This is a genomic window from Sphingobium sp. JAI105, assembly GCF_015752145.1.
Lineage (GTDB): Bacteria > Pseudomonadota > Alphaproteobacteria > Sphingomonadales > Sphingomonadaceae > Sphingobium > Sphingobium xenophagum.
Map to the genome: position 1 here is coordinate 1 of NZ_JADOUC010000003.1, position 56,224 is coordinate 56,224.

At 62.4% G+C, this 56,224-nt stretch carries 60 protein-coding genes and 1 pseudogene (1 of these 61 cut by a window edge); 37 read left to right on the forward strand and 24 right to left on the reverse strand.

What is annotated here, in order from left to right; translation table 11 throughout:
* From IWY39_RS23070 to IWY39_RS23095, 6 genes and pseudogenes are all read right to left on the reverse strand, one after another.
* Positions 1-711, reverse strand: a pseudogene (locus IWY39_RS23070) (copper resistance protein B); the annotation flags it as partial.
* A complete protein-coding gene (locus IWY39_RS23075) occupies positions 708-2,603 on the reverse strand; it encodes a copper resistance system multicopper oxidase (protein WP_021243450.1) in 1,896 nt (631 codons plus the stop codon). The pseudogene IWY39_RS23070 and the gene IWY39_RS23075, both read right to left, overlap by 4 nt.
* Before the next feature lie 93 nt (positions 2,604-2,696).
* Positions 2,697-3,269, reverse strand: coding sequence for an RNA polymerase sigma factor (locus tag IWY39_RS23080; RefSeq protein ID WP_021243451.1), 573 nt, complete (start codon positions 3,267-3,269; stop codon positions 2,697-2,699).
* Positions 3,266-3,703, reverse strand: a complete 438-nt coding sequence (locus IWY39_RS23085) for a periplasmic heavy metal sensor (RefSeq protein WP_031290470.1) — start codon at positions 3,701-3,703, stop codon at positions 3,266-3,268. Before IWY39_RS23085 ends, IWY39_RS23080 begins: the two co-directional genes overlap by 4 nt.
* Positions 3,700-3,981 (reverse strand): hypothetical protein, encoded by a 282-nt coding sequence (locus tag IWY39_RS23090; RefSeq protein WP_017502274.1) that lies wholly within the window; start codon positions 3,979-3,981, stop codon positions 3,700-3,702. Before IWY39_RS23090 ends, IWY39_RS23085 begins: the two co-directional genes overlap by 4 nt.
* 135 nt (positions 3,982-4,116) lie before the next feature.
* Complete coding sequence (locus IWY39_RS23095) at positions 4,117-4,713, reverse strand: c-type cytochrome (protein ID WP_017502273.1); 597 nt, start codon at positions 4,711-4,713, stop codon at positions 4,117-4,119.
* Positions 4,714-4,924: 211 nt separating this feature from the next.
* Between IWY39_RS23095 and copC the strand changes: the two genes are divergently transcribed.
* Both copC and copD read left to right on the forward strand, forming a co-directional pair.
* Positions 4,925-5,317, forward strand: a complete 393-nt coding sequence (gene copC / locus IWY39_RS23100) for a copper homeostasis periplasmic binding protein CopC (protein ID WP_051035789.1) — start codon at positions 4,925-4,927, stop codon at positions 5,315-5,317.
* A gap of 4 nt (positions 5,318-5,321) precedes the next feature.
* A complete protein-coding gene (gene copD / locus IWY39_RS23105) occupies positions 5,322-6,257 on the forward strand; it encodes a copper homeostasis membrane protein CopD (protein WP_196871738.1) in 936 nt (311 codons plus the stop codon).
* Positions 6,258-6,263: 6 nt separating this feature from the next.
* Here copD and IWY39_RS23110 read toward each other — a convergent pair whose 3' ends face one another.
* Positions 6,264-7,532, reverse strand: a complete 1,269-nt coding sequence (locus IWY39_RS23110) for a type II restriction endonuclease (protein ID WP_231377885.1) — start codon at positions 7,530-7,532, stop codon at positions 6,264-6,266.
* Positions 7,533-7,646: 114 nt separating this feature from the next.
* Positions 7,647-7,919 (reverse strand): flagellar biosynthetic protein FliQ, encoded by a 273-nt coding sequence (locus IWY39_RS23115; protein WP_021243456.1) that lies wholly within the window; start codon positions 7,917-7,919, stop codon positions 7,647-7,649.
* 312 nt (positions 7,920-8,231) lie between these two features.
* On the opposite strand from IWY39_RS23115, the gene IWY39_RS23120 reads away from it, so the two are divergent.
* From IWY39_RS23120 to cueR, 3 genes are all read left to right on the forward strand, one after another.
* A complete protein-coding gene (locus IWY39_RS23120; protein WP_021243457.1) occupies positions 8,232-9,119 on the forward strand; it encodes an NAD(P)/FAD-dependent oxidoreductase in 888 nt (295 codons plus the stop codon).
* A 178-nt stretch (positions 9,120-9,297) separates the two neighbouring features.
* Positions 9,298-11,592 carry a heavy metal translocating P-type ATPase gene (locus IWY39_RS23125; protein WP_051187041.1) on the forward strand — a complete coding sequence of 765 codons (2,295 nt, stop codon included), beginning with the start codon at positions 9,298-9,300 and terminating at the stop codon, positions 11,590-11,592.
* Positions 11,589-11,975 carry a Cu(I)-responsive transcriptional regulator gene (gene cueR, locus IWY39_RS23130; RefSeq protein WP_021243459.1) on the forward strand — a complete coding sequence of 129 codons (387 nt, stop codon included), beginning with the start codon at positions 11,589-11,591 and terminating at the stop codon, positions 11,973-11,975. The genes IWY39_RS23125 and cueR overlap by 4 nt, the downstream gene beginning before the upstream one ends.
* 28 nt (positions 11,976-12,003) lie before the next feature.
* On the opposite strand, the gene IWY39_RS23135 is transcribed toward cueR, so the two are convergent.
* The 5 genes from IWY39_RS23135 to IWY39_RS23155 all read right to left on the reverse strand — a co-directional run bounded on the left by IWY39_RS23135 (position 12,004) and on the right by IWY39_RS23155 (position 15,973).
* Positions 12,004-12,171, reverse strand: a complete 168-nt coding sequence (locus IWY39_RS23135) for a DUF1289 domain-containing protein (protein ID WP_081659631.1) — start codon at positions 12,169-12,171, stop codon at positions 12,004-12,006.
* 25 nt (positions 12,172-12,196) lie between these two features.
* Complete coding sequence (gene dmeF / locus IWY39_RS23140; RefSeq protein WP_021243460.1) at positions 12,197-13,120, reverse strand: CDF family Co(II)/Ni(II) efflux transporter DmeF; 924 nt, start codon at positions 13,118-13,120, stop codon at positions 12,197-12,199.
* A 10-nt stretch (positions 13,121-13,130) separates the two neighbouring features.
* The gene (locus IWY39_RS23145; protein WP_021243461.1) at positions 13,131-13,406 is read right to left on the reverse strand and encodes a metal/formaldehyde-sensitive transcriptional repressor; all 276 of its coding nucleotides are present in this window, start codon (positions 13,404-13,406) and stop codon (positions 13,131-13,133) included.
* Between the two features lie 102 nt (positions 13,407-13,508).
* Positions 13,509-14,720 (reverse strand): tyrosine-type recombinase/integrase, encoded by a 1,212-nt coding sequence (locus IWY39_RS23150; protein ID WP_051187043.1) that lies wholly within the window; start codon positions 14,718-14,720, stop codon positions 13,509-13,511.
* Between the two features lie 2 nt (positions 14,721-14,722).
* Positions 14,723-15,973, reverse strand: a complete 1,251-nt coding sequence (locus tag IWY39_RS23155; RefSeq protein ID WP_021243463.1) for a hypothetical protein — start codon at positions 15,971-15,973, stop codon at positions 14,723-14,725.
* Positions 15,974-16,191: 218 nt separating this feature from the next.
* Here IWY39_RS23155 and IWY39_RS23160 point away from each other — a divergent pair, with 218 nt between their 5' ends.
* Positions 16,192-17,064 (forward strand): hypothetical protein, encoded by an 873-nt coding sequence (locus tag IWY39_RS23160; protein ID WP_231377886.1) that lies wholly within the window; start codon positions 16,192-16,194, stop codon positions 17,062-17,064.
* Between the two features lie 8 nt (positions 17,065-17,072).
* On the opposite strand, the gene IWY39_RS23165 is transcribed toward IWY39_RS23160, so the two are convergent.
* The 3 genes from IWY39_RS23165 to IWY39_RS23175 form a co-directional block, all read right to left on the reverse strand.
* Positions 17,073-18,089, reverse strand: a complete 1,017-nt coding sequence (locus tag IWY39_RS23165) for a ParB/RepB/Spo0J family partition protein (RefSeq protein WP_021243465.1) — start codon at positions 18,087-18,089, stop codon at positions 17,073-17,075.
* 46 nt (positions 18,090-18,135) lie between these two features.
* Positions 18,136-19,338 (reverse strand): AAA family ATPase, encoded by a 1,203-nt coding sequence (locus IWY39_RS23170; protein WP_021243466.1) that lies wholly within the window; start codon positions 19,336-19,338, stop codon positions 18,136-18,138.
* 189 nt (positions 19,339-19,527) lie between these two features.
* Positions 19,528-20,622, reverse strand: a complete 1,095-nt coding sequence (locus tag IWY39_RS23175) for a replication initiation protein (RefSeq protein WP_040602497.1) — start codon at positions 20,620-20,622, stop codon at positions 19,528-19,530.
* 749 nt (positions 20,623-21,371) lie between these two features.
* Between IWY39_RS23175 and IWY39_RS23180 the strand changes: the two genes are divergently transcribed.
* From IWY39_RS23180 to arsH, 20 genes are all read left to right on the forward strand, one after another.
* Positions 21,372-21,692 carry a single-stranded DNA-binding protein gene (locus IWY39_RS23180; protein ID WP_021243468.1) on the forward strand — a complete coding sequence of 107 codons (321 nt, stop codon included), beginning with the start codon at positions 21,372-21,374 and terminating at the stop codon, positions 21,690-21,692.
* 80 nt (positions 21,693-21,772) lie between these two features.
* Positions 21,773-22,672, forward strand: a complete 900-nt coding sequence (locus tag IWY39_RS23185) for a DUF7146 domain-containing protein (RefSeq protein WP_021243469.1) — start codon at positions 21,773-21,775, stop codon at positions 22,670-22,672.
* A 69-nt stretch (positions 22,673-22,741) separates the two neighbouring features.
* Complete coding sequence (locus tag IWY39_RS23190) at positions 22,742-26,959, forward strand: strawberry notch-like NTP hydrolase domain-containing protein (protein WP_021243470.1); 4,218 nt, start codon at positions 22,742-22,744, stop codon at positions 26,957-26,959.
* A gap of 123 nt (positions 26,960-27,082) precedes the next feature.
* On the forward strand, positions 27,083-29,146 hold the full coding sequence (locus IWY39_RS23195; RefSeq protein ID WP_021243471.1) for a ParB/RepB/Spo0J family partition protein: 2,064 nt from the start codon (positions 27,083-27,085) through the stop codon (positions 29,144-29,146).
* Between the two features lie 132 nt (positions 29,147-29,278).
* Positions 29,279-30,208: an ArdC family protein gene (locus tag IWY39_RS23200; protein WP_021243472.1), complete on the forward strand. Its 930-nt coding sequence runs from the start codon at positions 29,279-29,281 to the stop codon at positions 30,206-30,208.
* 132 nt (positions 30,209-30,340) lie between these two features.
* On the forward strand, positions 30,341-30,976 hold the full coding sequence (locus IWY39_RS23205; protein ID WP_021243473.1) for a hypothetical protein: 636 nt from the start codon (positions 30,341-30,343) through the stop codon (positions 30,974-30,976).
* Positions 30,977-31,000: 24 nt separating this feature from the next.
* Complete coding sequence (locus IWY39_RS23210) at positions 31,001-31,267, forward strand: hypothetical protein (RefSeq protein WP_021243474.1); 267 nt, start codon at positions 31,001-31,003, stop codon at positions 31,265-31,267.
* 591 nt (positions 31,268-31,858) lie between these two features.
* Positions 31,859-33,772, forward strand: a complete 1,914-nt coding sequence (locus IWY39_RS23215; protein WP_021243475.1) for a reverse transcriptase domain-containing protein — start codon at positions 31,859-31,861, stop codon at positions 33,770-33,772.
* A 4-nt stretch (positions 33,773-33,776) separates the two neighbouring features.
* Positions 33,777-34,166 (forward strand): DUF6927 domain-containing protein, encoded by a 390-nt coding sequence (locus tag IWY39_RS23220; protein ID WP_021243476.1) that lies wholly within the window; start codon positions 33,777-33,779, stop codon positions 34,164-34,166.
* Positions 34,159-35,082, forward strand: a complete 924-nt coding sequence (locus IWY39_RS23225; protein WP_021243477.1) for a hypothetical protein — start codon at positions 34,159-34,161, stop codon at positions 35,080-35,082. Before IWY39_RS23220 ends, IWY39_RS23225 begins: the two co-directional genes overlap by 8 nt.
* Positions 35,083-35,108: 26 nt before the next feature.
* Positions 35,109-35,555: a hypothetical protein gene (locus tag IWY39_RS23230; protein WP_021243478.1), complete on the forward strand. Its 447-nt coding sequence runs from the start codon at positions 35,109-35,111 to the stop codon at positions 35,553-35,555.
* A gap of 244 nt (positions 35,556-35,799) precedes the next feature.
* Entirely contained in the window at positions 35,800-36,747 is a 948-nt protein-coding gene (locus IWY39_RS23235; protein WP_031290476.1) for a DUF2493 domain-containing protein, read from the forward strand.
* A gap of 233 nt (positions 36,748-36,980) precedes the next feature.
* Positions 36,981-37,607, forward strand: a complete 627-nt coding sequence (locus tag IWY39_RS23240; protein ID WP_231377888.1) for a hypothetical protein — start codon at positions 36,981-36,983, stop codon at positions 37,605-37,607.
* A gap of 505 nt (positions 37,608-38,112) precedes the next feature.
* A complete protein-coding gene (locus tag IWY39_RS23245; RefSeq protein WP_021243481.1) occupies positions 38,113-38,526 on the forward strand; it encodes a single-stranded DNA-binding protein in 414 nt (137 codons plus the stop codon).
* A gap of 102 nt (positions 38,527-38,628) precedes the next feature.
* Positions 38,629-38,961, forward strand: a complete 333-nt coding sequence (locus IWY39_RS23250) for an ArsR/SmtB family transcription factor (protein WP_021243482.1) — start codon at positions 38,629-38,631, stop codon at positions 38,959-38,961.
* Between the two features lie 11 nt (positions 38,962-38,972).
* Positions 38,973-39,494, forward strand: a complete 522-nt coding sequence (locus IWY39_RS23255; RefSeq protein WP_021243483.1) for an arsenate reductase ArsC — start codon at positions 38,973-38,975, stop codon at positions 39,492-39,494.
* Positions 39,491-39,925 carry an arsenate reductase (glutaredoxin) gene (arsC, locus tag IWY39_RS23260; RefSeq protein WP_021243484.1) on the forward strand — a complete coding sequence of 145 codons (435 nt, stop codon included), beginning with the start codon at positions 39,491-39,493 and terminating at the stop codon, positions 39,923-39,925. Before IWY39_RS23255 ends, arsC begins: the two co-directional genes overlap by 4 nt.
* Before the next feature lie 3 nt (positions 39,926-39,928).
* The gene (locus IWY39_RS23265) at positions 39,929-40,465 is read left to right on the forward strand and encodes a GNAT family N-acetyltransferase (RefSeq protein ID WP_021243485.1); all 537 of its coding nucleotides are present in this window, start codon (positions 39,929-39,931) and stop codon (positions 40,463-40,465) included.
* Complete coding sequence (gene arsB, locus IWY39_RS23270; RefSeq protein ID WP_021243486.1) at positions 40,462-41,529, forward strand: ACR3 family arsenite efflux transporter; 1,068 nt, start codon at positions 40,462-40,464, stop codon at positions 41,527-41,529. The genes IWY39_RS23265 and arsB overlap by 4 nt, the downstream gene beginning before the upstream one ends.
* Positions 41,526-42,305: an arsenical resistance protein ArsH gene (gene arsH, locus IWY39_RS23275; RefSeq protein ID WP_021243487.1), complete on the forward strand. Its 780-nt coding sequence runs from the start codon at positions 41,526-41,528 to the stop codon at positions 42,303-42,305. Before arsB ends, arsH begins: the two co-directional genes overlap by 4 nt.
* Positions 42,306-42,607: 302 nt before the next feature.
* Here the strand turns inward: arsH and IWY39_RS23280 are convergent, their stop codons facing one another.
* The 4 genes from IWY39_RS23280 to IWY39_RS23295 form a co-directional block, all read right to left on the reverse strand.
* The gene (locus IWY39_RS23280; RefSeq protein ID WP_231377889.1) at positions 42,608-43,660 is read right to left on the reverse strand and encodes a nucleotidyl transferase AbiEii/AbiGii toxin family protein; all 1,053 of its coding nucleotides are present in this window, start codon (positions 43,658-43,660) and stop codon (positions 42,608-42,610) included.
* Positions 43,657-44,316, reverse strand: a complete 660-nt coding sequence (locus IWY39_RS23285) for a DUF6088 family protein (protein WP_021243489.1) — start codon at positions 44,314-44,316, stop codon at positions 43,657-43,659. The genes IWY39_RS23280 and IWY39_RS23285 overlap by 4 nt, the downstream gene beginning before the upstream one ends.
* 105 nt (positions 44,317-44,421) lie before the next feature.
* On the reverse strand, positions 44,422-44,850 hold the full coding sequence (locus IWY39_RS23290; protein ID WP_081659626.1) for a thermonuclease family protein: 429 nt from the start codon (positions 44,848-44,850) through the stop codon (positions 44,422-44,424).
* Positions 44,851-44,878: 28 nt separating this feature from the next.
* Entirely contained in the window at positions 44,879-45,103 is a 225-nt protein-coding gene (locus tag IWY39_RS23295; RefSeq protein WP_196871739.1) for a hypothetical protein, read from the reverse strand.
* A 440-nt stretch (positions 45,104-45,543) separates the two neighbouring features.
* Between IWY39_RS23295 and IWY39_RS23300 the strand changes: the two genes are divergently transcribed.
* Both IWY39_RS23300 and IWY39_RS23305 read left to right on the forward strand, forming a co-directional pair.
* Complete coding sequence (locus IWY39_RS23300; RefSeq protein ID WP_021243491.1) at positions 45,544-45,708, forward strand: hypothetical protein; 165 nt, start codon at positions 45,544-45,546, stop codon at positions 45,706-45,708.
* A 49-nt stretch (positions 45,709-45,757) separates the two neighbouring features.
* Complete coding sequence (locus IWY39_RS23305) at positions 45,758-46,291, forward strand: hypothetical protein (RefSeq protein WP_196871740.1); 534 nt, start codon at positions 45,758-45,760, stop codon at positions 46,289-46,291.
* A gap of 110 nt (positions 46,292-46,401) precedes the next feature.
* On the opposite strand, the gene IWY39_RS23310 is transcribed toward IWY39_RS23305, so the two are convergent.
* Positions 46,402-46,779, reverse strand: coding sequence for a hypothetical protein (locus tag IWY39_RS23310; RefSeq protein WP_051187045.1), 378 nt, complete (start codon positions 46,777-46,779; stop codon positions 46,402-46,404).
* 277 nt (positions 46,780-47,056) lie between these two features.
* Here IWY39_RS23310 and IWY39_RS23315 point away from each other — a divergent pair, with 277 nt between their 5' ends.
* From IWY39_RS23315 to IWY39_RS23355, 9 genes are all read left to right on the forward strand, one after another.
* Positions 47,057-47,452 (forward strand): DUF3768 domain-containing protein, encoded by a 396-nt coding sequence (locus IWY39_RS23315; protein ID WP_021243495.1) that lies wholly within the window; start codon positions 47,057-47,059, stop codon positions 47,450-47,452.
* 54 nt (positions 47,453-47,506) lie between these two features.
* Positions 47,507-47,800, forward strand: coding sequence for a DUF7673 family protein (locus IWY39_RS23320; RefSeq protein WP_021243496.1), 294 nt, complete (start codon positions 47,507-47,509; stop codon positions 47,798-47,800).
* Positions 47,801-48,087: 287 nt separating this feature from the next.
* A complete protein-coding gene (locus IWY39_RS23325; RefSeq protein WP_021243497.1) occupies positions 48,088-48,267 on the forward strand; it encodes a hypothetical protein in 180 nt (59 codons plus the stop codon).
* A gap of 13 nt (positions 48,268-48,280) precedes the next feature.
* Positions 48,281-48,976 (forward strand): ParA family protein, encoded by a 696-nt coding sequence (locus IWY39_RS23330; protein WP_231377890.1) that lies wholly within the window; start codon positions 48,281-48,283, stop codon positions 48,974-48,976.
* Positions 48,977-49,057: 81 nt separating this feature from the next.
* Entirely contained in the window at positions 49,058-50,470 is a 1,413-nt protein-coding gene (locus IWY39_RS23335; protein ID WP_107126268.1) for an IS4 family transposase, read from the forward strand.
* The gene (locus IWY39_RS23340; protein ID WP_443020022.1) at positions 50,463-50,588 is read left to right on the forward strand and encodes a hypothetical protein; all 126 of its coding nucleotides are present in this window, start codon (positions 50,463-50,465) and stop codon (positions 50,586-50,588) included. The genes IWY39_RS23335 and IWY39_RS23340 overlap by 8 nt, the downstream gene beginning before the upstream one ends.
* On the forward strand, positions 50,588-51,523 hold the full coding sequence (locus tag IWY39_RS23345) for a ParB/RepB/Spo0J family partition protein (protein ID WP_021243499.1): 936 nt from the start codon (positions 50,588-50,590) through the stop codon (positions 51,521-51,523). The genes IWY39_RS23340 and IWY39_RS23345 overlap by 1 nt, the downstream gene beginning before the upstream one ends.
* A 487-nt stretch (positions 51,524-52,010) precedes the next feature.
* Positions 52,011-52,358 (forward strand): hypothetical protein, encoded by a 348-nt coding sequence (locus IWY39_RS23350; RefSeq protein ID WP_328514153.1) that lies wholly within the window; start codon positions 52,011-52,013, stop codon positions 52,356-52,358.
* A complete protein-coding gene (locus tag IWY39_RS23355; RefSeq protein WP_021243501.1) occupies positions 52,351-53,484 on the forward strand; it encodes a relaxase/mobilization nuclease domain-containing protein in 1,134 nt (377 codons plus the stop codon). Before IWY39_RS23350 ends, IWY39_RS23355 begins: the two co-directional genes overlap by 8 nt.
* Before the next feature lie 31 nt (positions 53,485-53,515).
* Here IWY39_RS23355 and IWY39_RS23360 read toward each other — a convergent pair whose 3' ends face one another.
* The 3 genes in view from IWY39_RS23360 to IWY39_RS23370 are tightly spaced (each overlapping or abutting the next) and all read right to left on the reverse strand, a layout consistent with a single transcriptional unit that may run on beyond the window.
* On the reverse strand, positions 53,516-55,282 hold the full coding sequence (locus tag IWY39_RS23360) for an ABC-three component system protein (protein ID WP_021243502.1): 1,767 nt from the start codon (positions 55,280-55,282) through the stop codon (positions 53,516-53,518).
* Positions 55,279-55,524, reverse strand: a complete 246-nt coding sequence (locus tag IWY39_RS23365) for an ABC-three component system middle component 6 (protein WP_021243503.1) — start codon at positions 55,522-55,524, stop codon at positions 55,279-55,281. The genes IWY39_RS23360 and IWY39_RS23365 overlap by 4 nt, the downstream gene beginning before the upstream one ends.
* Positions 55,521-56,224: the 3' portion of an ABC-three component system protein gene (locus IWY39_RS23370; RefSeq protein ID WP_021243504.1), read on the reverse strand. The gene runs 205 nt beyond the window's last position; the window shows 704 of its 909 coding nt (coding positions 206-909); its start codon lies beyond the right edge, outside the window; it ends in the stop codon at positions 55,521-55,523. Before IWY39_RS23370 ends, IWY39_RS23365 begins: the two co-directional genes overlap by 4 nt.

Genomic DNA, 56,224 nt, shown 5'->3' on the forward strand with positions numbered 1-56,224 from the left:
CCACGCCTCCCCGTCCCACCGATAGCCGTCGCGGCCGTTACGGACCTGATATTCCGCCAGATTGAACAGGATCATCGAGCTGGATGAGCCGCCATGTTCCTTATGCAGCATGATACGCGAAGCCGCCATCTCGCCGTTTTTGTAGACGCGGTCGGCATAGTTGTCGGTAGGAGGTTGGGGTGCAGGGGCGTTGCCGGGCATGAGACTGGTGCCACCAGCGCCATGGGCTGCCATCGGCCCATCCATCGCCATGCCGGGCATCGACGACATATCGTGCTGCATCGGCTGACCGCCGGGTGCCGCCTGCATGTCCATGCCGGGCATGTCGTGTTTCATCGTACCGCCCGCCCCATCGGGCATGGTCATGCCAGGCATGCCGGACATGTCGTGGCCGGCATGCGGGTCAGCCATTGGAGGCGTCTTGTTACCGGGCATCTCCATGCCGGACATAGCCCCCATGCCCGACATGTCGTGCGGCGCCGACTTGGGTTTTGCTGCCGGTGCCCGGCGCTTCGGGGTGGCAGGCTTGCCCTTAGCCGTGGGCGCAGCGGCGCGCCTGGGCTGGCTTGCTGGCTTGGCCACCGGCTTTTTCTTCGCCGCTGGCTGAGCAGCAGGCATGTTCATGCCCGGCATATTCTGCATCGACTGCGCGCTGACTGGGGTCGCCAAGGCGAGCGGGGCCGCGCCGATCAGAAGGAGAAGCGACTTCATGCGGCATCTCCCCGGGGACGGACAGAGACGACGCGCATCATCCCGGCATGCATGTGATAGAGCATATGGCAGTGAAACGCCCAGTCGCCGACTGCGTCTGCGGTGACGTCGAAACTTACCTTGCCTCCTGGTGCGACATTGACGGTGTGTTTGCGCGGCGAATACTCGCCATGCCCGGTCACCAGCTCGAAGAAATGCCCATGAAGATGGATCGGGTGCGACATCATCGTGTCATTGACGAGCGTGACGCGGACCCTTTCGTTTTCGATAAAGGGAATGGGCTCGCGCTTGTCACTGAGCTTCACCCCATCGAACGACCACATATAGCGTTCCATATTCCCGGTCAGGTGGATTTCCATCGCGCGGTCTGGCGCGCGAACATCGGGGTTGCGCTCCACCGCCATGAGATCGCGATAGACAAGGACGCGGTGGCCAACGTCTTCGAGACCCTGTCCCGGTTCTCCCGTGCGATCCATCGGCATGGGCGAGATCGTCTGGACACCCGGTCCCATCTTAACCTGCGGCGCTTTGCTGGCGTCGCGCATGTTCATGCCGCCCATTCCGCCCATCGCCATGCCGCCCATTGTATCACCGGACCCGCTGCCCATTCCGGGCATGTTGGCCATGGAACTATCCGCCGGTTTTTGCATGCTTGGCATCGACGCGCCGGCCCCCATATCCATGCCTGCCATCCCGCCCGCGGCAGCTCCGCCGGCAGACATGTCATGCCCCATTGCTGCGTGGTCCATGCCGGACATGCCGCTCATATCCATGTCCCCCATGCCCATGTCCTTCATATCGGCAAGGGGCCGCTTGCGGAGCGGCGGAACTTCGGCCGTCATGCCTTCACGCGGAGCCAGTGTGGCGCGTGCCATGCCCGAACGATCAACGGATTCACCGACCAGCGTGTAGGCGCGATCATCGGTCGGAGTAACGATGACATCATAGGTCTCGGCAACCGCGATCTGAAACTCGTCGACCTCGACCGGCCTGACATTGAGCCCGTCGGCCTGAACAACCGTAAGTTTGAGACCGGGAATCCGGACATTGAACGTCGTCATCGCGGAGGCATTGACGAAACGCAGGCGAACGCGCTCACCTGGCTTGAAAAGCGCGGTCCAGTTGTCCCGTGGGCCATGCCCATTCACGAGATAGGTATAGGTCGAGCCCGTGACATCGGACACGTCGGTCGGATCCATCCGCATATTGCCCCAGTCAAGTCGGTCCTTGAGGGGTTGGTCTTCCTTGGCCAGCAAACCGGCCAGCGTTTGCCGCTGATAATTGAAATAGCCACCGCCGACCTGCTTGAGCTTCCGGAAAATTGCGTGCGGATGCATCTGGCTATGGTCGGAGAGCACGATGACATGCTCTCGATCCGACTGAATCGGATCCTCGCCTTCCGGGTCGATGACAATCGGTCCGTAATGACCTAACTGCTCCTGCAGCCCCGAATGGCTATGATACCAATAGGTGCCAGCCTGGACGATGGGGAACTCATAGACAAAGGTCGACTTGGGCTTGATGCCGGGGAAGCTGATGCCGGGCACGCCGTCGAACTGGAACGGCAAAAGCAGGCCGTGCCAGTGGATCGAGCTGTCTTCCTCGAGATCGTTGATCACCGACAGGCGGACGTTTTGGCCCTGACGCAGACGGATGAGGGGCGCAGGCACAGTGCCATTGATGCCGATGGCATGGCTTTGTCGGCCGTCGATCATCATCATCTGATGCGCGATCTTGAGCGTGATATCGTTCCCGCTGACCGTTGGCAGTGGCTTGGCAATCCCGGACGAAATGGGTTGAGCCCATGCCGGCAGCCATGCCGACAATGCGAGGCCACCGCCGGCCAGCGCAGCGCCGCGGAAAAGGTCGCGGCGGTTCAATCCGGGGGACATAATATCTCCTTGTTCAACGTGCAGCACTTTGGGTCTGAAAAGACGCTTAAGCGCGGTATCTCTTTATCCTTACGCGCGAGCAGCGCGCACCCCTCATTCCTCAGCGAGTATTTCTGCGAGGCGCGCGCGCGCGCGATACAGGCGCGTCTCCACAGCCTTGCTACTGACGGAAAGCGCTTTGGCGGCCTCTGATTGACTGAGCCCTTCGACGGTCCTGAGCATCAGGACTTCACGCAACGTGGCAGGCAATGCGCTGATCGCCGCCGACAGTCGCTCCACCTCTATTTTCGATTCAGCACTGGCATGTGCGGAGGGTGCGTCATCCGGCACTTGCTCAATCTCATCATCCGACGGCGCGGAGCCAAATGTGAAGAGCTGCCGCACCCTCTGGCGGCGGCGCCAATCGCGACATTTGTTAATCGCGATCCGGGATAGCCAGGCGCGCAACGGACGCGCACCATCATATTTCCGCAGATGGCTGAACGCGGATACAAAGCAGTCCTGCGTGAGATCAAGTGCTTCCTCGGCATTCCCGACCAGGCCGCGCACCAGTCGAAATATCGCTGTCTGGTGCCGACGCATAATCTCGGCGAAAGCCGACTGCCGACCGGCAAGCGTCAGTGCCGCTAGTTCACCGTCCGAACACGCCTGGAGATCCAGACTCACCGTGCATCGTCGGTGAGCGCATGAACCACCGCCTGATCGAAGGTCTTGGCCTGATCGGGGCGAAGGATTTGCCGCATGGCGAAGATGTGCCCGAGCGTTTCCTTTTGCAGTTCGCCCATTGCCTGATGCGACTGATCGACGGCCGCGGTCACACGCGGCCCTTCGCCATGTTCGACCTCGATCGCGGCTGCGAGACGCGCATTGTCCGATCGCAGTTCAAGCTCCAGCGCGCGCCGACGCACGGCGAAACCCTGCTCTAGCAGCTCGATCTTGGCCTTCTGACGATCATCCAGATCGAGCTTGCTGTGCAAGACATCGTGGAGCTCGACGCCGGCTGCCTTGGGCTGCGGGAAAAAGTAGCGGCCCAGGAACACGCCCGCAACCGCCGATGCAAAGGCGACGATGGCGACGAGGAGGAGCAATTTGGGCTTCATTGAGAACCTACCAGCAGCGTCGAAGGGGCAAGCGGATTTGATGGCCCGAAAGGCGATAGCGTGACCGACGCCTCGGCACGCGGCGTAAAGCCATTGCTGGCGATACCCAGCAGTACCGCTCCGAAAGCCGCGACCGCACCGAGGCGGAATTGAGACGCGGTCGAAACCTGCGGCAATGCCGCTATGCGTCGGAACACAGCATCCTCCAGACCAATCAGCCCCGGATGCGTCGGTTCGTTGCGTAAGCGGCTCAGCAGCCGGTCCAGGTCGGTATCCATCGAAAAGTCCAATCCTCAATCAATCCGGGGCAACGGCCCAGGACGTGTTCTTTACTTTCCCCTCTATCAGCCTGTCCGTCAAAGCATCGCACATAGCGGGCAGATCTGAGCAACAGCGACGGAGCAGCCGCAACGCTATGGCGCCGTCTTCGTCATGCCGGGCATATCCTTCATCATCGCGTCATGGTCTTCGGGCGCACTGGCTATTGCCGCCTGATATTGGGCGGGTGACATACGCGGAAGTTGCCTTACGAAAGCCACCATATCCCAGATCAGTTCGTCGCTATGGGTCTTACCCCAAGCTGGCATCGCGGTCAGCTTGACCCCATGCTTGATGATCCAGAATTGCTCCTTTGGCGATCTTTGCTCCTCGCGGGAAAGCTCCGGCGCCCTCGGATAGAGTCCCTGGCTGATTTCGGACTTTTCCAGTCCTGGCCCGAGATGGCAGCCGCTGCACATCTCGGTGTAGAGCCCCGCCCCGCTCTGCAGCCGCTTCACGTCCCCAAGGTTGGCCGGGACATTCACATCACGAGATCGCACGGCGATGGAACGATCTCGGAGCTGCTCGATCAGCCAATAGACCGGTTTGGTGTGCGGCGAATCCGCCCCGATGTCATAGGCACCCACATAGACGACGATCCCCGCTAGCGCGCCGCCGACCAGCGCTGTCGCAGCGATAAAACCTACACTTGGAAAGTGCCTGCGCAGCCAAGTCGTCCTAGCATTCTCCATAGCTTCCTCCCGAGCGGCAGCGTCCCTTGGATCCGGGTGGTTCTCACACCCATCCAATTGTCCATACGCACTGCAAGCTTCGATCCCTCATCTGTCGCGCAGATCTCATTCGCAAATCCCGCCGGGGTTCTGATTTGCAGAATTCTTGCGCGCCTGATGAGGGGTGGCGCCGCGTGGTGCGTAATTCGATGTGTCGGCAGTCTCGCCGCCCATGGAGAAATCGATGTTTCGTAAAACAATCTTTGCCGTCGCCATGGCGGCGTCTGTCCTCACCGCTACCGCTGCGCAGGCTCACCCTAAGCTCAATGCCGCCACCCCTGCCGCAAATGCCGTGGTCGCCGCCCCGACCAGAATTCAGCTCGTCTTTTCTGAAGCGCTCGTCGCACAATTTTCCGGGCTCGACCTGACGATGACCGAAATGCCAGGCATGAAGATGGCGCCGATGAAGATGAACGGCGTCAAGGCCACCGTGGGCGCCGATGGCAAGACGCTCGTCGCGACGCTTGCCAAGCCGTTGCCGGTTGGAACCTACAAGGTCGACTATCACGTCGTCTCTGCTGACACCCATCGCATCCAGGGCAGCTACACCTTCAAGGTCCAGTAAGACCGTGCCGGACATCATAGCGATCGCGTTGAGGCTGGGACTTTTCCTCGATCTCATGCTCCTCTTCGGGTTGCCGATGTTCGGCCTCTACACGTTGCGCGGGACTGAGCGGGCATCCGGCTCGGTCCTGCGTTTCCGGTCGGTGTTGGCGACAATCGCGCTGGCCGGTATCGTATTATCTATCCTGGGCATGATGGTCCTGGCGGCCTCGATGGGGGGCGTGCCACTCGATCAGGTAGACCGCGCCACGGTCAATCTTCTCATATCGGGCACTGCGATCGGGACGGTCTGGCAGGTACGGGTCGCGGCCCTCCTGCTCGTGCTCTATTTTTCCATCGTCGGTTGGCGGCGTCCCGCTTTCGCCCTGTGGTCGCTGTCAGCGACCGCCGCTGTCGCTCTGGCGACCTTGGCCTGGACGGGGCATGGCGCTGCCGACGAAGGCTTGCGGGGATGGGTCCATCTTGGTGCCGATATCATCCATCTCTGGGCAGCTGGCATCTGGGTAGGCGCGTTGTTCGCGCTTTGCCTCCTCGTTTTCCGCCCTGCCGCGCGCATGGCGGTGGATCACATTCACCTCTCGCACCGCGCGCTGGATGGATTTGCGAAGGTCGGATCGGTGGTCGTGGCGCTGCTTATCGTGTCGGGTTTGATCAATAGTTGGATACTGATCGGCCCCTCCAATCTGGGATCCATGTTTACCAGCCTCTATGGCCTGCTGCTGGTGGCAAAGCTGCTGCTGTTCGGCTTGATGCTGTTGCTGGCGGCGGCCAATCGCTACTTTCTGACGCCGTCGCTCGCGGCGGCGATCGAGACAGGCAACACCTCCTCGGCGATAGGGTCGCTCCGCCGCAGCCTCGCAATCGAGACCGGCTGCGCCGTTACCATTCTTATCTTAGTTGCCTGGTTGGGGCTGTTGGCGCCACCTGCCTCCGGGATGTAAAAGGCATCAAGGCAGCGCGCGCGATATCGCCTTGATCGCCTTTAGACCCGAGCCAAACCGGGAAATCGCCTCCTTGTGCCGTTCGAGCTCGCCATAGGGAAGATAGGCGATTTCGAGGTCCGCGATCCGGTTGAACGCGGGCCTTGCGATTTGCGCGCGGACTTCGCTTTCGCGAGCGTCAGGAGCGACAAGAAACAATCCGGCTGTCGCGTGAAGATCGCTGCCGCTCAGCGCAAGGTCCAGCATCCGGACGATACCCGAATAGATGGAGGTCGAATGTTCGACTTCGAAGGCTGCCGCGACCCGGTCGCCGCCTTGCTCCAGCCACAAAACATCGATGAGGCGGATCGCATCCGCTCCCGTCGATGTCGAAATGGAAGTTGGCAGGCTCTCGAGGCACCCCTCCCCCAAGCGCACCCCGTCATGCAGCCGTCCCCGGTCATTGGATGCGATCCAGATGTTATACCCCAGCGCTAGACCGATATCGCGCAGCCACGCCTGGATTTCCGAATGGGTGCGGTCACTCTCGCCCTGCTTTTGCAGCGCTTTGTTGAGGGTTTGAGCTTCGGCCCGGGCTTGCTCGAGGCGCGCGGCCCAGGATCTTAGAGTCTGGTCTTCCTCGTCGCGCGGGGGCGCGGGATAGCGGCCCGAGCCGATGTCGAACAGAAGGCCACCAATGGCGCCCAGATCGTTCGACAGCAGATCGCGAAAACGCTCGTTCAGGTCGAGCACGCCCGAGCGCATTGCGAGAAAATGCTGCCAGCTTCCGAGCTTCACCTTGCCGCCGGTCAGCTTGTTATAGCCGTTGACGATCGCCGTGTTGAACGGCGGCACGAGGGTTGGATGCAGGAAATAGAGGAGGTTGGCCACCGCTGGCCCCAGCCCTTTGATGTTCAGACGATCAATCGTGTGAATACCTGCGATGATCTCTTCCGCGGTGTCGCAACAGGCGCAATGGTCCAGCAATCGACCAAACGCGCGTTGGTTCGCCGGGTTTTCATAGATGTCGGGAATGCGCAATTTGGGCTTCCAGAGAAACGCATGGTCCGCGCCCTTGAAGATCTGCCTCTGCTCGGCGACTGAATGAACGACCGTCTCCAGAGAAGAACCGCGATAGGCCACGCCAAACCGACCGGCTTCGATCTCAGCAACCACCTGAGCCAGACCACGCCTGATCGAGCGAAAGTTCTTGATGCGCTCATCCCATAGAAACCAGCTCTGGTACGTCGCGTTCGGGTCTTCCTTCCATCGCTGGATCAGTTGCCGCGCCAGCAATTCAAACTCCGCCAAACCCCGCTCCCCTTTCGCGCCGATCCTCTCCGACGCTAGCACTCCGTCCCGTATTCGACCAGTTTTTGCGTGGTCGCCCCGAATGAAAATCGGTCCTCATTATTTGATATCGTCCGGAATATGCGTCAGCAGGTCACGGGTATAGTCGATCAGGAGATCGCCAGCGGTTGCCCCGTAAAGCGCGGGGAACAAGATGAACGTCAGGAGCTTGGGGACGAAGCTCACGGTCTGTTCGTTGATCGATGTAGCAGCCTGGATCATTGAGATAATCAGCCCCACCACCAACATGATTATCAGCGGGGGGCCAGCGACGATCATGATCACCCAAAGCGCCTGGCCCATCGAGGCCGAGAAAGGGCTGTAGGTCTCCATTGCTCCCACCCGACTATGATGCTGACGCCCCTGCCCGTGATGCTGCAACCTTTGTTGCGGGGCGAGCGACACGGAGCGCGATCGGTTGATTCCAATCCGTCTTCCCCACATCCGCTCGCCCCGGCGCCACGCTGCGACCCGTGGGCACCTCGGCTGTCCATCCTGCCAGGCGATGGGCTTCATCTCAATTTACGCAGCGCTGGCGTTTACCCCTCACGACCCGATCTTTTTTGGAAGAGCGTGTCTCTGTTCGAGGGAAGAGGCATCGTACCGCGTAATATCAGTGACGGCCGAGGTCAGCGAAAGGCTCGCATGTACGATTGCGTCATCATAGGCGGTGGCCCGGCAGGGCTGACAGCAGCCACCTATCTGGGCCGGTTTCTGCGTTCTACGCTGGTCATCGATGCCGGCGACGGCCGCGCGTCCTCCATTCCAGCCACGCACAACCTGATGGGTTTTCCAGACGGCATATCGGGCGACGATCTGCTGTCGCGGATGCGCCGGCATGCCCTGCGTTACGGCGCGAAGCTCTCCGATGGTTTAGCCAATGGGATTGTACAGACCCGGACGGGCTTCCTGGTCACTACAGGTGTCGAGGCCGTCAATACCCGCACGATATTGCTTGCCCAAGGCGTGAGAAATCATCGTCCGCGAATGGCGCTGGAAACGCATGATCGAGGCCTCGTGCAAGGTCTGATACGCTATTGCCCGATCTGTGACGGCTATGAGGTACGCGGCAAGCGGGTGGCCGTGCTGGGGTGCTCAGACCATGGCGCCGCCGAGTCTGTGTTCGTGCGGCACTATAGCGACACCGTCACCTTGCTCGCGCAGGACGGCTCGCAACTGTCGGAGGCCGAAGAGGCAGATCTGGCTCGAGGCGGTATCGCGGTCGAACGCGCCCCTGTCCGAGATTTGTCGATCGATGGAAAGGATCTGATCGCTCAATTGACCGATGGCCGATCGCTTCGCTTCGACACCCTTTATGTTGCCCTCGGAACCTCCCCTCGCTCGGAACTCGCGCACATGGCCGGTGCGAAACTGGACCAGGCAGGGTGCATTGTCGTCGACGAGCATCAACAAACGACGGTCAGCGGCCTGTTCGCTGCTGGCGACATGGTCGAAGGGCTGGATCAAATTGCTGTTGCGGCCGGTCAGGCCGCCAAGGCTGCAACGGCGATCCACAATCTGTTGCCCGGCTGAGACGCCAGCGCAGAATCAGCCATCAAAAATATATGCATGTCGGGCTTGACCCTGACACGATGTCAGACCCCAGATTGCATTTCGTCGATAAGGAGACGAGCCTGTGACTGATCCTGTTCCAGCTAGCAATTCGGGCGCCCATAGCTGCTGCGCCGGCAAGCACGGTGGCGGCACGGACGTGAAAACGGTCAAAGATCCGGTTTGCGGGATGATGGTTGATCCGACGGGAACGTCACATCATGCCTCGCATGACGGCGAGGACTATCATTTCTGCAGCGCGGGTTGCCGCACGAAGTTTGTCGCTGACCCGGAGCGCTACCTGTCCGAGGGTGAGAAGGAGGCGGCAACCGCTCAACCGGGCGCAATCTGGACCTGCCCCATGCACCCGGAGGTCCGCCAGGATCATCCCGGGCCATGCCCGATCTGCGGCATGGCCCTTGAGCCGGAACTTGTGACGGCAGACACTGGGCCGAGCGGTGAACTTCTGGATATGTCCCGGCGTTTCTGGATCGCCTTGCTGCTCACCATCCCGGTGTTTGTCCTGGAGATGGGCAGCCACCTCTTCCCGGCGCTGCACAATCTTGTACCGCCCCAACTATCTGGTTGGCTTCAGTTTGCGCTGGCTACCCCGGTCGTGCTCTGGGCGGGTTGGCCATTCTTTGAACGTGGGTGGGCGTCCGTGCGGACACGGAACCTCAATATGTTCACCCTGATCGCGATGGGCACGGGCGTGGCCTGGGCCTACAGCGTGGTGGCAACCATCGCCCCGTCGGTATTCCCGGCAGCGTTTCGGATGATGGACGGGACGGTCGCGATCTATTTCGAAGCCGCCGCCGTCATTACCGTGCTCGTGCTGCTGGGGCAGGTGCTCGAGCTGCGCGCCCGCGAGCGGACTTCGGGCGCAATTAAGGCGCTACTCAACCTCGCGCCCAAGACCGCGCGCCGCATTGGCGCCGACGGGGATGATGAGGAGGTCTCGCTCGAGCAGGTGGCCGTCGGTGATCGTCTCCGTGTGCGGCCCGGCGAAAAAGTACCCGTCGATGGCAAGGTCGAAGACGGCCGATCCTCGCTCGACGAGTCGATGGTGACGGGCGAGTCGATGCCGGTCACAAAGGCGCTGGGCGATGCGGTCATCGGCGGAACGATCAACCAAAGCGGCGCCCTCGTCATTCGCGCGGAGAAGGTCGGACGCGACACGATGTTGGCGCGTATTGTCCAGATGGTCGCTGACGCCCAGCGTTCGCGGGCACCCATCCAGCGCCTGGCCGATCAGGTCGCGGGATGGTTCGTGCCCGCGGTCCTGCTGATCGCGCTCATTGCCTTTGGCGTGTGGGGAATCTGGGGACCAGAGCCGCGTCTGGCCCATGGCCTGATCGCCGCTGTCGCTGTCCTCATCATCGCCTGCCCCTGCGCCTTGGGGCTGGCGACGCCGATGTCGATCATGGTCGGCATCGGCCGGGGTGCAGGGCTCGGCGTGCTGATCAAGAATGCCGAAGCGCTGGAGCGGATGGAGAAGATCGACACACTGGTCGTCGACAAGACCGGCACGCTGACCGAGGGCCGGCCGTCGGTTACCCGCATCGTTCCCGCGACAAGCTATGAGGAGACCGAGCTGCTGCGGCTTGCCGCCGGCGTGGAGCGGGCATCGGAACATCCGCTGGCGCTGGCCGTGGTCGCCGCCGCCAAGGATAGGGGGATTGCGCTCCCCGAGGTCACCGACTTTGATTCCCCAACCGGCAAGGGAGCGATCGGCACGGTCGATGGCAAGCGCATCACGCTGGGCAATGCCGGCTTCCTGTCAGAAAACGGGATCGAGGTTCGCGCCCTTGAGCCGCAGGCGGATGAGCTGCGCCAAGACGGCGCGACCGCCATCTTCATCGGGATCGACGGACAGGCCGCCGGCATCCTTGCCATTGCCGATGCAATCAAAGAAACGACGGCTGAGGCTATCGCGGCGCTTCGCAAGGAGGGCATCCGGGTTGTCATGCTGACGGGCGACAATCGCACAACAGCACAAGCGGTCGGGCGGAAACTTGGAATCGATGATGTCGAAGCCGAAGTGTTGCCGGATCAGAAAAGCGATGTGGTCTCGCGATTGAAAGCTGAGGGGCGCATCGTGGCCATGGCAGGCGACGGAGTTAATGACGCGCCCGCGCTCGCCGTCGCCGATGTCGGCATTGCGATGGGCTCGGGCACCGATGTCGCAATCGAAAGCGCCGGCGTCACCCTGCTGAAGGGCGACTTGAACGGCATCGTTCGTGCGCGCCGTTTGAGCGAAGCAACGATGTCCAACATCCGCCAGAACCTGTTCTTCGCTTTCATCTACAACGCTGCCGGGGTCCCGATCGCTGCGGGGCTGCTCTACCCGATCTTCGGCATCCTGCTCTCGCCGATCATCGCGGCGGCCGCGATGGCACTGTCCTCCGTCAGCGTCGTGACGAACGCATTGCGGCTCAACCGGGTGGAATTGTGAACATCGGCGCGGCATCGGACGCGAGCGGGGTCTCTCAGCGGATGATCCGCCATTACGAGAAAATCGGCCTGATCCCGTCGGCGGCGCGGCGGGATAGTGGGTATCGCGACTACTCGGATGCCGATGTGCATCGACTTCGGTTCATAGCCAATGCCCGCGACCTCGGCTTTCCAATCGAAGAAATCCGAAAGCTGCTTGATCTATGGTCCGATCGGGCCCGCGCCAGTGCCGAGGTCAAGGCACTGGCAGAGTCCCGCGCAGCCGACCTTGGCCGCAAGGCGGACGCGCTTAATGCGATGCGAGCAGCGCTGATGGATCTGGCGAGGAGCTGTCACGGTAACAATCGGCCGGAATGTCCGATCCTGACGCATCTGGAATCTTGAATCTAGTCTTCGCGCGGGGCCTTCGCGCTCATTTCTGCAACTCGCGACCCGCCAGTTTCGCGAGCCGGCGCGGAAGATCGGCAGCAATCTTGCGTTGCTGTTGAGGCTGCGCCTTCTTCCATGCCCGGCATTCGGGTTTGGACCTACCGCACCCTCGACACCACCCGGTCGTGCCATCGAAACGGCACAGGTCTATGCACGGCGACTTAACAGCAACCTCGTCAGTGGCATTCGACTGTTAGGTGCTTCAACTCATGGACCGGCACGAGCCGGTCGCGGATCACGCCTGCATTGATCCCCGCACTGCCGACCACTCCGACGATGGCGGCATGGGCCTCGGGACCGACACGCCAGACATGCAGATCGGCAATACGCACATCGCCTGGCCCTTCAACGAGATCCTGTATTTCCTCGGCAACATGGCTGTCGGTCGAGTCGAGGAGGACTGAGGCGGTATCTCGCATCAGGCTCCAGGACCAGCGGGCGATTACGACGGCTCCCACGATCCCCATGACGGGGTCCATCCACACCCAGCCAAGGTAGCGGCCTGCCAGAAGGGCCGCGATTGCCAATACCGATGTGAGAGCGTCGGCGAGGACATGCACATACGCCGAGCGGAGATTGTTGTCGCCGCCATGGGCATGATGGTCGTGGGCATGATCGTCATGCCCATGATGGTGGTGGTGGCTGCCCGACAGCAGGAAGGCGCTGAGGATATTCACGCCAAGCCCAACGACGGCAATCAGGGTCGCCTCGCCGAAGGCAACCTTTATGGGCTCGAACAGCCGAAGGATCGATTCAATCCCGATCCCCAGGGCGATCAGGCCCAGCACCAGCGCCGAGGCGAAGCCCGCCAAGTCGCCGACCTTGCCTGTTCCGAAGCTGAACCGCCGGTTCGATGCATGCTGCTTGGCATAGGCATAAGCAATCGCTGCGACACTCAACGCGCCAGCATGCGTTGCCATATGGAAGCCATCGGCCAGCAGCGCCATCGATCCGGTGACATAGCCGGCGAAAATCTCGCCGATCATCATCACAGCCGTCAGCACCACCACCCACAGCGTCCGACGAGCGTTGTCGTCGTGAGAGGCCCCCAGATACACATGGTCGTGCACAAAGGCGTCAATATCGCGGGACGTCGTCATGATCTCAGCCTTATTTCGCGTAGCGGCGTATGACCGCGATCAATTCGTCTGCTCCCGCGGCACGATCTTCGGCCGTGAGGTCGGGGTCCGCCACATGGGCTCGGACATGCTCTTCAATAATCTCGTCCATCAGCCCGTTCATGGCGCCGCGCGCCGCTGCAACGAGATGCAGAGTCGTCGTGCAATCGGCGTTGGCGGTCAGCGCTTTCTCGATCGCCGTGACCTGCCCGGCGATACGTCGCACGCGCTTCAGGAGCTCATCACTGCCTTCGGTCAAATGTCCCATAGCATACCCCCCTACCCTATCTCGTTGGTGATAGCCAGAGCAGTCTCAGGCCCCCGAGCCGCCTAGGCGAGTTCGCGATTGGACAGATAGTCGGCTTACCAGTCAGGCCAATTTATTGAGCAAACGCCCGGCTGCGCCCGCCTCGGCAGCAAGATTGCGATTGTAGGCAAGCGGCATGCGCGGGCTCTTCCAGCGCAGCGCATCCATGATTCCGGCGAGATCCTCGCCGCTTGCGAACAGGTCCTGGTTGAGCCCCACGCGTGTCGAATGCGCGCTGACCCCCTTGAGCAGTCGCGCGAGATCGTCGGCGGTGAGATCGCTCAGAGCCCCGCGATCGAACGCCCGCTGGATGATCGACCGGTAGATCGGTCCGATCGACCCGGGATGCAGGGCAACACTGCCGACATCAAACTCCAACCGGGCCGGCACCGCCGGCTTAGAGAGCGTCTTGCGTAGATCCCAGGTTTCGCGGCTTGAGATACTATCGATTCGACGCCCCTTCACCGCTGCTCGCGCCTTGTAGCGCCGCACCTGGACGCGGCGAAACAGCGGACCAGAGGATATCCCTGCGGATTGCGTCCAGGCCGCAATCGCGCGCACCGAGCGCGGCGACAGGTACGCGGTCGCCCCCTCCCCTTCCTGGTCGCCCTTGCTGCGCTGTATCGTGAGAAGCCGCGCCTCGGGATCGAGCGCCTCGACAATGTGCTCAACCGCGATCGCCACCAACTCGGAGGCGCGCAGCCCCGTATCATAGGCAACCGACAGCAGCGCGCGATCGCGCAGTCCCGGCAGATCGTCGGGGCAGGCCTCGAGCAACGCCCGCACGTTCAGCCCTCGCGGTGCCTCGCGCTCCACATCACGGACCGGCCCCTTGAAGCGCAGCGGCCGTGCCTGGACCTGCGCGGTCCCCTTCTCGCGCCGGATCGCCCGGAGCCGCAGCTTGACCAGCTCGGTCTGCGTCGGATCCTTCAGATCGAGAAGCTGGTGGATCTTCGCGATCGACGCCTTGTAGCGGCCGAGCGAAGCCGGTTTGGCCCCCTTCCCCGCCCTTGCGTCGAGATAGTCAGCCACGAGTTCGGGGGTCGCTGGCAGCGACGCCCTGTGCGAGCACCGACACCAAAGATCGAACGCCTCCAGATCGGATTTGAGGGCGCGGATGCTGTGGGGCGAGGAGGCGGCCTGATAGGCATCGATGAGCGCCTTGTTGACGGTGATCGTCTGGCCGGCCCCAAGCTTCGTCACTTCCCATGCCAGATCGACCCCCGATCCCGATGGCGGGTCCGTCACTGGGCTTATGGCGGGCAGTTGTTCCACGCTCAGGGCCTCGACTGTTCGATGATCTGGTCGTGGGTGAACGGCTCCATGCCGTAAGCCGCGGCCAGGCCGTTGAAGGCCGCGACGGCGACGCGCTGGAGTTCCTCTACCCCGATCGACGTTAGCGTTGCATCGTACTCGTAGGAGTCCTCAACCGCCGCGTGGCCTTCGTCATTGAACTGGAACGGGCCGCGCGGCCACCAGCTGTCCCTGATGTCGGTGACGCCGAGCCGGACATGGATCGGCAGCGAACCACCATGGGCGAGCACCAGCGCGCAGTTCCGCTCCAGAAAATGGAGCCAGCGCTGGTAGAAATAGCCGGTCGACAGGGTGAGCCGCTCTTCATCTCGCTGAAACAGGAACCCCCCGCCCACGCCCCAGATTTCGCCGGTCTTCTCGAACCACTGGGTCAAGGCGACCGTGGGATCGACGCCCTCCTCCGCTGTGCCTGGCCAGTAGACCATCGCTCCGCCCTTGCTGATTCCGAAATTGAGCGCGTTGGGCTGTGCCAGCAGCGCCGGATGCCCCTCACTGCCAGCCAGAGCTTGCTTTGCTCCCGGCTTCGCCGCCCATTTCGACGGAATGATCCGCGCATAGCCCGCGAAGTGCGGCTTCCACCGCAGCTTCGTCGTGCCGTGCATCGGATTGGTCACCGTCTGCACTTCGGACCGATCAAACCAGACGTCGGCATCACCCGGGAAATGCGACTGCCAGGGAATGGCTTCTGGCGGCAGCGGGGGAAGTTCGTCCAATGAGGCCTTCAACGCGCCCGCGAGCTGCTTTGCCAATTCTCCGCGCACGCGGCGTAGCTCGGTCGTATCGGCGCCAACCGGCAGGTGAAACGCGATCGGTCCGCGCCTACCCCGCATGTCGAACGGCAGCTTGTCGAGCGTGGCGCCCTCGAACGCGGTGTTCCAGACCTGGATGACGCGGTGCTCGCTCAGCGCTCGGTTCGCATAGCCCATCTCGAGGAGGACGTTCGGGTTCGCGCAGGCTTTGCCGCTCTCGGACACGGCGATCGGCGTGACGTCCCCGACGAAGACCGCCGCCTCGTCGATCTTGCGAAGAATGGTCGCGACGATGTCGGGCGTGCCGGCCACGCCTTGCGTGTCCGAGGTCAGGCTCGGCCGGTCGGCTTCCTCGACGTCGGCCGAGAGCATCGTGATCGCGGCGTCGAGCGCGAAACGGACGACCTCGCGCGTGACACGCCCGTCGAGATCGCTCTGCCATGACCAGAATACCGTCTTTTCCACGCTTGATCGCCCCTGCCCACCGAGGATGCTTGATAGCCCACCCTATAAAGTAAGGTCAATTATGGACATGTGATAACTGCAATTATCATATGTTCCTATTTCAACGCTAAGGATAAGGGAAACCAACTTATCAATTTGGTTTCCTTCTGAATCGCGTTAACGCTAGCGGTATGGCACGACCGATCATAGATCCATCGCTCACAGAAAACGCCCTGCTCATGCTCGGCCGCCTTGATGGTCGACTTCGCAACAGCCCCTGGGCCGATATATGGCTTGCCCGGGCGCGGCTATCCGGCGCGGCGGATTTGGCTGGTCTTGCAGGCGTGCCGGTCGATGTCGACCATCTTCAGGACTGGATCTGCGGACGCACGCCCCCTCCTCGCGCGTCCGAGGGCCTCAATGATCCAGTTTCGGTCGCGGCCGTGTTTCATCTCGCCATCGAAGCTACGGCAAACGAACGCGACCCGATTGCACGGGCTACGCTCAACATCTTGCGCACCGTCCTTGATGACCGCGCTGAGGCCGAGACCTGGGCCGCGAGCGACCTCGCCTATTTCGGGTCCGCATGGCGCCAGGCTCGCGTCGCGGCGCAGGCCCCCTACTCTGCCCCAACGCTTCGCGCGGTCGCGACACGGATCATCGACATGCTGGCGGTGGTAGGATCGTCCGATCAAGCGGCAGTGGACATAACAACCATCGATGGGCGAACGGTCATGCTCGAACCCCGCGCGCGTGATCGGTCCTGGCTGGTGGCCAGTCATGTGCCGACCATACTCCACGCCGCCGGTCTCACGCTTGCCCCCCTGCCCTCACTCATCTTGCTGCCGAAATTTCCACCTGCACAGATTGACGACATGGTGGCTGTCATCACCCGTTCGCTACGCACGGCCTGCAAGGCAGGTCTGAAAGATCTCGACTGGCTCGAGCGTCGGGGACCATCGTCCTTGAATGCAGCAGCGACCCGTCGGAGCCGCGCGCCTCTCCTGGCTCGCCTCGAACTCGCCTATCCAGGTCTGCGCCAACCTGCAGTGACGCGGTTGCTCGGCATTACCCCGCAAGGCGCCCGCAAGCTGATGGCGAAGCTCTATTAGACCGCGTCCTACTGCCAGTGCTTATCGAGCAATAGCTTGAGCGCATCTTCAGCTTCAGCACGCGTCCCCCCCGCCTGCGTCAGCAACGTCACCCTAACCCCCTTACGATCCTTGCCATCGATCCTCACAAGCGGCCTACCCGATTGCGAGGTGAGCGTTTCAGTTGATCCTGACCTCTTGGGGGTGCCTGACTTCTTGGGGGGGTCTGCTGCCAGCGCGAGTGCGCGGATGATGTCCGGCACTGCCGTAGGGACACCCTCCTCTCCAGATCGACTACCGAGAACTGCCGCTTCGGCGAATACGCGCTGGCGCCGATCGTCGGGCTTGAGAAGAGGCTTGATGGCCGTCACATGCTTGATGCGCAAATCTTGCGGATTCGGGAAGGCCGCCATCAGCTCGTTCGGTAGACGCGCAAGATCAAGGTATCGGCTGAGCCAACTCTCGGTAACCTTTATCCTTTCGGCCATGACCTTCTGACGCCCCTCATAGTAGGCGTCGAGCGCGCGCAGATAGTCGCGGGCGCGCTCCAGATCGGTCAGGTCTTCCCGGGCCCGATTCTCGATATCCGCAAGCCGGAACGCTTCCTCGTCAGATAGTTCCCGTATGTCGACCAGGAAGCGGAAATCGGGATAGTTATGGCTTCGCAGCCAGCTTATCGACCAATGGCGTCGTGCGCCGCAGATGACCTCGAAATCATAATCGGCCTCGCCACGCACCCGGCGCACGATCGCGGGCATTTCCTGCCGACCTTGAGCCTTCATGCTTTCGATCAGATCAGCGCACCGCTCCTCGGTGAGCAGGGCATATTCACGGTTATGGCCGACCCACATCCGGCAGCGCGCTGGGTCCACCAATTCGTGCGTCCGGCTGACCACAGTGCCAGCCGCCAACTCCGCCAAGCGGTTCTCGCGTCCCGTCAGCACATTCGCGCCAAGTCCGGGTCGTCGAGGTGCGGCCGCGGCATCTTCGGGAGGATCGATTCCGGCCGCAAGGCCGGCAGCAAAACTCGCATTTTTCCTGCTCATAATTCCGCTTTCTCACCGAAAATTGCACCGGTGCAATTTTGCCTGTTCACGCTAAGCCTTCCTTGCGCAAACGGCTCAAATGGCTGGGCCACATCGCCCGAATATCCAGTTCGATTTCCGCATTGACGCCATCGAGATAGGTTAGGCACCGGTTGCGTACAGCGCTGCTCGTCACCGGCCCATCGAGCTCATAGACGGTCATCAGACGCGCGGTCGCATTGTCGATCTCGGCCGAGTCCTTCAGCGGCGTCCTGACCAAAGCATGCCCGAACAACGTGCGCATCAGATTGAGCAATTCCTTTTGCATCGATTTGTTTTCATCGACCTTGGACGCTACGAATCGCAGGAACTGAAGCGTCGGTGCGAACCCCCTTTCTGCGAGCGTTTCGATGGTTTCGTCGAGCATCGCCAAGAATGCGGCAGTCGAGGAAAAATCCATCACGGTCGGAGGAACTGGCACAACCAGCGCATTTGCCGCACGCAGGACAGACAGCGAAATCGCACCGAGCGCAGGAGGCGGGTCGAGAACGACGACATCGAACCGATCGGAGATACTGGCGATGCCTTGTGCAAGGCGATCGATCAGCCCCCCCTGCCCTCGTGCCATGCGCGCGGCGATCTCATACTCGGACTGAAACAATCGCAGATTGGCCGGGATCAGTTCTAGTCCATCGAAGTGGGTCTTCCGCAAAGCGTAGTCGAGGGAGGTCATCTCCTCCTGCCGCAGAAACGGATAGAGTGTGTCGTCCTCGGTCAGGTCAAGGTCTGGCACATAGCCGAACAGGGTCGTGGCCGACGCCTGACTGTCGCAGTCGATCAGCGCCACACGATAGCCCTGGATTGCGAGATACTGCGCAAGATGGACCGAAAGCGTGGACTTGCCGACGCCGCCCTTGAAATTCTGGACTGCGACTACGCAGCACGGGTCATCCGCGGCACGCCACGGCCTCGTACCGAACAGCCCGCGCATGTCATTGAGCTGCGCCAGCGTATATCCGACGCGCCGATTGTTTTCGGTTCGGGGCGGGGGTGGTAGACGACCATCCTTCTCCGCGTCCCGAATTGCCGCCGGCGTGCGTCCAACAAGGTCAGCTGCCTTGCCAATAGGGAAAGTCGGTTCGCGACGATCATCCGCGCGCGCGCTCCTCGCGGAATCGCGTAACCGCTCCAGCACCGACGAGGTGCGCTGGGCGAGCGTCGCTACCGATAGGAGATCTTGCGTACCGTCTATGTCGAGTGATGCTGCCACAAGCGCCCCTTTTGAAACTGGGAGCACAATAACCTCACTTGCGCTTTTTCGTCAAATGCAAGCTCGATTTCGAAAGTGTATCATCTGTGCCGAGGCTTATAACTGGCTGAAGGCCCTATTCCGACCGACCTGACGGACCTATCCTGACTCGGTGGGGGTGAATGCCAAATTGCACCGGTGCAATTTCCGTTATGGCCGCCCTCGACGGGCTACGAAACTCTCACAAAATCCGGTCCATGAACTGATCAGCTTCGCCCCCTTGAGCTTTGCCAAGCGATCTCCCATTTGCTGACGATAGGCGTCGGCGATGAGGTCGATGTCCCATCCTCCGCCGTGCGATCTCGCGATTGCGGCGAGCGCCTCTGCGTTGAAACGGATCGTTCCTTGCGGGAACATGATCTCGGTGCCCTTTTCGGACGAGGTCAATGAACTGACCGCTGCCTTGACCATCGATCCTACCGCCAGCGTGTCCGCGATCGTCTCGACTGTTTCTTCGCGCCGCGCCTTGCGTCCTGTTGAATGACGCTCAATCTCGTCCACGGTGGCTATCTGCGCCGGGGCGTCCTTCGGCTCGAATCGAAACTCGATCTCGGTCACTGTCCGGCCCTGCCGTATCTCTTTCCATTCGACCCGGAAGTGCGCGAGCTGGTCGATCTCAGCCTTTGCCTTTTCAAGAACCTTGCGACGGAGCTGCGCGAAATCCTTATAAACATCGGGCGATATGCCCAACGCTGCGCGCAGCGCCGCCATATCACCCTTCCAGGTGGACTGGCGACGATGGAGCCGCAGCGATCCGATTTCATAAAGCTTGAGGGCATAACTCGATCGAAAGCCGAGCACCGCCTGTCGATTGAGAACGGCATAGCTCTCAGATTCCTGAATGAGCTTACGCGCATCAGGCGTAAACTCCCATTCAATCCACCCCGCATCCGCACCGTCAGTATCTTCAGCCTCTTCGCGGGATGACGAGATCAGGGAAAAGCGCAGCGTAGCTTTCTTGCCGCGCCAGGATCGGTCGTCGATCGCGAAGAGGGTGCGGTGAAGTTCCTCCAGCATGTCGGAGATACGTTCGTTACCCTTGTGCCCGCGGCGAATATCGGCCTTGCGCATACGATGCGGCCGGTCCTGCCAAGCATCGCCGCCTGCGGTCAGGATCATCAACGCGAGCAACCGGGACGCCGTCAGGCTGAGCGATTGGCCTTTCACGAACTTGATTTCGACGATGCTGCCGGGTTTGGCGAATTCCTCGCCACCCTTCGCCTGCAAGGCCGCTGCAACACGCATGGCACGGCCAGGCGCCGAATCGGCTTGCGCCTCTTGCGCTGTATCGCCGCTTAGATTTTCCGCATGTTCCATGTCATATAGGCCGAGCGCATATTGGGCAGATTCGCCTAATTGCTGCCTGACCTGTCCTCGCTCGTCAAGTCAGGGCAGGCTGAAGCGGTTTTTCCGCCCCCATCCGGTCAGGTTGGAATCGTATGACGCCTTTGCAAAATTCCTGAGATTCTGCCGAGTCGCGATGCAATTTGGGTTCTGTCCGTTTTCGGCTCGCTCACGCGCGAAAATCGCGCCAGAATGCCACCGTTCCAAAGCGCGGGATCGCCAGATGCCATCGCCCCCAATCGGTCAGGATAGCCCCAATAGGTCAGCTATCTCCCCCCGACCAGTCAGGATGGTGCCCCCGCCGGGTCAGGCAAAATCCCCCGCGCGGTCAGGATAAACGCGACAGATCATTGAAATTGCGGACCTTTTTAGCAGCGAATCTGAATCACTTAGAATCATGAATCCTTCCGCTGCAAGCAGCGGCGTTGTTTTAGAATGATTCTAAGAGACCAAGCAGGCGATTCGTTTAGCCTTTACGGTCGGACGACATACCCGCCCCCCTAGCTGGGGGGATATCTGCAGACCGGTGTTCCACGATAACATCACGGTCTCGATCCTTGGCAGCTCCGCCCTGCGACGAGATCCTCAGCGAACCGATCGTAGCTGCATCACCGCTCGTCGCCGCTGAGCAGACGCAGTGAGGAGGTCGCATGATCAATTTTGCCAAATTCGAGATCATCGGACGGATCGGTGAGATCGATGCCAAGCCCAAGGTCACCAACATCTCGGTATGCGCGAACTACCGCCGCCGCGGAGAAGGCGATCAGTGGATCGAGGATAGCTACTGGAACCGAGTCGTCATTTTCAGCGATGGTCAGCGTAAATATATCGATGAGAAGGCTCAGGTTGGCGATCTCGTGCGGATTGCCGGACGGCTCCGTGACACCTCCTATGAGCGCGACGGGACCACCCACTACACGACCGACCGGATCGTCGAAGAGTTCGGTGTGCTCGCGGCAAAGGCGGCATAAATCTCAGGAGGCAGCGTCGATCGGCAAGAGGAGAGGGGGCATGCGCGGAGCGACCTTGGATTTCGACAGGAGTTTCGCCCATGCCCGCCACCATCGATGCAGCAGTCCGCGCCAGACAAATCGTCGAGAGCTTGGGTGGACGCTGGTCAGGATCGCGCGGAGAGTGCCGCTGCCCCGCCCATAACGATCACTCGCCTAGCCTTTCGGTCCGCCTAGGCACCAAGGCGATCCTGTTCAAATGCTTTGCGGGATGCACATCGACCGATATCCTCAAGGCTCTGGATCGTCAGGGCTTGCACGACAGGCTGCCGGTCTATGTCGAACCACGCGCGCCGGCGCGCGATCTGAGCGGCTTGGCCAGGTCATTGTGGCAGCACAGCATCCCCATCGCCGGAACACCGGCTGAAGCCTATCTTCATGCTCGGGGCCTTTACGCGCCAACGTCCGATCTTCGCTTCAACCCACAGACGATCATAGGGAAGGGCAAGGATCGGCGCAGCCTTCCCGCAATGATCGCCGCAGTGAGAAATGAGCTGGGCCTGGTCGCGGTCCATCGGACCTTTCTCGATCCCACAAACATTTTGCGGCGCCCCTTCCGCAAACCCAAGCTAGCTCTGGGTCTGCTCGGCTCGGGCAGCGTACGCTTTGGTGAGCCGGATGACGTTCTGGGCATTGCCGAGGGGATCGAAGATGCCTTGTCCGCCATCGACTGGTTCCAATTGCCGGTTTGGGCTGTGCTTGGTGCCGAGCGCTACGCCCATGTCGGCATACCGTCGCAGGTGAAGCGCGTCATCGTGTTCGGCCAGCGAAACAAGGCGGCGAAAATCTGCCTGAAGAGGGCAGGGGATCACCTCAGGGCCAACGGGCGAAGGGTCGAGGAATGGCTCCCATCCGAACATGATGATTGGAACGATGCTCTGCGCGATCGGCTTGCCCGCAACGCCGTTCCTCGCCCCATGATCCAGCTCCACTCCCACTGAAGAGAGGAGAGGAAGCCTCCGGCTTGTTGCTCCGGTGATGGGCACCGGGCGATGCAATGGAGGCTTACAATGCGCACTTCAGCCGCTGCTCTCGAACTCGATTTCACCGAACCATCCATTAACGCGGCGAAGGCGGTCCACGCCGTGTTGCGCAAGGGCAACGGCATCGACCGGCCTGGCCTGCTCCGGACGATGGAAACCGCCTATGGTTCAACCGCGGCCGATGGGCATTGGTCACTCCGCGACGCCTATGATGTGCTTGAGCTGGCCCAGGTTCTGCACCTCGCCACGCTCGACCTGTCGCAAGAGCCGGCCGAGTGCCTTGCGGCCCTGACCGCGCTCACCGCATCCCTGCCGACGCATAGTGTGCGCAGCGAAGAACAGATCGCGCTCCAGCAATTTTCGACACCGGCCGCGATTGGCTATCTTGCCGCGCTCGCCGCTCGCATCACCGCCGCGGATACCGTCCTCGAGCCCTCCGCCGGCACCGGGCTCCTCGCCGTATTCGCCGCCCGCGTTGGCGCCAAGCTTGTCCTCAACGAGATCGATCCCGCGCGTGCCGTTATGCTCGAGGCAGCATTTCCCACCGCACCGGTCAGTCGCCACGATGGCGAACTCATCCACGATCTGCTGCCGCTGTCGATCCGCCCGACCGCCGTGCTCATCAACCCGCCCTTTTCCCGCAGCATGGGCAGGCATGCCGACCCGCTTGCCGCGTTCCGTCATCTGCGCGCCGCTTTGAAGCGACTTGGTGCCGGGGGGCGCTGTACCGCGATCCTTCCCGATCGCGTGGACACATCAAGCCGCGCCTGGGCGAAGGCGACCGACGGTTTCGCGGTCACGCTCCACGTCGAGCTCCCCGCGAATGCCTATGCCAAACATGGCACCAGCCAGATCGTGAAACTGATCGTTCTGGAAAAGGGCTCCCAGGACGACGTCGCCCTCATCCGGTGCAGCTCGCTCGCCGAGGTGCTCGCGACGATCAGCACATCGGCCACCAGCCTTACGGCAACCCCGCGATGCTCGCCAGTGCGCCTTGCACCAACCCGTGCGCACGGATCCCTGCTCGGCGGTCTTTCGAGCAGGCCCCGGCTTTCGGCCCCGATCGCCAAGGCCGCCCCGTCTCTCGGCGCGCTTGATATCGGCTACGATGTCTTTGCCGAACCCGTACCGACCGGCGAGGCGGTCGGTGTCTATTTGCCGTACCGGCCGAGCCGCATCGCCATTCCCTGTGCATCCGCGCATCCGACCGCTCTGGTGGAATCGATCGCCATGGGCTCGATTACGGCACCGCGGCCCTCTTACATTCCCAAGCTGCCCACCCGCGTTGTCGCAGACCGGGTGCTGTCCGACGCTCAGCTCGAAACGCTGATCTATGCTGGTGACGCCTTCGAGCGAGACATTTCTGGCCTGTTCAAGGCGGCCGAGGAAGGATTGTCGCTCGCGCCCGACCAGGACGGCCGACCTTATCGGACCGGGTTTTTCCTTGGCGACGGCACGGGTGCCGGCAAGGGCCGTCAGGTTGCAGCCATCATCCTCGACCAGTGGCTGCGTGGGCGCCGCAAGCATATCTGGATATCCAAGACCGAGACGCTGCTTGAGGATGCACGTCGTGACTGGACCGCGGTCGGCGGTCTCGCGCTCGACATCCAGCATCTGAATCAGTGGAAGCTCGGCACGCCGATCGGCGCGGCCGAGGGCGTGCTATTCCTCACCTATGCGACGCTCCGCTCCAACCGCGGCGACAAGGGCACCCGTCTTCAGCAGATTCTCGACTGGGTCGGGGACGATTTCGACGGCATGATGGTGTTCGACGAGGCGCACGAAATGGCGGGTGTCGCCGGCGGCGAAGGCCGTTTCGGCACCAAGGACGGCTCGGATCAAGGCATCGCCGGCGTGCGCCTGCAAAACCTGCTGCCTCGCGCCCGCGTCCTCTACGTGTCCGCAACCGGCGCGTCGGACGTCAACAATCTCGCTTATGCCACCCGGCTTGGCCTGTGGGGTCCGACCACCGCCTTCGCCGATCGCCGTGCCTTCGTCGACAGTTTGCGTCGTGGCGGGATCGCGGCAATGGAATTGATCGCCCGCGACCTGAAGATGCAGGGCCTCTATGTTGCCAGGGCGCTCAGTTTCGCCGGTGTCGAATATGACATCCTCGAACATCGTCTTACGCCCGACCAGATCGAGGTCTATGATGCCTATGCCGATGCGTGGGCGATTATCCATGCCAATTTGCGCACAGCGCTCGATGCCACCCGGGTGACGGACAGCTTCTCCAACGACACCTACAACAGCGGCGCGAAGGCCGCTGCACTGTCGATCTTTGAATCCACCAAGCAGCGTTTCTTCGGCCAGATTCTCATCGGCATGAAGCTGCCGTCGCTGATCCCGGCGATCCGTGCCGATCTGGCCCGGGGCGAGAGCGTCGTGATCCAGCTCGTCTCGACGTCCGAGGCGATGCTCAACCGGGCACTTGCCGCGCTGAATGCCGAGGACCGGGCGAGTCTCGACATCGAGCTCTCACCCAAAGAGTTCGTCATGTCCTATCTCACGGCGGCCTTTCCCGTCCGACAGATGAAGACCTTCGTCGATGACACTGGCAAGACCCGCTCCGAGCCGATGTCCGACGAGGAAGGCCGTCCCATCTTCAGCCAGGAAGCGATCGAGATGCGCGACAATCTCGTCGAGCGGTTCTGCTCCCTGCCGATCGTGGGGTCCGCCCTTGATCATATCATCGGGCATTTCGGGAGCGATGCGGTCGCCGAGGTTACGGGACGCAGCCGGCGCATCGTCGTCGACGCGCATGGTCGCCAGCGTATCGAGAGCCGTTCGCCGCGAACAAACCTCGCCGAGACCGACGCCTTCATGCGGAACGAGAAGAAGATCCTGATCTTCTCCGATGCAGGCGGCACGGGGCGCAGCTATCACGCGAGCCTCACCGCCGAGAACCAGTCACGCCGCAACCATTATCTGCTCGAGCCCGGTTGGCGCGCTGACGCGGCCATCCAGGGTCTCGGCCGCACCCACCGCACTCATCAGGCCACCGCGCCTCTGTTCCGCCCGGTATCGACCGACTGCCGCGGCGAGCGGCGCTTCATCTCGACGATCGCCCGCCGCCTCGACAGCCTCGGCGCCCTGACGCGGGGCCAGCGCCAGACGGGTGGCCAGGGTCTGTTCGACCCGCGGGACAATCTTGAAAGCGATTATGCCAAGGAATCCCTCGAGACATGGTTCCGCCTTTTGGCCGACGGCAAGCTGCGCTCGACGACGCTCGATGAATTCCAGACCCTCACCGGACTTGAGCTGGAGGGCGAAGGCGGTGGGCTGAAGGAGGAGCTGCCGCCCATTCAGCGCTGGCTCAATCGTATTCTCGCACTGCGCATCGCGCTGCAGAATGCGATCTTCGATGAATATCTCGGTCTGATCGAGGCCCGGATCGAGGCGGCGCGCGAAGCGGGCACGCTCGATCTTGGTGTCGAGAGCATCAATGCCGAACGCATCACGATCCTTGATCGCACCGTGATCCGGCGCGATCAGACAAGCGGCGCAGAAACCGAGATCCTGCGCCTCGAAACGGAGGAGCGCTATAAGCCGCTCCCGCTCGATCGCGCGTTGCGGATCCTGGGCGATGACGCGCGCCCAATCGTCAATCGGAAGTCCGGCAGGGCCGCGATCCGGTGCAGCACCTATTCGCTCACCGACGACGATGGCGAGATCGTTCGCCGCTACGAGCTGGTTCGGCCGACCCGTTCCGAGCGGATGCGGCAAGACTTGCTGCTCGAAACGATGTGGGAAGAGACCAGCGAGGAGGAATTTTCGGCGCTGTGGCAGGCCGAGGTAGAGGAGATGCGGGACAAGACCCGCACCAGCACGCTCTATTTGGTCGCGGGCCTGCTCCTGCCGGTCTGGGATCGCTTGCCCGACGATCATGTTCAAGTCTGGCGGCTGAACACCGATGACGGCCAGTCCTTCCTCGGCCGGATTGTCCCTGCACCGCTGGTGTCGAAGCTCGCGGACGCCTTCGGGATCAATGCCGCCATCACCGTGTCAGGCGACGATACCGCAAAGCATGTGATGACGACCGGCGAGATATCGTCTGTCGGAGCCTATCGGCTCAAGCGCAGCCTGGTCGCGGGCCAGCAGCGCCTCGAACTGCTCGATTGGCCGCACACGCGGCTTGCTGAACTCAAGGCGGCCGGCTGTTTCACCGACATCATCCAGCACAGGACGCGGATGTTCGTTCCGGTCGCGCATGCCGCTGCCGTCATCGAGCGCATCACCGCCTGACCATCCAGGGCCTCTCTCCACGCTCAGTACAGGAGAGGGGAGGGGGCCTTCGGCTTTGTGGGCCTGATGAGCAGGCTCGCGTGACCGTCGAGGCGGTGCGCCAGTACCAGATGGAGACAACCGATGATCCAGTCCGTAAAGGTCAAGAACCTCTCGCTGTCGAAGGACAATGTCCGCAAATCCGGTCGTGAGGCCGGTATCGACGCTCTCGCCGCCAGCATCGCAACGCAAGGCTTGTTGCAGAACCTCATCGTTACCCCGCTCAAGAAGGCGGGCCATTTCACCGTCAAGGCGGGCGGGCGCCGGCTGCGCGCACTCCAGAGCCTGATCGAACAGGGCACGCTGCCCGCCGACCATGTCGTGCCGGTCCTCGTCCTTACCGACGATGACAACTCGGTCGAGGCGAGCCTCACCGAGAACTTCCAGCGCGTTCCGATGAACCCGGCGGATGAAAGCACCGCGTTCAACTTCCTCATCCAGAAGGGGATGACCGCCGAGGACGTTGCCAAGCGCCAGGGCGTTACCACCCGCTTCGTCGAGCAGCGGGTGCGGCTTGCCGAGCTCGCGCCGTGCGTGTTCCAGGCTCTCGCCGCCGGCGAAATCACGCTGGGTGTCGCCCAGGCCTATGCCGTGACGAGCGACATCGATCGTCAGGCGCGCGTCTTCGCGCAGATGAGCACCTCCTATTACGGCGATCAGCCCGACAACATCCGGCGCGCGATCCTCAACGGCACGATCAAGGCGAACGATGCCAAGGCGCGGTTCATCGGTCGCGATGCCTATGTCGCGGCAGGCGGCCGCATCGAGGGGGATCTCTTTGCAGCCGAGGGGGACGAGAACTGGATCGACGTCGATCTTCTCGAAGATCTTGCCGGCAAAAAGCTGGAGGCGGCCGCTGCCGAACTCGCACAGGCCGAGGGCCTCGCGTTCGTGACGCCGATCGCGGCCACGCACGTACCCTATGATCTCGAGCGTCAACTTCATGAGTTTCACGCACCCGCGCGGCCGCTCAGCGAGGAGGAGCGCGCGCGTGTCGAAGCGCTCTCGGCCGAAAATGACCAACTCGTCGAGCAGCTTGAGCGTGAACTGACCGACGGGACGCCGGAAGCCGAGGTCGCGAACGATCGCCTCGACGAGATCGAACGGGAGCTTGAGAGCATCGAGGATTCCCGTCGCGAGATCGATCCGGCGGTCCGGGCGCAGATCGGGACGTTCGTCTATATCGGTGGCGATGGCGAAGCCCGCGTTCACACCCGCATGTTCAGTGAGAAGCCCGTTGTCGATCCGAATGCTCCGCCCAAGGCGACGGGCGGTGCCAATGGTGAAGACGGCGCCGGCGACATCGATCATGGACCCAAGCTCAGCGCTACGCTGATCGACGAGCTGGCGACCCAGCGCCGGCAGATCCTCGTCGCCCATATCGCCAGCGATCCGGCGATGGCGCTGGACCTCACCATCTTCCTGATGGCGCAGAATGTCGTCTTCGAGCAGAATTACGTCCGCAATCACTCGACGCTCAAGTCCGGCGGCGCGCAATTCCCGATCTTCGGCTTCCGCGACGAAGGGTCGATGGCGTCGCAGACCATCGAGGATCAGCGCCAGCGTCTCGATACGAGTTGGGCCGGTTACAAGACCATGACCGAGCGTTTCGAAGCCTTTCGTGCGCTCGACGACGAGGCCCGCGGCAGTTGGGTGGCCTTCTCGATCGCACGCACGCTGGAACCGAGCCTGAACATCGCCGAGGGCGGACGGTCCAACGGGTTCCATGACCATCTTGGTCGCGCGCTCGACATTCAGGTCGAGCATTGGTGGCGCCCCACGGCCGAGAACTTCTTCGGCCGCGTCAAAAAGGAGGTCATGCTCGCCGCGCTCGAGGACATTGGCGGGCCGATCCTGCGCGGGCGCTACAAGGACGCCAAGAAGGGCGACCTTGCCGCAACCTGCGCTTCGCTCTGCAACGGGCAGGGGATCGTCGAGGCCGAAATCCGTGAAAAGGCGACGGCCTGGCTGCCTGATGCGATGCGCTTCGACGCCGTCGAGCAGCCCGAGACCATCGCGCTGCGCTCGACGTTCATCGACGAGGCCGATGATGTCGATCCCGGCGATGATGGTGATGATGTCGATGATGAGTCGGATCTGGAGGACGCGCCGCACGACGATCAGGAGGATTTGAGCGAGGCGGCCTGACGCCCGTTTGCACGGTTCGAGGCGACTGGGGGCGGCACTCTTCGCGGAGTGTCGCCCCTCCTTTTGTGCCCCGGCGGCAGGCTCTCTGAGGGGAGGGTGCTGGTCCGGGATCGCCTCTACGAGATCAGGAGAATGACCGTGGTAAAGACCACCGATAAACCGTCGCCTGCCGACACTATCACCAACGCGATCATCAACAAACTCGAAGCGGGCGTACGCCCTTGGGTGAAACCATGGCGGCCGGGCCTTGGCGGCCGTCCTCTTCGCGCGACCGGCGACCCGTATAAGGGCATCAATTGCTTCTGGCTGTGGCTCTGCGCCGAAGGCGCCGGCTACCATTCTCGCACCTGGATGACCTATAAGCAGGCGCAGGCGCTGGGCGGCCAGGTCCGCGAAGGCGAGCGGTCGCAAATCGCCATTTTCTACAAATCCTACAGCAAGACGGTGGAGTCGCCCGTCACCGGCGACCCCACGGACGAAATGCGACGCGTGCTGCGATCCTACGCCGTCTTCAATGCCGATCAGATCGAAGGGCTGCCGGAGAAATTTTATCCAAGCCCCCTCAGCGTGGTCGCCCCCGACGACGAACTGCCGGATCGCGCAGAGCGCTTCCTCGATGCCCTTCCGGCGAGGGTTTTCCAGTGCGGCGATCGGGCCTTCTATGACCGTGTTGCCGACAGCATCACGATGCCGCCCGTCGCGTTGTTTTCCACCCGTGCCTATTTCGCGTCGACGTTAGCGCATGAGGCAGGGCATTGGACCGGTCATCCTGACCGGCTCAACCGAGAGTTCGGCAGGAAATTCGGCGACAACGCTTATGCTTTCGAAGAGCTTTGCGCCGAGATGACATCCGCCCTGCTCGGCGCGGATCTTGGCCTCCCGACCGCCCATATCGACGATCATGCAGCGTATATCGGCTCGTGGCTCGCGGTGCTGCGCAAGGATTCCCGCGCCATCATGACGGCTGCAGCAAAAGCCGAAGCGGCCGCCGCTTTCCTGCTCCGCGCAACGGGCCTCGCCACATCGGACGACGCCCAGGATCCGATCCGTGAAGCAGCATGATCGCGGCGATCGGCCGCCCAGACCCCGGCGGCTACCGCCGGTTCGCCGTACCGTTCAGCCGCGGCAAGGACAGGGGAGGGGAGGACGCCTTCGGCCTTTTGAGCGCGCCAGAGCGCTCAGAAGGAGGCTCCCATGCTCTACGATACGCTCTACCGCCACAATCAGGCCCTTTCCCTCGCCGGTCTGGACCATCTGCCGGCGGCGCTCCACGCCCTCAACGCCGCCGTCGACGATTGTCAGCGTGCCGGCAAGCCTGTCGCCGGCGACGCGGCAATCCTTCTTCTCATCCGCCATCTGGCGGACATTGCCGAACGCGACACGCCCAGCGTCAACGCCCTTCGCCTCCGTTGCGAAGCGGATCGCCTGGCGGTTGCCGCCGCGCCGGCGCTGCTCGACATCGCCGGGAAGAGCGTCGGCGGAAACTACCACGCCAAACGTACCTTCCACTATCAGGCGCGCCGCGCGCTTGCACGTCTCGCGACGGCGATCGGTCTCGATGCGGACGACGTCCGTATCAACACCGTCATGGGTGCCGATCACGAAGACGGCACGACGGAGCTGCGCCACGCGGATCTCGCCGTTCGCGTGGTTCCACGGGGCTTCCTCCCCGACAGCGAAGTGTCGATCAGCCGCTGTCGCGATGGGCAGGCGGTTGGCAGGCCTTACTGCGCGCCGATTGCCGAGTTGCTCGACGTGGCCGCGTTCCGCCGCCGGCTTGCCGGCACGCCCGACGAGATCGGCGCTGTGTGCCTCGCCGCTGCGGCCTGAACCCCGTAATGCAGGAGACCTTTCATGGGTTGGCTCTTCATGCGCGATAAGGATGGCTACGCCACGCCGCGCTCCTATCTCGACAACCAGTTCACCTATGCGCACGCGGATCATCGTCTCACGGTTCTCGCGTCTTCGATGGTCGGTTCGACCTATTATGCCGCGTGCGAACGGATCGAGGCGTCCGGCGCTCGGGCCGTCTTCGCCGTCGTGTGCCTGACCAGGCAAAGCACCGGCGCGCGCGATGGCTGCACGTTCGGCTACAAAGATAGTGCGCCGTTGCGGCGCTGAAATGGAGTATCAGTGATGATGAGGTAAGTTGAGAATGCCTCTGCTCGCCGGACTAACCTCGGACCTCACAAGGTCTGAAATCCCGAAAGGGACGGGGAACAATAGCATGTTCGGAAAAGGCCGGATGCGTCTCAGTCGCAAATCGAGACGATGACGGTCAGGGCAAGGTGCGTATGGTGAAGGCTATACTGCTTAAATCCCAGTCTGCAGCAATCTATATAGCGATACTGGCGAAAGCGACTGTCACGCCAGGTCCGGATGTTGACAGCGGTCTCATGTCTTGGCCGCCTGTTTCTCAGCCCATCCGGTGCGCCTCTCGTCGAGGGGTTTAGTGGACGAACGGGACACCTAACCGCGCCGCATCTCCATTCAGCGTAACTACGGGATGCCCTAAACAGGCGGCTTCTGCCGGCCTGCATGGGTACGGAGCCGCCATATTACTCAAACGCCCGGGGTAATGCCCGGGACATCGACCTCTTCGGAGGCGGCGGTGCAACCGTATAAGGTCTTGAGCGATCAGGCCGAAAGCGGGGAAGACCGGGGGAAGGGCGGCAGCTGTGATTCTTCAACCACCGATCATGGGGTGTGCTGATGCTGCCAGAAACTGTGAAAGGCCGGTTGGAGGCCATTCCGACGCTCGTTGCGTCGGGCAAACGGGTGAATGGGCTCTATCGTCTGATGGGGTCTCGCCTCCTTTGGGAGGACGGCCTCCAAAAGATCGCATCCAACAAGGGTGCGATGACGCCGGGTATCGACGGCGAGACTTTCGTGGACTTTGGACCGGAAGACCTCGACCCGATTATCGCCAGCGTGATGGCAGGGACCTACGATCCCAAACCAGTGCGTCGGGTGTTTATCCCGAAAGGCAAGGGCAAACGGCGTCCGCTGGGGATTCCCACGCGTGATGACCGCCTCGTTCAGGAAGTGGCGCGGCAACTGCTCGAACGGATCTATGAGCCGGTGTTCTCGAACGCCTCCCATGGATTCCGGCCGGGCCGGTCGTGTCATACGGCGCTTGAACATGTCAAAGCCGTATGGACGGGGGTGAAATGGCTCGTAGATGTGGATGTCGCAGGGTTCTTCGAGAACATCGACCATGACATTCTCCTGCGGCTGCTGCGGAAACGGATCGATGACGAGAAATTCATCGGCCTGATCGGCAGCATGCTTAAGGCGGGCGTTATGGAAGACCGGGTTCACACCCGGACCTACAGCGGCACTCCGCAGGGCGGTATCGTCTCTCCAATCCTGGCCAACATCTATCTCCATGAACTCGATATGTTCATGGCGGAACGGATGGCGGCTTTCGAGAGGGGGAAGGTCCGTGCCACGAACCCGGAATATGGGCGACTGGCTGGGCGCATCCAGAAACAACGGAAGCGCGTCACTATGCTGCGGGCTAAAGAGAACGTCGACGAGGTGAAGGTTGCGGCCGCCTTGGCCAAAATCCAAACCTTACTGCCGCAAAAGCGGTCCATCCCGTCGGGAGATGCGATGGACCCCGGTTATCGCCGACTTCGTTACTGTCGCTACGCGGACGACTTCATGATTGGGGTTATCGGTAGCAAGGAGGATGCACGAAGCGTGTTCGCCGAAGTCAGGGCATTCCTGACAGAAGCATTGGCGCTAACGGTGTCCGAGGAGAAAAGCGGTATCCGCAAGGCGAGCGATGGGGCCGCCTTCCTTGGATATGAAGTCCGCACATATACGACACGTCAGCGGGTGGTTCGGAGCCGAAAGGGCTCCGTCAGCTTCCTCCGCAGGCCGCCGTCGGAAGTGATGCAGCTGCATGTCCCTTGGGAGAAGGTCCACGCGTTTGCCTCGGCGAAGGGCTATGGTGATCTGTCGGTCTTGAAGCCGCGTCATCGTAGCCTGCTGCTCAGCTGCAGCGACGTTGAGATTGTCCTTGCTTACAACGCCGAATTGCGGGGTTTTGCGAACTATTACGCTCTCGCCAAGGATGTGAGCTTCAAGCTGAACAGGCTTGAGTTCCTCCAGCGGTGGAGCTTGTTCAAGACCTTGGCCAGCAAGCACAAGACCAATGTGCGAGCGGTCGTGGCCCGCATGAGGACGGGGCAGGAATTTACCATCGGCTACGACGTCGATGGCCAGCCCCGATCGGTCAAAGTCTGGAAACTGGCTCATCTGAAACGTGATCCGGCCACCTCGTCCAGGATTGATATCCAGCCTTGGACGCAGGTGTTCACACACTCACGTACGGACTGGGTTGAACGTCAAAATGCCAAGCAATGCGAGGCTTGCGGTCGATCCGATATTCCGTGTCAGGTGCACCATATCCGGGGGATGGCCGATGTTTCGCACCGCGGCTTTGTCGTGAGAATGAAGGCGGCCCGCGCGCGCAGGACGGTAGTCCTGTGCGAGCAGTGCCACCGGGACACTCATGCTGGCCGATTGCCCGATCAGCGCGAAGGAATGGTAGGTCACAGTGGAGAGCCGCATGCAGTGAAAGCTGCACGTGCGGTTCGGCGGGGGGATCAGGGCTGACTCCATGAGCAGCACCAATCCTACCCGACTGACGGAAGCGATGGGACCGTGCGAAAGCGACTGCCCCGCTGCAATTCTCGATGAATTGACCGAAACCGACAGCACCTACGCCTCCGAATGGCGCGCACGCTGTCGTGCCAACCTGGTTCGCCGCAAGCTCGAACGCGCGAAGCCGGCCCCGAAGCCGGGACAGACCATCGTCTTCGACGAGCCCATTCGTTTCAATGACGGCGAAGATCGCGACCGCTTCACGGTCATTGCCAATCCGAAGGGCAAGGCACCGCTCTTTCGCGATCCCACAACCGGCACTGTGTGCCGGATCACAAAGCTCAAGACGCGCGCATACCGGCTTATCAACCCGACCATCGTCCCGAAGGACGCGACCGATGGTTGAGCGCGCGCCAGTGATCGCGGCCTGGGGCGCGGGCGTCGATTCCACCGCCATGATCATCGAGCTCGTCGAACGAGGCGAGCCGATCGATATGGTGTTGTTCGCCGATACCGGATCCGAGAAGACCGATACCTATGCGTTCATTCCGGTCTTTCGTCATTGGATGGACCGTCACGATGTTGCGTCCGAGATAGTCCGCTACGAACCGCGAAACTTCAAGCATTGGCCGCCCTATGATAGCTTGGGCACCAACATGCTGACCAACGCCACCCTGCCGTCCAAGGCATTTGGGCGGGGGTCGTGCTCGCTCAAATGGAAGGTGGCGCCGCAGGACAAATGGACGGCCCAATGGGCGCCCGCGATACGGTGCTGGGGAGAAGGCGGACGTGTCGTCAAACTGATCGGCTATGACTGTTCCGGTGCCGATCAGCGACGCTACGCGCATGCCGAGGGATATGCTGACCCTCGCTATGACTATCGGTATCCCCTTCGCGAACTGGGCTGGACCCGGGCGGATTGCGTTGCACGTATTGAGCGTGCGGGCCTCCCTGTACCGCCTAAATCCTCATGTTTTTTCTGTCCCGCCATGCGGCCACACGAGGTGGATGCGCTCTCCAAGGATGAACTTCGCACCATCGTTCTGATGGAGGCCCGCGCAAAACCGCGCTTGCGCACGATCGAGGGCCTCTGGCGCAAGCCCGTTGTCGGGCGCGGCGGGGCGATACCGAGACCGGGCAATATCACCGCCTATGTCCGTGCGCTCGGCCTTCTGCCACCGAGCGAGGTTGATCGGATCGTTGCGGATGCACCGCTCGCGCTGGTCGCTTTCCAGGCGGCGCAAGCGCGCAAACCCGTCGAGCAGCGCATGTCGATGGCGCGTTGGCTCGACGCATTCCACCGGGGTCAGTCCGCAGGCTGACCCCCTCCCTAGCTATGGAGACTCTCATGGCCGATCGCGCTTCTGTCGCGATCCGCATCGGCGGATCGCTGTCCCCTGACCTCCTTCCCGGCTTCTGCGCTGCCGTCGCGAGCGACGGCGCCTATACGGACTGGGAGGGCACCGCGTTCGATCCGGACGCTCTCGATACGAGCGTTCCCCTGTACCTGGCCGACCATGAGGTTGCCTGGGGCCGGTTCGAGGCGATCGAGACTTTCTGTGTCGATCATGCCCTTGTCTTCGCGCGCTGGGCTGGCGGCGCTCCTGGGGCGTTTGGCCCGGAGCGGGTGGTCTTTGACGGCATGACCGTTCGCAGTTTCAGCGCGTCGGACGATGACCAGATCCTGATCTCGGCGGAAACGGTGCGCGGTCTCGGCAGCTTCGCGGCGGTGCTGTCGCATCTCGCAGCGGCGGAATTGGAGATACCCCCATTCCGGATCGACGGCAGGGTCTGAGGGCAAAGCGAAACCGGTCTGTGTCGACACCTTCCCCGCCAGAGGATGCCGCATATGGGCGCCCGCGAGGCGCTGGCAACCCGCGAACGGCGGGCCGAGTTGCCGTGTGCCACGGCTGCCCGCACCACCCCTTGTTCGCGAGTTCCCCTCGGCTGTGCCTCGGTGCCAGCCCCTCTTTTGCGAGCGCCCGGAGGATGCGCATCCGGCGGAGAGGCCGCCGGCACAGACAGAAAGGCTCGCTATCATGTCCACATCGCTTGCAGCCGCACTCGCGGCACTGGAGCTAGGGCACCTCGAACCCCGCGCTGAAGACCTGAGTGGCATGGCGCCGCCACCAACCGAGGCGCTGGAGCAGACCGCCACCGCAATCTGGAGCGATCTCTTCACGACGATGGGAAACACCGCGCTGGAGCGCGACATCGAAGACCTGGGCTGGGGCCTGGTGAACCTCTTCCACCGCGCCGCCGCCAAGAAACACGGACTGGTCGATCGATTGACCGACGACATCCGCCTTCTCCTCGCCGAACAGGACGGCTCCGAAATCAGCACGGCCAATCTGGAGGAGAAGATCGATCTTGCCAAGAAGGTCGAGGAATCCGCTGGTGCCTTCGAGATCATGCGCGATGTCGCCGCCGCGCACTATATCCGCGAGACCGGGAGATCGTGGGTGCCATCGTCCGGCAACCGCATTTCGCTCGGCGTCACCGCCGGGATCGTCGATGGCCATGCCTTCCTGCGAGCGCGCCGCGAGCGGGCTCTGAACGCAAACACCGCGCAGGGTACGCCCGTTGTGTTCGCCGGTGGCCGCCTCACCTTCGCCAACGACGAAGATATGAAGACGTTCGCCGATAATCTGCTGGCCACCCTCAACAAGGTTCGCGCCCATGTCGGCGACATGTATCTCGTACACGGCGGCGATATGAAGGGTATCGAGCGGCTTGCAGCGTCTTGGGCCGAGCAGAATGGCATCCAGCAGGTGCGGTTCGGTCTCGATCGCAAACTCGGAGACCGCGCCGGCTTCCGTCGCAACGAGCAGATGCTCTCGCTCAAGCCGCGGTTCGTTATCGCCTTCCAGGGCAACGGCGTGACGGAGCGGCTTGTCATCGAAGCCAAGGCTCGGGGACTCCGTGTCGTTGATCGTCGCGGCCCGTTGGGAAGCCCTCCTTCCGCTGCCCGTCGCGCTGCGGGCTGAAGCCGCGGGCCGCCGGTTTTCCGGCGGCCCCCTTTTCGCTGCGCTTAACGTCCTCCCCTGGAAATTCCCGCAGGCGAGAGGAGGGGAGGGCGCCGAGGCCCTTTTTGGTGTCGCTGAATAGCACTGGAACCCGTCGGCCGTGTTGGCGGCCGGGACGCGGCTCAGAGTCCACCAGCCATCCGCGTTGCCGACGCTGCACCGACGGTCGCTTTACCACGAACTAGAGAGAGATGATGATGCGCGATTTGCATGATGAGGAACTGCGCGCTCTGCTAGCCTTCCGGCAGCGTCACGGGCGCTGCTGGAAGGCCGCGCTGCTGCTACGCTGGTCGGCCGGCACCGACACCGATGAACCGGGTTCGGCGTATCTGCGCCATTTGCGCAATATTGCCGGGCCGCGCTGGTTGATCGGGCTATCGGCCTCCATGCTCGATGACGCTGCGCGGCGTTTTGCCGGGACCGTCGATCTAGCGCTTGTCGGCATTTTCATGGAGAATGCTGTGGGATTTGCGCGCGGTGCGGCGGGTGGGGTGGAGATCGCGCCCGCGAGTGCCGCACATTCGCTGGCGATCGCGATCGAACTCGGCCTCAAAGCCTTTTTGATGAAGGCCGGCTATGCCGACGACTGGAACCGCGTCCATATTCGGCATGACCTCGAAAAGGCCCTGGCGCTTGCGATGGAGGCGGGCCTGTCCGGCCTGCCTCCGGAATTGCCGGAACTTGCCGCGATCCTTTCGCCGGCCTATCGCCGCCACCAGATCGACGCCTTGTTCCGGGCTGGAGCGTCACCCTTCGATGTGGCCGACGTCTCTCACTGCATCGACCGTCTCCTTGCCGTGATCAGGGCGCAGATCGTGTGACGGCGCACCACCGCATCATCCTTTGCCGCATCATCCTTTGCGCGGTTCGAAAAGGCGCTAGCCATCCCATGAAGCCGGGGATGGGCGGGCCTGCGGCGTACCGTGCGTCAGACGGCCATTATGTCTGTTGCCATGAGAGTTGCCGTCGTTTCGCTGCGGACGACCGTCTTAGGTGCGAAAAAGCGCTGACGACCGGTTGTGGGGTCTCTGCCTGGCGGGGACATGCCGCGGCGATAGGGGAAGGTTTCTGCATCGGTTCCTGGGTTCATAGAACCAAAGCCACCATCTCTTCTTTTTGACCTGATCCCTAAGTCGGTCGTTCGGTCCTTCCAACCCGCTCCCCTTCGGGCCGAGTTGCCGTGTGCCACGGCTGCCCGCACCACCCCTTGTGTCGGGGTTTCCCTGCGCGGCTGACGCGCTTCGGTGGAAGCACCGCCCATGCCCGCCTTTTTCGGGGGTCAGTCGAAGGGACGGTCCCTTCGGCACCCAAAAAAGGAACCTCGACATGCAAAACCTCGTCATCCTCGCCGGCAATGTCGGCGCCACGCCGGAAGCCCGCACCACCCAGGGCGGCACCAAGATCACCCACTTCAGCCTCGCGACCTCGCGGCCCAAGCGCGACAGCAACGGCAAGATCGTCAAGGACGACAATGGCCGGCGGATCGAAGATACCGAATGGCACCGGATCACCTGCTTCAACGGCGTCGGCAAGACGGTCGAACAATATGTCGACAAGGGGATGAAGGTGATGGTGCGCGGTCGCATCCACTACACCCGCTGGACCGACAACGAGAATATCGAGCGGTATGGCGTCGAGATCATCGCCGACGAGGTGACCTTCCTCACCCGCGCCAAGTCCGCCAGTGGCGACCAGGGCGGCAATGACAGCTCGGTCGATGACGACGAAATTCCGTTCTGAAACCCGCGAAGGCCCGGTGGCCACAACCACCGGGCCTTTTGCTGTGTCGGCATTCCTCTGCTTGGGCTTGTCAGAAATCCATATATCCAATATTATCGATATATGGACAATGATTCTGCTATCAGCGCGCTGGCGGCGCTTGCCCAAGGCACTCGCCTTGATGCGTTTCGCTTGCTGGTGCGTCATGAGCCCGATGGCCTGGCCGCGGGCGAAGTCGCCCGCCAGCTCAATATCCCCCAGAATACGATGTCATCGCATCTGGCCGGGCTTGCGCGTGCGGGCCTGATCCGTGCCGAGCGCCACAGTCGCCAGATCATCTACCGCGCCGACCTCGATCAGCTCAAGGCGCTGACCCTGTTCCTGGTCAAGGATTGCTGCGGGGGCAGGGCGGAACTGTGCGAGCCGCTGATCGCCGAGCTTGTTCCCTGCTGCTGACGGAGCCCTGTATGCCCGACCGTATTTATAATGTCCTGTTCCTGTGTACCGGGAACTCGGCGCGTTCCATCCTTGGCGAAGCGGTCATGAACAAGCTCGGCGAGGGGCGTTTCAGAGCCTATAGCGCCGGGAGCCAGCCAAAAGGGCAGGTCCACCCAATGGCATTGTCGGTGCTTCAGGGGCTCGGCTTCGATACCACCGATATGCGGTCCAAGAGCTGGGATGAGTTTGCCGGTGCCGGTGCGCCGCAGTTCGATTTCATCTTCACGGTCTGCGACAATGCAGCCGGTGAGACCTGTCCAGTGTGGATCGGCCATCCCATGACAGCGCATTGGGGCATTGAAGACCCTGCTGCGATCGAGGGCGAGGGGCAACGCGAGGCCTTCCTGCAGGCGCTGCGCTATTTGCAGAATCGCATTGCGCTGTTTCTGGCGCTCCCGATCTCGAGCCTCGATGACATGGCGATGCGGCGCAAGCTCAAGGACATCGGACAGAGCGAAGGCGCCAGCGCCAAGGCGGAGGCGGGTGAATGACCGTGGATATCATCATCTACCACAATCCCGAATGCGGGACGTCGCGCAATGCGCTCGCGATGATCCGCAATGCCGGGATCGAACCACATGTGATCGAATATCTGAAGACGCCGCCTTCCCGCAGTCAGCTGGAAAGCCTGATCGCACGCGCCGGGATCGGCGCGCGCGCCTTGTTGCGCGAGAAGGGCACGCCATTTGCGGACCTCGGCCTGGGCGATGAAGGTCTTTCCGACACGGCGCTGATCGACGCAATGATGGCCCATCCCATCCTCATCAACCGTCCGCTCGTGGTCTCGCCGCTCGGCGTCAAGCTGTGCCGCCCTTCCGAAGCGGTGCTGGACCTCATTCCCGCGGCCCAACGCGGTGCCTTCGCCAAGGAAGACGGCGAGCAGGTCGTCGACGCTGCCGGCAACCGCGTCACGGCAGGCTGAACGATGGCAGCGGTTACGGTCCGGCCGGCGGTCCTCGCCGACGCGCCGGCGATCGCCGCCATCTACGCCCATCATGTCCGGGAGGGCACCGCCAGCTTCGATACCAGCCCGCGCTCGGTGATGGAGACCGAAGCCAAGATTGGCGCATGCTTGGCGAAAGGCTGGCCGTTTCTCGCCGCCCAGCAGGGCGGCGATGTTGTCGGCTATGCCTATGCCACGCAGTTTCGCGATCGGCCTGCCTATGCGTCGAGCTGCGAGAACTCGATTTATGTCGATCCCGGGCATCAGCGCCGAGGTGTCGGAAAGGCGCTGCTTGCTGCTCTGCTGGCACAGACCGAGGCGGCAGGATTTCGCCAGATGATTGCCGTCATCGGTGGGGGTGAAGCGGCATCCGTCGCCCTCCATGCCAAGCTCGGCTTCGAACATGCCGGCACGATGCGCTCGGTGGGACGCAAGTTCGGACGCTGGCTCGACACCGTCTATATGCAGATCGCGCTGGGTGTCGGTGACGCCGCCCCACCGCTCAAGGAACCGCAATGACCCAGACCCGTCGACCACGGCTATCCTTTCTCGATCGCTATCTCACCTTGTGGATTTTTCTGGCGATGGCCTTGGGCGTAGGCCTTGGCACGCGCATCGAGGGGCTGCCCGCCGCGATCAACGGCCTGTCCTGGGGCACCACGAATATACCGATCGCGATCGGCCTCATCCTGATGATGTATCCACCGCTGGCTAAGGTTCGTTACGAGGAGCTGCCGCGCGTTTTCGAGGACAAGCGGGTGCTGGCGATATCGCTTGTCCAGAACTGGATCATCGGCCCGGTGCTGATGTTCGTTCTGGCCGTCATCTTCCTGCGCGCCGAGCCAGCCTATATGACGGGTCTCATCTTGATCGGGCTGGCCCGATGCATCGCGATGGTCATCGTCTGGAACCAGCTTGCCAAGGGCGACAATCAATATGTCGCGGCGCTGGTGGCGTTCAATTCGATCTTCCAGATCCTGTTCTTCAGCCTCTATGCCTGGTTCTTCCTCGCCTTCCTGCCGCCCTTGTTCGGGCTGGAGGGCAGCGTCATCAACGTCAGCTTCTGGATCATCGCGCAAGCGGTGGCGGTCTACCTCGGTATTCCCTTCCTTGCGGGATATCTGACCCGCAAGGGTCTCGTCGCGGCCAAGGGGCGCGACTGGTACGAGAGCGTATTCCTCCCGAAGATCGGTCCGGTTACGCTCATCGCCCTGCTGTTCACGATCGTTGCCATGTTCAGCCTGAAGGGCAGCGAGATCGTTACGCTGCCCGGTGATGCTGTCCGCATCGCCATCCCGCTGACGATCTATTTCGTCGTCCAGTTTTCGATCAGCTTCTTCATGGGCAAGCTCATCGCCAGCGACTATCCGCGCACGACGGCTGTGGCCTTCACGGCTGCGGGCAATAATTTCGAACTGGCCATTGCCGTCGCGATCGCCGCTTTCGGGCTGGCGTCCCCGGTCGCTTTCGCAGCCGTCATCGGCCCACTGGTGGAGGTGCCAGTGCTGATCCTGCTGGTGAATGTCGCCTTCTGGTTCGGTCGCCGCTGGTTTCCCGATACCGTGCCCGAGCAAGGCCGATGAGCGAGGACATCATGGCCTTTGAGCGCCTGCGCCAGCTATCCGAGCCGGATTATCTGCCGGCTCTGAAGATGGCCTTTGCCCGCCGGAGGCCCGCGCTTGGTCTCGGCCCGAACGATCCGCCGCCACGCATTCTTCTCCTCTATGGCAGCTTGCGGAAGCGATCCTACTCTCGGCTTGTGGTGGAGGAATCTGCGCGGCTTCTCCAGTTTTTCGGATGTGAAACGCGGATATTCGATCCTTCTGATCTGCCGCTTCCCGACCAGGTCGAAGGGGACGACCACCCGGCCGTTGCCGAACTACGGGCGCATTCCTTGTGGTCGGAAGGGCAGATCTGGTGCAGCCCGGAACGGCACGGGCAGATCACCGGTATCATGAAGGCCCAGATCGACCATCTGCCTCTGGCGTATAAGGGCATGCGCCCGACGCAGGGGCGGACCCTGGCTGTGATGCAGGTCAGCGCGGGTTCGCAATCCTTCAACAGCGTCAACACACTGCGCATCCTTGGCCGGTGGATGAGGATGTTCACGATCCCCAACCAGTCGAGCGTGGCTAAGGCGTTCGCCGAATTTGACGATGACGGCCGCATGAAGCCGTCGAGCTATTATGATCGCATCGTCGATGTGGTCGAGGAGCTTGTACGCTTTACCGTCCTGCTGCGGCCGCATGCCGATCAACTCGTCGATCGCTATTCCGAACGGAGCGAAGCGGGCATTCCTGTAGACCCATCGAACGATCTCTCGTCGATCGCAATCGCGCCCCAAACCGTACGGGGATGAGCCGTTGGCATGCGGCAGACCTTCAGCCCCTGTCCTACGACTGGTCAGCCAAGTGCTTTTGGGCATCATCGGCATTCTATTTGTGGGAATGGGGGCGGTCCTATTGCTGTGGGCCACACCTGGCAGTGCTTTTCTGACTGGGGCCGATCTCGCTGCACGGCTTGTCGCCGCTGCAGCGATTGTGGGCGGCACTTTCTTTGGCTTCTGCGCTCATATCGAAGCTGTCTATTGGCGTGCGGCGCTGATCACGGGCGTTGGCCTGGTCATAGCTGTCGGCGGCTTGGCGCTCGTATGGAATTCGGTCAGGATGCCGATGCGTTCAGGGCGTTCTGCAGCGCAGCAATGCTTTCGACAACATCGTCGAATGCGGGCGCCGCGCCGAAGATCATGCCCGTCATCGCGCGATAGTCACCGCGCAAATCATCGACCATGTCGCCCTCGGGGCACAGCGCGAAACTTCCTGGCACGGCAGTCGCGAGGTCGAAGGCGGGCCGGTTGAAGAACAGCCTGGCATGCGCCACGCAATCGCGTCCAAGCGCCGGATCAGCCAGCGCGCGTTTGCCCGCATCGGATTGCAGCAGCTCATGGAGGTCATAATAATGGCGCGACACACGCTGCCCGTTGCCGCGCAGGACGCCGCGGATCTCGAACCAGCGCCGCAGGCCGTGGAGGATGACCACCTTGTCCCAGAAGGTCCGCTCCGCATCGACGATCGTGATATTGGTGATGGCAAGATCGATCCCCGGCACGTCGCTTTCGAGATAGGGCCGGACCGTATGTACTGCGTGGGGGTCGAGCGCAGACTTCGCGCCGGACTCGATCTTCACGGCCTTGCCGACGTAGGCGTCGACAGGCGTGACCGAGGGATAGCGTAGATAGAGCGCCTGCGCATCCTCGGGGTCCGGTTCGACGCGCCATTGCTCGGCGGCTATGCCCAGGCGGTCTGCGGCTTCGCCAACGAGCGTGGCGAGCTGGTCGTGCAGCGGTCCCTGGATATGCGCCTCGGAGGCCTCGCGGATCGCGTCGAGCGCGGCTTGCCGCTTCTTTCCGCTCATCGCCTCCAGTTCGGTGATCGAGGCGGTCTGCCCCAGATCGTCGCGAAAGACGGTGACGTCGATATCCTCGGAGAAGCGCCGGATGAGCCCGAAGCCCTTCGACAGCGAGGTGCCACCCTTGAACAGCAGGCGGGGACCATGCGGCAATCCGTTGAACAGGGCGTCGAGCGTCCAGCAAACCCAGAAATCCTTTTCGACATTCTGGGGCGTGGTGCCGATGCGCTGCGCGGTCGTCGTGAACAGGCCGAGACGGGTGTCGTCGTCAGCGCTGATGATGCGGTCATAGTCAGGGTTCATCATGCGGCCGACGCCCGACTGGCCAGCATCGGCTTCAAATATGCCTGCATCCATGCCGGCAGTGTCGACAGGCCATCGGCCAGATCGTCGCGCACGGATTTGCTCTGTCGGGCGTCATGCAGCAGCGCCATGATCCGTCGGTGGACCGTGGCATCGTCTTGTGGGTCGCTTCCCATCGTATCGCGCAGCCAGTGAAGGGCCTGGACGATCCGCATCGCGGGCCGCCCCGCCCAGAAGAGCTTGCTGGCGGCGGTCAGGCGGAAGCTGATCGTGAGATGGCCGAGATGGATCGTCTTCAGCCGCGCATCGGTATGGACGACGATCCTGGCCGGGACCGCGTTGGTGAGGCCCAGATCATTGGCGGCGGTCATGCCGTCGACCAGCACCCGGATCTGATCGCGTCGGGCGATCGCGTCGATGACCTCGCGGGGATCTGGTGGGCTACTTTGCTGGGTCAGGCTATTGCGCCCGGGCTTGTCGTAAAGGCCGCGGTCGATACGGCGGAGCATGTCAGCGGCGACCAGGCGTTGGAGCGTCTTGTCGACGGCATCGCGGCTGCCAAGGTCGAGAAAGTCCCCCGGCGTCCACACCGCTTTGGGTGCACGCGCGTCGATCCGCTGAAGAATGGCGGCTTTGAGGTCGGGAGTATCATCGGCCATGTCCGAAATCCCTATACAAATTTCGGACAAATGTAAATTAGACCTGTCCGAAGCTTGTAGACAGATTTCGGACAGCTTTATTCCGCTATCGCCCTCCGCGTCCGCTCAGCGGCAATGGCCCGCCGCATAGCGTCGCCACCGCAGCACCGTGCCAGTCGCGATCATGGCGCAACTCAGGTCGCCGATCCCCGGCGCAGAGCACCAGGCACCGGTGCGATCTCCTTTCGCGTTGCCGGTTGACCGACATTGGAGCCTAGGGCCGGCGACAAGGATATGGCCGGTGCCGGTTCTGCCTTTGGCGCCGCCAAGCAATCGGACCAGCGCGTCCCGCGCGGCGACGCCGCTGGCGCGCGGGCAGGGTTGACCGCGTCGGCAGGAGCCGCCGATCTCGCGTGCCGCTATTCCGCCAAGTCGAATCCGTGGTCCCTCCCGGCACCACACCGGTCCATCGCCGTCCCACACCCTGGTGGGCGTACAGATGAAAGTCTGCCCGGCGGGTACGGTCGCGACAGCGAGAAGCAGGGCCGTGAGCATCAGCGATGGGATCGGGACGGGGCGTTCGTCATGCGTCGGGGAACAGCGGCAATGTACCCGTCCTTGCGGCGGGCTCGTCGGCGAGAATATCATAGCAGCGCAAACGCACTGCCAGATGCCGGGCAAGCTGCGCCACCGCACGCCGCCGTACGGCTGCGTCACCGCAGCGAATATCCGTTACCAGTGCCGGTTCGGCGGTTGCGAGCGACACCTCAAGATGGAGGGTCAGGCTATCTTCATCGACTCGGAGCATAAGCGAAGCATAGAACAAAAAAAGAACAAACAGCAAGAGGTCGCCCTCTATCCCGGCCTGCGGATCATCTTCAAGCGCCTGTAGCCATGTCCGGGCCGACGAAGGCGCCTGCGGGTTCGCGCTGCTCAACAAACCCTATTTGATGGATGAACTCTCCAGCATCCTGCGCAAGACCGCGCGATCTGCGCAAGGGCCGACCTTGGAGACATACTAGAAGGGTCGGCGCGAAGCCCAAATCCTGGCGTCAGGCGGGTCCACCCCGCTCTTTGAGGCGCAATCCTTGGTCCGGCCGGCAGCCTCATGCGATCAACCCGTAAAGGGTCCGGTCGCTTGCGCTACGGCTTTTTGGCCTGCGGCAAAAAGTGATCGCGGCCACCGGCCGAACACATCGGGCGCCAGTCGAGCGGGGATGAACCCGCCGGCTTGCAAGGAGCCTCGATATGTTCACCGACATCAAGATCGCCCGCCTCCACGCGCTCGGCCTCTCCAGAACCCTCATGATCGCAACCATGGTTATCGGCATCGGCACGCAGTTCGCGGTCATCACCGCCGATGAGTTCGATGGCGACGTCGCGGTCATCAATGAATATGATCCGTTCAGTTGAAACCTTCAGGCGGGGGCATTCGCCCCCGCCGTTATTGTGCGAGCGCTGATTGGACGATCTTACCGAGGAAGCGAGCCCGCATTTCATCCACTCGACCCTGCGTGAGCGCATCGTGGAGCATGTCTTTGTCGGGGACGCGCTGCGCCGCCTGTGGCAACGGGGCGTGACCGATGTCGAGGTGCTGCGCTCCGAATTCGACGCGGGTGGCTATGATCTGGTCATGGCCCGCGGCCGCGTGACCCGCCATATCCAGTTCAAGACCAAAATCGTCGGCGGCAAGACCGATGAGGTCAAGATCAGCCTCAAGCTGATGGAGAAGCCGAGCGGGTGCGTCATCTGGATCGTGGTGACGCCAGACCTCTTTTTCGACCATTATCTGTGGTTCGGCGCGGGGCCAGGCGAGCCTTTGCCGGACATCACTTCGTTTGCCGTCGCCAAACATAGCAAGGGGACTGCGGACGGCCAGAAGAATGCGCGGCCGAACCATCGCAAGGTCCGGATAACCAGATTCGAGAAGGTCGCCAGTTTGGACGAGATATTGCTTCGCTTGTTCGGTGATCTGGGTGATGCAAAGGGGGCTTGAGCGGGGAGGGCGGCTCCGGCTGCGCCGGACCGGGCTCTAGGCGAAACGCCCCGAGCCCCGTGCCGGGTCTCGGCCCATGCGGGTCACGATCCCTGCCGTGGGGCAGGCCGTCAACGGCGCCCTGGAACGAGCAGGTCTGCGGCATTCGCGAAAGGGGCTGGTCGCCCATGGGCGAGATGCGCTGGCGGGCACAGGCTCAGGCCGTCGCGCAGCGCCCCGTCGTCGAGCAGGATCCGCCACGGTTCGCCATGCCGCCGGGCGGCAACGTAGAAGGTCGCGCCATCGCACGCGACCATGCGGCATCGTTCCTGGCGATCGATCAGCGACGCACTTGCGCCATAGCGGGCGACCAGATCGTCCAGATCGGCGCGCATCAGGGCGCCGCAGCGGCGGCACTGCGTGCGAACCTGGATCAGCAGCCGCTGCATCACGCCCACGCTCAATGTCCAGCGTGGCCAGAGGGCAATGATCCGGGCGGTGTCTGTCATGATCGAGGCGATAGATAGCGAAGCCCTCGGTTGCGCGTCCAGCAGCACGTCCGAAAAGTCGGCCATGCCGTTCCATTTTCCCTCTCACCGCTGCACCGATCGTCCCTTCCTGGCTTGGCGTCCTCGCCGCGGCACTTGCCAGCGCAAGCCCGTGCCGGGCTTCTCCACATCCGTTGCGACCCTGCGGGTGCGCGGGCGCGCTATGCCCCGGCGGTCCGGTCGCCTGTCGAAAGGCCCCGATCGGCGGGGTCTGACACAGATCAGGAAGTCGAACGTCATGGCCGACCCCCAGAATGACAAAGTCCTATCCGCAGACCAGCGCATCGCGACTATCGCGCGGCTCAATGATGCCCTGCGCCAGTCCATCCATAGCCCGGGCGTCAACCAGGTGGTCATGACCGCCGGGGTCGCCGAGCTGATCGGCGATACTAGCTTGTTCCGCGGGTTCCAGCGCCGCGCCGAACTGTTGCGCACCGTGCGCGACTATGACGCCTTTGGTCCCGACGTCGATCCCCATGGCGAGCGTGATTTCGGGCGCTTCGAACTTGCCGGCGAAGCCCTGTATTGGAAGATCGACTATTATGATCGGGCGCTGACCTATGGATCGCCCGATCCGACCGATCCCGAAGTCACCACCCGCGTGCTGACGCTGCTTCTCACCCACGAATATTGAGCTATCATGGCCCCGACCCTGTCGGGGCCACCTTTTACCGAAAGGGATTCGCAGATGAGCGAGCCTGTCATACAAGCCCTCGACCGGCTTTTCGATCTGGCCGCCTCGGACACGGGGCAAGCGCGTCGCGCCGCAAACTTCCTGCTCGCCTGGTGGAATGCGCAAGACAATGGCGGGTTCGATCTCGCCGACCTGTTCGGCGTCGACCACGCCGTTGCGGCCGACATGGCAGTAGTGTTCGTCTATCTGGGCGGTCATCACGGCGCGATCTATCCCGACCAGCTCGGCTATGAGGACAAGATCGTCGCCCTGGTCCACCAGTGGCGGTTGCGTGAGCCTGCCGACTGACCAAGGCGTCAGCCGCGAGCGCTGATCGCGTCGCGCCAACCGAGCCCGCTGACGTTGCCGCCGGGCTGCGCACAATGTCTCACCGAGCGATGGTGACGCCGGCTATCCCCCTGACCGGGGGGATGGCCGAAAAGTCTGCTTGAGCAGACTATCGCCGGTGCCGTCTGACGCCCACCGGGTCTTGCTCCCCGGCACGAGAGGAGAGGCTGCGCGGCGAGAGCGGCCGCGTTTCGCTGCGCGGTGAGGGGACCGACCGGTTTCCCTGGAACATGCCAAGGAGACCCGCCGTGGCCGACTATTTTTCGCGTCATCCAGACCATGCGTTGCTGTTCGCATTCGTCTGCTTCGTCATCACCGTTTACCTGTTCCGTTATGTCGGACCCGGCATCGGCGGCGGTGGCGACTGGTCGTCGCGCGAGCATTATGAGCGCAACCTGCGCGATGGTCCGCACGACTATGAATCCTGACGGCGCGGCGCCGATGCGAACGATCGTCGTCAGCCTGCTCAAGGGCGGGGTCGGCAAGACATTTCTTGCGACGCATCTCGCTTGGTATCTTGCCGAGCGAGATGGCAACCGGGTCGCGTTTCTCGACCTCGATCCGCAGGGTAGTTCCACCCGTCGGCTCGCCGGCGAGCGGGCCGGGTGGTTTGCAGCGGATCTGTTCGATCCCGAGGCGCGGCTCGACCTGACCGATGCGCCAGGCATCACTGTTTTCGCCGCCGATCCGCGCCTGCAGATGGTCAAGGCGGCCGCGGATGTCCGCGACTTCCTGGGCCGGTTTCCCGCGCTTGGCGCCCATTTCGATCATATCGTCATCGACACCGGTCCCAAATGGGATGAGCTGACCTTGAGCGCGATGGCGGTGGCCGACGCGGTGATCGCCCCGGTCCAGGTCGCCGAGGATTCGATCGAGTGCGCCAAGATGCTGCTCACCGCGCTCAAAAAAGCGGAAGGGGCGAGAGGCGGGCGCAAGGTCGATTTTCTCGGGCTGTTGCCCTCGATGGTCAATCCGTTCGACCGGCGCGAAATGGACAATGCGGTCAAGCTCGCCCGCGCCGTGGGCCAGAAACTGATGTTTCCCGCCTTCATCAAGGCGCGACCGACTTACAAGCATTCGGCCGAACAGCATCATCCGGTCTGGCTTGCTCTTACCCACAAGTGGTCGCGTGCGTGATTCGGCCTGCCGCGCGCCCATTGCGTGGCTGGAATCACCCATGATTCATTCTCCGGCACCTTTGGATAGTGAGGTGCCGGGATGGAACATAGCTGGGTGGACAAGGAAACGGCCGAGACCAATTTGGGTGATGCGCGGCTGAACCGACGACTTGGAGCGATGCTTGAAGCACTTGAACAGCGCCCTGGGCAATCTCTGCCGACGGCTTTTCAGGACTGGTCGAATACTAAGGCCGCCTACCGGTTCCTCTCGAACGAGAACGTGAGCGAAGACAAAATCCTGGAAGGGCATTTTGCAGCATCCGCCTTGCGCATTCAGGCAACCGAAGGTCCGATCCTCATCTTGCAGGACACCACCGAATTCAATTTCAAGCGCGCGGATCCGGATAAGATCGGATTTACGAAAAGCTCGACTGGTCGCAAGTTGAAGGATGGCCGGTTCCAGAAGTTCACGATCTGCGGCCTTCTGATGCATGTCAGCCTTGCGATTACGCCAGATGGACTGCCGTTGGGTCTCACGGCGGCGAAATTCTGGTCACGCTCCAAGTTCAAGGGAACTGCAGAGCTCAAGCGCAGGGTCAATTTGACCCGAATTCCCATCGATCAAAAGGAAAGTATCCGTTGGCTTGATAATTTGCGCCGGTCTACCGAATTGGCTGGAGAGCCGGGGCGATGTGTACATATCGGAGACCGCGAAAGCGACATTTACGAGCTTTATTGCTTGGCTGAAGAGCTCGGTACCAAATTCCTCGTGCGCAGCTGCGTCGACCGCCTGGCTCAAGATGGCAAGACGACCATCGCCCAAGTTATGGAAAGGACGCCGTGCAGCGGGACCCACGAGATCCAATTCCGCGATGCGAAAGGCAAGGAGCAGCGGGCAGTGCTATCGATACGATATGCAACAATGACGGTCCGGCCTCCAATCGGAAAACAGAAGAAATACATAAACCAAGAGCTTCAGATCATCCATGCCGAAGAACTCAATCCGCCGGAAGATCGCGAACGGATTCACTGGAAGCTTATAACTAATTTGCCTGTCAAAAACCACGCCGATGCCGTGCATAAGCTTGACTGGTACTCCAAGCGCTGGAAGATCGAGACATTCTTCCGGACCCTGAAAACCGGGTGCCGGATCGAAGAACTTCGCCTGACTACGATCAACCGCTTGGCCAATTGTATCGCCTTGTGCTGCGTCGTTGCCTGGCGCGTGTCATGGCTGACGATCCTGGCTCGTGAGGCTCCAGAGGCCACGCCTGCTGCCGTCTTCACCGAAACGGAGCGCAACCTTCTCGATAGCTCGACGCCAAAGTTGAGACGCGCGCCATCCCGCAACCTCGCATTCTATGTCAGAGCCGTCGCAAGGCTCGGAGGCTACCTGGACCGCGCGTCTGACCCACCACCCGGCACGACCGTCATATGGAGAGGAATGACGCGACTCGCCGATCTCGTTGAGGGAGCTCGAATCTCGAGGCCCCCAGCAGGCACTTGTGGGTAAGAGCAAGCCGGTCTGGCGCGAAACCGGCAGCGGCGCGAAAGCGGCCGCTGACGAAATCCGACCGATCCTGGCCGAAATCGTCCGCCGGATGGATGACCGTCGCCTGAGTGCGGCGTGATGGGCAAGTTCGATCAGCGCGCCGAAGAGTTCGGACTGCTTGTCGGTCTCCACGACAGCGCGCGGCGCGTCGAGGATCTGCCGCTCGACTGGATCATCGCCGACCCCGAAAACCCTCGGCGCGTGTTCGACGAGACGGAGCTCAAGGATCTTGCCGCGTCGATCGCCGCGCGCGGCGTCCTGCAGCCGATCATCGTCGCCCCGAAAAATGGCGAAGGACTTCATGTCATCCGCGTCGGCGAGCGGCGCTTTCGGGCATCGCGCCTTGCCGGGCGCGAGACTATTCCTGCCATCGTGATGGCGGTGGTGAACCGGGCCGACACGCTCGCCGATCAGATCGTCGAGAATGATCAGCGCGCGGGCCTCACCCCGCATGATCTGGCAACCGGGATCGAACGGATGCTGGCCGCCGGCGTAACCCAGGCGGAGATCGCCCGCGCGCTTGGCCGGTCGAAGCAGTTCGTATCGCTCTATGCCGCTTGTGCCGACATGGCGCCCTGGCTGCGGGCAGCGATCGATCAGATGCCGATCCGCTTGCTCTACGACCTCCACCGGGCTGCCCGCACGCATGGCGACGCGGTGCGCGCCTATGTCGAGCGGCTCGGCGATGAGAGCGTGACCCTGGCCGAGGGCGGCCGGTTTATCGCGGGGCTCAAGGCATCCGAGGCTCTGCCTGATACCGGGTTGCTTGACGTGCCTGCCCTGTCGAATGGGCAGGGCTCCGAGCGCGCTGCGCCAAGCAGGCCGGTTCGTGCTGGTGCTGGCCTGCGATCGATGTTCGGCACGGAGAAGTCTTTGGAGCCCCAGCCTCTTGATGCGGTTCGTGTGACCCTGGACGGGCGGACCGGACGTTTGATCCTGCCCGAGCTGGTCCGGGTGGTGTTCGACGACGGCGAGGAGATCGAAGCGCCCGTTGCCGGCATCGTTATGGGGTAAGCCATCGTCCGGGCGGGGCGCTCACACATTCAACCCTCACTCCGCGTAGAAACTATCGGGCTTTTCAGACAATTTTGACAGCCGCGCCCCCTTCTTCAGGGGCGCGGCTGTCTTCATTTTCTCGGATCGTGCTTATTGAATCACTCGGAAATATTGTGCTCTTTTGCAGATGTCAGGTCGGGTGAGATCCCTGGCTAGAGGGCGGGCGGAGTCTGCTTGAGCAGACTATAAGACGAGTGGTTTTAGGTGAGGGCCGGATAGGCTTGGCGCCGTCATTGTTAAACAATAGCAATGGGGTGTGGCGTTTTTTGGCCTCCGTCTGCCCGATGATCTCGCGGCGCGCTTCGATGCCAGGGCGACTGCCGCCGGCGGTCGCTCAGCGCTCCTGCGCAAGCTGATCGACGATGCGCTTGAGAACGCCGGGGACAGGTCGAGCGAGACGGCTTCGCCTCGGACCCGCACGACTGACCGGCTCCAACTTCGGCTCATGCGCGAGGATATTGAGAGGCTCGATGCGGCCGCCGATGCGCGCGGGCTAAAACGGACCGAATGGCTCGTGATGCTGTTGCGTCGGCGGCTTCATGCACATCCGCTTCCGCCGCGCGCCGACCGGGTAGAGATCGCGCAGTCCTGGCGCGAGCTCAACCGGATCGGCATCAATCTCAACCAGGCGGTCCATGCCCTTCATGCCGCAACCATGGTGGATTCGCGGCTCGACCTGGCGCGCGAGGCCGCGCGGGTCGCCTCCTTCCGTGACGAGGTGGCCGACCAGCTGCGCGCGCTTGGCCGCGCGCTGAAAGGTGATCTGAGCTATTGGGATACGCCCGATGACTGAGGACGATGACGGCGTCCTGCCGCTCCCCAGTCTGATGGAAGCCTGGCGACCGCCGGCCGGGGGCAAGCGTAGCCTGCGCGGAGGGACGCTGCGGATCCGTTCGGGTGGTGGCAAGGGGATAGGCGGGAGCGCCGCTGCGCCGATGTTGTCGCCGGCCGAGGCGCGCGCCAAGCTTGAGCGCATCGTGCGCAAGGCGCCCGAGGTCATGGTCAAGATCTCGGGCAAGCAGCGTGGGGCCAGGCACCTCGCCGAACATTTTGGCTATATATCGCGCCACGGGAAGCTCGAGGTTCGCAGCAGCGAAGGCGAGATCATCACCGACGAAAAGCGCCTGAAGGCGATCGCGGCCGATTGGGACATGCTCGATCAGGCGATGAACCCATATGGCAAGGAGCGACCGACCTCGATGTCGATGGTGTTGTCTATGCCCGGCGGTACGACCGATGCCGCGACCATCCATGATGCCGTCCAGGCGTTCGCGCGCGTCGAGTTCGAAGGGCAGTTCAGCTATATGGTGGCGCTCCACACCGACACCGCTAACCCCCATGTCCATCTGACCGTCGCGACCCAGGGTGCGGACGGGGCGCGGTTCAATCCGCGCAAGGCCGACCTTCATCATTGGCGCGAAAGCTTCGCCCATGAATTGCGCCAGCGCGGTATCACCGCCGAAGCGACGCCGCGCCGCGCGCGCGGCCATGTCCAGAAGCGGGTGCGCTCGCCGGCCCACCATCTGGAGGCACGGGCAGCGGGGCAGGGGAGGGATTTGGATCTCAACCGGCTGATCGAAGAGCGCGCGCAGGCGTTCGCACGGTCACAGAACCCAGAGCGGCGGGTGGAGGATGTGCTTGCGCTCGGCCGCCAGAAGCAGATCCGGGGGGCTTATGCAGAGGCCGCGGCAGCGCTGGCGGCAACCGGAAAGGACGAGGACCGCGCGTTGGCCGAGGATATCGCAGGGTTCGTGGCCGATATGCCAGCGGCGGTGTCTCGGCGGTTGCAGCGGGCGCGGGAGATCATGATCGCCGATCGGAGTTCGGCGGCAGCGGACAGCCGCAGCCGTAAATCGGATGCTTTGCCGTCGGCTGAGTCGGACAAAGTTAAACGCGAGCCCCCTGATCGCGAGCGCTAAAGATGTGGATAAGTTGGGGTAGGGGCGTATTTCAGTTAAAGCGCAGTCCGAATAGCCCGCCGGTTTCGGTTGCGTCGGTCAGCTTGGTGTCGAGCACATAGGCACTAACATCAAAGCCGTCACGAAAGCCGTCTTTCGGCAAAGCATCCGAATTCATCGTGACGATGTATTGGAATCCGACCGCGGCAGCATGATCGGCGCCGAGCTGCAACGCTTTGGCCACCTGCCGTTCGTCGACCCCGTCAAACAGATGACTGTCGTGAACCAGGAAACCCGGCCCCATGCCCCGGCGGGCGGTCAGTTCGGCCAGCATGAGATCGAAGCAGAATATCTGCATGTTGGTGATGCCCTTGCTGCGCTGGGCATCGATACGAATATCGACCTGGGGACCGTTGGGCGTGGCGCTGACCGTCAGGCTCCCGGCTTTTTCGTAAAGCGCGTTGGACAGATCCTCGAACACGAGGATCGCTTCCTCGATGATACTCTGACGTTCGTGATGATCGTCCTGAAGCGTCTTCAGGAGCCGGGCGCGCTCAATGTCGAGTTCGGCTTTCGTGCTTTCGATCTGCTCCGCCGTCGTGAGGCGTTGTCTCAGTCCCTCGGCGTCCGCCTCCGCGCGGCCGGCTTCCTGCTGGAGCGCTGCGTAATGTTCCAACGCGCCGCCGGATTGGAGGATGCCCATCAGCTGCCGACGCCGGCCATCGAGGGTTTCGCGTGCACGATCGCGCGTGCGGATACGATCTTCCGCGGCCTGGACCTCGGACGTCAGATGCGATCGCCGATTTTGCACGATAGCCTGGTGAAACTCTTCCACTTCCTCGAAGCGGCGACCGACCGAGCCCGGCAGTACGACACCGGCTTCGCGATAGAGGCGGTCCAGGCTGGTCGTCGCCGGCGGAAGCTCGCTGTCGATCGCCGCGCGCAACTGCAGGATCAGTTCCCGATCAGCGGTATTGTCGTCGCTGAGTGTCGAAATCTCGCGCGTGATCTGCGAAGCCTCCTGCTCCATCCCCGAATATTCTGGAACGACATTGAAGGTGTCGAGTTGCTCGCGCATCCTTCTGGCACGGGCTTCGGCGATCGTCATGCGGGTCCGGAGATCAGCCGCCGTGCCGAAATAACGGCCGAGACTGCCGTCCTTCGCCGCCTTGCGCAACTCCGCCATCGCGCGCTCTCGTGTGCGGACCTCCTGAAACTGTTGCGGCACGCTCGCGTCGAGGCCCAGGAGATAACTGATCGCTACCTGCTGATCCCAAGCCTGCTGCATCGAGGATTGCTGTGTGGGCGACACGAACCCGCCGCTATTCTGCCGCCGCACGAAATAGGAGAATAGAGATCGAAAGCTCGGCCGAAAGCGGCCGTTTGCTTCGTCGTCCACATCCGGGTTCAGGCGGAAAAGCAGCGCGCCCAATGCAGCGCGCCAATTTTCGTTGCTGATGATCAGATCGCCGGTCTTGGCTTCGAGAGACGGGGCGATCGGCCAATCGGATGTGTCGCCCTGCAATCGGATGCGGGATGGCTTGGTGCCGGATCGCGTGACATCGACGAGCGTCGGTCCGATATCGACACGGGCCTCGAAACTGAAGCCTGCCAGTTCATCGGAGCGGAAAATGCTGTCCTTGTCGGCATTGGCGCCGAACAGGAAGTGGATCAGCTCGACAAGGCTGGTTTTGCCGGCGCCGTTGCGGGACTGCCGATCGGTCGCCCCATCGCTCTTGTCAGCGAGCAGGATGTTCAGACCGGGCCGGAAGGCCAAGCTCTTGAAGCTCGGAAGGTCGCTGGAAAGGCCGTGGATCATGAAACGGTCTTCTGGACCAGACCACGATCGAACTGCACGGCCTTCACGATAAACAGCAGGTCGAGCGCCAGCACGAACCAGTCATAATTGATCGGTGCCGACACCGCCCGATCGCTGCGAGAAATGCGTATCTCATCCCAGAGACGGGAGACGGTCATCGGCTCGCGCAGGCAGCCGAGCACGTCGGCACCAACCGCCAGGAGCGCCCGATCGGGCCGGATATGTTTGGTCGGTAGAATCATATCGCGTCGATTCGAATCGCGTCCTCAAAGATGTCACAACGTTCAAAAAAGTAGGAAAGCACAGCCAGCACCGCGCCCTGGCGCGCTGGTTCTCCCGTCATACCCCCCGCGAAAGCCTGAAGCTCGCCGAAGATATCGTCCGGTGATAGCCCGACCGCCTTCAGGGCCTGATAGCGCACCCGGAACGCTTGTGCGATCTCTTCGCCGAGGTCGGGATCAGGCCAGCCGGCAAAAAAGGCTTCGACCAACTGCTCCCGGCGGCGGCCCTGCCGCAGCAGCCCGGCTGCGTCCTGGGAGAGGGCATTGCGTTCGAGCTTTGCGGCCGATGGCGCCACCAGCGATGGTTCCGCGTCCGGTTCCTGCCGTTGAATTGCCAGCAGCACCGGCCGCAACGCCTCGAAATCGAGCTTCTCCAGCACACGGCCCGATGGAACGGCGCCAAAGAGATCTTCGAGCTGGTGGAGCGCGAGCGACATGGCGATCAGCCGCAATTCCGCTTCGCCGCAAACGGCTAAGGCGACGTTCGGATTCGCGGCGTTGAGCGCGGCAAGTTTCTTGACGGCCTCGGCCGGGAGGCCGCGACTGTCGTTATGGACAAACTCCCACCGCAGCATTTTTGTCGTCCAATGGACGAGCGCGCCTGCGAAATCTTCATCGACCTTGGCAAGGATGGGTTCGAGTTTCATTGCATCGGGCGCAT

Coding starts and splice junctions, on each gene's coding strand:
- IWY39_RS23075 (WP_021243450.1), bottom strand. CDS start 2,603: ATGTCCCCCGGATTGAACCGCCGCGACCTTTTCCGCGGCGCTGCGCTG.
- IWY39_RS23085 (WP_031290470.1), bottom strand. CDS start 3,703: ATGAAGCCCAAATTGCTCCTCCTCGTCGCCATCGTCGCCTTTGCATCG.
- IWY39_RS23090 (WP_017502274.1), bottom strand. CDS start 3,981: ATGGATACCGACCTGGACCGGCTGCTGAGCCGCTTACGCAACGAACCG.
- IWY39_RS23095 (WP_017502273.1), bottom strand. CDS start 4,713: ATGGAGAATGCTAGGACGACTTGGCTGCGCAGGCACTTTCCAAGTGTA.
- copC (WP_051035789.1), top strand. CDS start 4,925: ATGGAGAAATCGATGTTTCGTAAAACAATCTTTGCCGTCGCCATGGCG.
- IWY39_RS23115 (WP_021243456.1), bottom strand. CDS start 7,919: ATGGAGACCTACAGCCCTTTCTCGGCCTCGATGGGCCAGGCGCTTTGG.
- IWY39_RS23120 (WP_021243457.1), top strand. CDS start 8,232: ATGTACGATTGCGTCATCATAGGCGGTGGCCCGGCAGGGCTGACAGCA.
- dmeF (WP_021243460.1), bottom strand. CDS start 13,120: ATGACGACGTCCCGCGATATTGACGCCTTTGTGCACGACCATGTGTAT.
- IWY39_RS23145 (WP_021243461.1), bottom strand. CDS start 13,406: ATGGGACATTTGACCGAAGGCAGTGATGAGCTCCTGAAGCGCGTGCGA.
- IWY39_RS23160 (WP_231377886.1), top strand. CDS start 16,192: ATGCTCGGCCGCCTTGATGGTCGACTTCGCAACAGCCCCTGGGCCGAT.
- IWY39_RS23165 (WP_021243465.1), bottom strand. CDS start 18,089: ATGAGCAGGAAAAATGCGAGTTTTGCTGCCGGCCTTGCGGCCGGAATC.
- IWY39_RS23175 (WP_040602497.1), bottom strand. CDS start 20,622: ATGCGTGTTGCAGCGGCCTTGCAGGCGAAGGGTGGCGAGGAATTCGCC.
- IWY39_RS23180 (WP_021243468.1), top strand. CDS start 21,372: ATGATCAATTTTGCCAAATTCGAGATCATCGGACGGATCGGTGAGATC.
- IWY39_RS23185 (WP_021243469.1), top strand. CDS start 21,773: ATGCCCGCCACCATCGATGCAGCAGTCCGCGCCAGACAAATCGTCGAG.
- IWY39_RS23190 (WP_021243470.1), top strand. CDS start 22,742: ATGCGCACTTCAGCCGCTGCTCTCGAACTCGATTTCACCGAACCATCC.
- IWY39_RS23195 (WP_021243471.1), top strand. CDS start 27,083: ATGATCCAGTCCGTAAAGGTCAAGAACCTCTCGCTGTCGAAGGACAAT.
- IWY39_RS23200 (WP_021243472.1), top strand. CDS start 29,279: ATGACCGTGGTAAAGACCACCGATAAACCGTCGCCTGCCGACACTATC.
- IWY39_RS23205 (WP_021243473.1), top strand. CDS start 30,341: ATGCTCTACGATACGCTCTACCGCCACAATCAGGCCCTTTCCCTCGCC.
- IWY39_RS23210 (WP_021243474.1), top strand. CDS start 31,001: ATGGGTTGGCTCTTCATGCGCGATAAGGATGGCTACGCCACGCCGCGC.
- IWY39_RS23215 (WP_021243475.1), top strand. CDS start 31,859: ATGCTGCCAGAAACTGTGAAAGGCCGGTTGGAGGCCATTCCGACGCTC.
- IWY39_RS23220 (WP_021243476.1), top strand. CDS start 33,777: ATGAGCAGCACCAATCCTACCCGACTGACGGAAGCGATGGGACCGTGC.
- IWY39_RS23225 (WP_021243477.1), top strand. CDS start 34,159: ATGGTTGAGCGCGCGCCAGTGATCGCGGCCTGGGGCGCGGGCGTCGAT.
- IWY39_RS23230 (WP_021243478.1), top strand. CDS start 35,109: ATGGCCGATCGCGCTTCTGTCGCGATCCGCATCGGCGGATCGCTGTCC.
- IWY39_RS23235 (WP_031290476.1), top strand. CDS start 35,800: ATGTCCACATCGCTTGCAGCCGCACTCGCGGCACTGGAGCTAGGGCAC.
- IWY39_RS23240 (WP_231377888.1), top strand. CDS start 36,981: ATGATGCGCGATTTGCATGATGAGGAACTGCGCGCTCTGCTAGCCTTC.
- IWY39_RS23245 (WP_021243481.1), top strand. CDS start 38,113: ATGCAAAACCTCGTCATCCTCGCCGGCAATGTCGGCGCCACGCCGGAA.
- IWY39_RS23250 (WP_021243482.1), top strand. CDS start 38,629: ATGGACAATGATTCTGCTATCAGCGCGCTGGCGGCGCTTGCCCAAGGC.
- IWY39_RS23255 (WP_021243483.1), top strand. CDS start 38,973: ATGCCCGACCGTATTTATAATGTCCTGTTCCTGTGTACCGGGAACTCG.
- arsC (WP_021243484.1), top strand. CDS start 39,491: ATGACCGTGGATATCATCATCTACCACAATCCCGAATGCGGGACGTCG.
- IWY39_RS23265 (WP_021243485.1), top strand. CDS start 39,929: ATGGCAGCGGTTACGGTCCGGCCGGCGGTCCTCGCCGACGCGCCGGCG.
- arsB (WP_021243486.1), top strand. CDS start 40,462: ATGACCCAGACCCGTCGACCACGGCTATCCTTTCTCGATCGCTATCTC.
- arsH (WP_021243487.1), top strand. CDS start 41,526: ATGAGCGAGGACATCATGGCCTTTGAGCGCCTGCGCCAGCTATCCGAG.
- IWY39_RS23280 (WP_231377889.1), bottom strand. CDS start 43,660: ATGATGAACCCTGACTATGACCGCATCATCAGCGCTGACGACGACACC.
- IWY39_RS23285 (WP_021243489.1), bottom strand. CDS start 44,316: ATGGCCGATGATACTCCCGACCTCAAAGCCGCCATTCTTCAGCGGATC.
- IWY39_RS23290 (WP_081659626.1), bottom strand. CDS start 44,850: ATGCTCACGGCCCTGCTTCTCGCTGTCGCGACCGTACCCGCCGGGCAG.
- IWY39_RS23295 (WP_196871739.1), bottom strand. CDS start 45,103: ATGCTCCGAGTCGATGAAGATAGCCTGACCCTCCATCTTGAGGTGTCG.
- IWY39_RS23300 (WP_021243491.1), top strand. CDS start 45,544: ATGTTCACCGACATCAAGATCGCCCGCCTCCACGCGCTCGGCCTCTCC.
- IWY39_RS23310 (WP_051187045.1), bottom strand. CDS start 46,779: ATGACAGACACCGCCCGGATCATTGCCCTCTGGCCACGCTGGACATTG.
- IWY39_RS23315 (WP_021243495.1), top strand. CDS start 47,057: ATGGCCGACCCCCAGAATGACAAAGTCCTATCCGCAGACCAGCGCATC.
- IWY39_RS23320 (WP_021243496.1), top strand. CDS start 47,507: ATGAGCGAGCCTGTCATACAAGCCCTCGACCGGCTTTTCGATCTGGCC.
- IWY39_RS23330 (WP_231377890.1), top strand. CDS start 48,281: ATGCGAACGATCGTCGTCAGCCTGCTCAAGGGCGGGGTCGGCAAGACA.
- IWY39_RS23335 (WP_107126268.1), top strand. CDS start 49,058: ATGGAACATAGCTGGGTGGACAAGGAAACGGCCGAGACCAATTTGGGT.
- IWY39_RS23345 (WP_021243499.1), top strand. CDS start 50,588: ATGGGCAAGTTCGATCAGCGCGCCGAAGAGTTCGGACTGCTTGTCGGT.
- IWY39_RS23350 (WP_328514153.1), top strand. CDS start 52,011: ATGCGCGAGGATATTGAGAGGCTCGATGCGGCCGCCGATGCGCGCGGG.
- IWY39_RS23355 (WP_021243501.1), top strand. CDS start 52,351: ATGACTGAGGACGATGACGGCGTCCTGCCGCTCCCCAGTCTGATGGAA.
- IWY39_RS23360 (WP_021243502.1), bottom strand. CDS start 55,282: ATGATCCACGGCCTTTCCAGCGACCTTCCGAGCTTCAAGAGCTTGGCC.
- IWY39_RS23365 (WP_021243503.1), bottom strand. CDS start 55,524: ATGATTCTACCGACCAAACATATCCGGCCCGATCGGGCGCTCCTGGCG.